Raw genomic sequence first — 51,489 nt, forward strand, 5'->3', positions numbered from 1 at the left:
AGGCGCAAACCGTTTTCACCGAGCATGAAGGCCCCCTGCTGAGCCCAGCCCTTGAGGAAGGAGATCGGCGGATTGCCGAGGAAGCTGGCGACGAAGGACGTGCGCGGATCGTTATACATCTGCGACGGCGTAGCGATCTGGACGATCTCGCCCGATTTCATGATGGCGATGCGGTCGCACATCGACATCGCCTCGACCTGGTCATGGGTGACAAGGATGGCGGTGATGCCGGTTTCCTTCTGCAGCCTTCGGATTTCCGAGCGCATTTCGAGTCGGAGTTTGGCGTCGAGATTGGCGAGCGGCTCGTCGAGAAGCAGCACGTCCGGCCGGCGGATCAGGGCGCGGGCGAGCGCGACGCGCTGCTGCTGACCGCCCGAAAGCTGCGCCGGGCGCCGCCCGAGGAGATCTTCGATATGGACAAGGGCTGCGATGCCAGCGACCTGCTTCTTGATGTCGGCGGAGGCAACCCGCTTCACCATCAGCGGGAAGCCGATATTCTCCTCCACCGTCATATGCGGATAAAGCGCATAGGATTGGAAGACGACGCCGACATTGCGCTCCTGGCTCGGCAGATGGGTGACGTCCCGGTCGCCGAACAGGATGCGGCCCGATGTCGGACGATGAATGCCGCAGACGGCAAACAGTGTCGTCGACTTGCCGCAGCCTGAAGGTCCGAGCAGCGCCAGCATTTCGCCGGAGCCGACTTCGAGATCCATGTCTTCGGTGATCTTGGTGGAGCCGAAACTCTTGGAAAACTTGTCGAGCAGTATACGCATCAGCCCTTGGTGCCTCCGCCATAGATGTTCATGAGATGCTTCTGGAAGAAGACATAGAGGATCAGCACCGGCACGACGTAGAAGACGCCGACGGCCTTGAAGGTGCCGAAATCGAAATTGTTGTCGTCGATGATCAGGCCCGCCAGATAAACCGACAGGACCTGCACCTTGGCGCCCGGCGCCAGCACCTGCGGCAGGATGAATTCGCTCCAACCGGTGAGGAAGGAAAACAGCCCGAGCGCCATCACCGCCGGCTTGATCTGCGGCAGCACCAGCCGGCGCCAGACCGTGAAGCGCGAGGCGCCGTCGACGGTGCCGGCCATCTCGATCTCCCAGGGCACGGTATCGTAGAAACCCTTCATCAGCCAGATGCCGAGCGGCAGGTCGATCGCCGCCTTCACCAGGATCACCCCGATCAGCGAATTGTAGAGGCCGATCCACTGCAGCACGATGAAGATGGCGATGATCAGTGTCACCGACGGGAAAGCGTGCAGCACCATGACGCCGGCGAGGAAAAAGCCGCGTGCCGGTACGTTGAGACGCGACAGAACGTAACCCGCCATCGACGAGACCGTGAGGATGACGCCGGTGATGCAGCTTGCGAAGATGAAGGTGTTGAGCGTGACGAGCCAGATATTCGGCTTGCCGGTCTTGGTCTCCCAGAGGAAGCTCCAGTGGCGCAGCGTGAACTCGTTCGGGATCAGCGAGCCGACTTCCGTGTCGCTGATCGTGTCGATGAAGAGATAGGCATACATCACCAGCAGCGGCAGGCTGAAAAGGCCGAGCAGCAGGATCACGGGGAGGCTCGAGAAATTCGCCGAGGTCGTGTTTGACGAAATTTGCGGTTTTTCGGCCATGCTCAATCCTCGATCAGCGGCTTGGAGATCAGCGTGTCGTAGCGGAAGATACGCAGGTAGATGAGCGACAGCACGATCCCGACCACCACCAGCACCAGCGCCATGGCGGCGCCCAGCCCGTATTCCAGGTTGCCGGTATAGTTGTTGAGCGCGGTGTGGTAGGCGGCGAGCGACCAGACTTCGGTCGCCCGCCCCGGCCCGCCGCGGGTCGAGAGGAGGATTTCGTTGAAGGAGGCGAGTAGCGACAGCGTCTGATAGCAGGTGACGAACAGGATCGGCCAGCGAAGCTGCGGCAGGATGATGTGGCGAACCTGCTGCCAACGGCTGGCGCCATCGACCTCGCTTGCATGGAACTGCGTCTGTGGGATCGCCTTGATCGCGGAAGAGAAGACCAGCATGCCCATCGAGGCCCCGATGAAGCCGTTGATCAGGATCACGAAGAACCAGGCATTATAGGCGCTGTCGAGCAGGTAGTTCTTCGGCGGATAACCGAACTGGCCCATGAACATCGAGATGAAGCCGCTGTCCCAGGTCAGCCATTTCCACATCAACACGTAGATGACCACCGGCGTGATGCGCGGCAGCAGCCAGATGGCGCGGAAGACGGATGCGGTCGAAGCCGGCATGTAGTGGGTGGTGATGGCGAGGAAGAGTGCATAGCTGACGTTGAAGACGAGCAGCGTGGTGGCGACGTAGAAGGCGGTGTTGAGGAAGATCGACGCCATGTCCGGCGAATTGGCGATGATCCGGAAGTTTTCCGTCGTCCACACCCAGCCGGTATAGGTGGCCTTGGCGACCGTCTGCTGTTCGGCTGGCGTCAGCGCGAAGCCGAGCTTCTTGAGGTTCGCCATCAGCTCGTCGCGGGTCTCGAAACGGGTATTCAGAACCGAGCGGTTGAAGAGGTCGGAAATCTGCTTGACCTCGCGGGTCGAAGGCCTGTCCTTCAGCGCCTTGATCACCCGCTCCGCCTCGCGCCGCGAGGGAAAGACCTCGCCCATGTGGCTGGATCGCAGCTCGGCGGTGAATCCGGTCTTGAGCTTCAGGGCCTCAAGGGCGACAAGGCCCTCCTCGTCAATGACGAAGCGCGGCTCGGCAATGCCGCCCGCAAGGTCCGGCATGTCGGTCTTCAGGCGGTTGACGGCACCTTGCGTGACCTGCCAGGCCCCGCCGGAAATGCCGGTCGCGGTGGTCATGTTGGTCATGGCGAAGATGGCGGTCAGCACGACCGGCACCAGGAAAAACAGGAGGATCATGACCGCAGCGGGCGCGATCATCACCAGTCCGAGCGTTCGTGACGTTCGCATGGGTGAAGCCTTGGGAAACGAATGGGGTGCGGGCGGCGGAGCGAGCGCCGCCCGCAGTTCGGGGCAAGGAGTTTCGCCCGGATAGGTCGACGCCCTGTGTCAACCGGTGGAGACACAGGGCGCTTGCTTCAGCGGATGATGATCGCTGCGCCGAGCGTCGACTTCAGCTCGGTTTCGGCATCGTTGACCGCGGCATCGGCGGTCTTGGCGCCGGTCCAGGATGCTTCGAGGTTCTTCCACATGATCGTCCAGTATTTGCCGAAATCGGCATTGTTCGGCATGGCGTTGGCGTGCGGCAGCAGACGCTCGGTGGCTTCCGAAGCCCAACGGTTGGCGGTGTAGAGGTCGACCTTGGTTTCGGAAGGAGAGATGCCGAGATGGGCGGACTTGATCGCATGCAGCGCGTTGATGCGCGGCTCGGAGGCGATCTTGATCAGGTCGGCGGCAATCTGGGTCTCTTCTTCGGTATGGCCGGCCATCAGCAGGTAGGCGAGCGGGTGGGTCAGCGTGTTGGGTTTGCCGCCTTCGCCGGCCGGCGTCAGGGTGAACTGAACGTTGCCGAAAAAGTCCTTCAGGCCTTCCTGGTTGACGAGGCGGGCATAATGCCAGGTGCCGCCGTGCCAGATGCCGGCCTTGCCCGTGGCGACTTCCTTCCACCACTGGTCGCCCGGCATGCCGATATGGTTCTTCTTGGTGACGCCGGCCTTCACGAGATCGGCGAAATACTGGTAGGTACGCTTCATCGCGGCCTTGTCGAAGACGAGCTTGCCTTGCTCTTCCATCACGCCGCCGAAGGACGTGTAGAACTGCCAGTAGTCCGGGCCGTTATTGGTGCGCGGATAAAAGCCGTAGCCCGCCTGGACGAGGCCCTTGTCCTGCATCTTCTTGGCGTCTTCGAGGACGTTCTTCAGGGTATATTCGCCCTTTTCGACCTTGGCCGGCAGAGCCTCGATATCGGCGTCCGAATAACCGATCGCCTTCATGTAAGGCTTCCAGAAGAAGAACGGGCGGGATTCTGCGTCCTGCGGAATGCCGTAGACGGTGCCGTTGAAGGAGGTGATCTCCATCAGGTTCGGATAGATGTCGCTGATCGGCCAGCTATCGAGGTCGATGAACTTCTCGACCGGAACGATGAGGCCGGCCTGGGCCCAGGGGCCGATGTCTTCGTGGCCGGTGGCGACGATATTCGGAGCTTTTTTGGCTTCCGCGGCCAGCGTCAGGGCCTGCTTGAAGTCTTCCCAGCCGGAATAGGGCGTCTTCTGGACGATGATGTTGAGCTGTTCGCCGCGGATGGCCGCTTCGCGCTCGAGAATATCGGCAGCGATGTCGAACGCATCGGTGCGGTAATTGTCGTTCGGCCCGGAACCGCCGGACCAGACGGAGATGGTGACATCCTTGGCGGATGCGAAGACCGCGGTCGAGGCGAAGAGCACGGCCGCGAGCGTGGCGGATTTGAGTATCGGAAGAACAGTCATGGTTTACTCCCCGAAGAGCGAAATGGCTTCTTCCGAACCCTGAAAGACCTGTCGGCCGGGGCTTGCGGAAGCGCTGAAGATCATCAACAGGAAGTGGTCTAGCGGCGCTCCTTAACACCGGGATGACAAAATGTACGCGTGTGCAAAATTTCTTCGAAGGACAGTTCTGCCGCCTGCTGGACCGAACCCTATGCCGCTTCGTTCGCGGAAGTGACAGTCACCCGGAGCCCGAGGGCCTTCAGAACACCGAGAAGTGTGGAGAGCTTCGGATCTCCCTTATCGCTCAGCGCCTTGTAGAGCGCCTCGCGTGTAATGCCCGCTTCCTTGGCGACATTGGTCATGCCCATGGAACGGGCAACATCTCCAAGGGCGATCGAGATAAGCTTTGGATCGCCATCTTCGAAAGCCGCTTCGAGATAGGCAACGCGCTCTTCAGGCGTCTTCAGGTAGTCCTGAACATCCCATTTCGTCGTTTCTATAGGCACTGTCATATCTCCTTCGCCATCTGTTTTGCCGAAGCGATGTCCTTGCCCTGGGTGCTCTTATCGCCGCCGCAAAGCAGGATGATGATCTCCTGGCCCTGCTGTATGAAATAGAGCCGGTAGCCGGGGCCGTAGGCGATGCGGGCTTCGCTGATGCCTTCGCCGACAGGTTTTACATCCCCCAGATTGCCAATCTCCATACGGCGAATCCGCGTAACTATCCGCATTCGGGCGTTATGGTCGCGAAGTTCGCCGAACCACTTTGAGAAAGCTGCCGTTTTGCGGACTTCGATCAGTGTAATCTATAGTTCACAGTTGTCTGAAGATCAACCCACGCTACCGTTCCAGCGCCACCGTCTTGATCACCGCATAAACCGGCTTTTCCAGCTTCAGCTCGAGCCGTTCGACGGAAAGCGCGGTGATGCGGGCGAGCACGATATCTCCGCCGCAGCGGATGCGGATGCGGGCCATGCCGTCGCCGTCCGGCTCGATCGCGGCGATTATGCCGTCAAGAATATTAAGCGCGCTCAAGCCCTCCGGCCGCTGGGTCGCGACCATCACGTCCCGTTCGGGGATGTGCACGCGGACGCTCCGGCCTTCTTCGGCATGCGCGTTCGGCACGACGATCTGCGCTTGCGCCAGCCGGATCGTCGCCAGCCGGTGCGGGATGTCGATTGCCTCGACGACGCCGGTCAGCACCGCGCCGGCATCGCGGCGGTCGGCCGACGGCAGCGACAGGACTTCGGACGGCGTACCGACCGCCTCGACCTGGCCGTCCTTCATTATCACCACCTTGTCGGCGAGCCGCGCCACTTCCGAGACCGAATGGCTGACATAAACGATCGGCGTCGAGGTTTCGTCGCGCAGACGTTCGAGATAGGGCAGAATTTCGGCCTTGCGCTGGTCGTCGAGCGCGGCGAGCGGCTCGTCCATCAACAGCAGGCGCGGCGCAGACAGCAGCGCCCGGCCGATCGCGACGCGCTGTTTTTCTCCGCCCGATAGCTTTCCCGGCCGCCGGTCGAGCAGCGCGCCGATCCCAAGCAGTTCGACGATGTGGTCGAAATTCTCGGGCGGCGTTGTCTTCGGCGCGAACCAGCGGCCGTAGCCAAGGTTCTGGCGCACCGAGAGGTGCGGAAAAAGCCGGCCCTCCTGAAAGACGTAACCGAAGCGGCGTCTGTGCTTTGGCACGAAGACGCGGTTCTCGGTGTCGAGCAGCACTTCGCCATCGACCATCAGCCGACCACGGTCAGGCTTCGAGAGCCCGGCGATCACCCGCACCAGCGAGGTCTTGCCCGAGCCCGAACGCCCGAACAGAGCGGTGACGCCGCCTTCCGACGTAAAGCTCGCATCGAGCACGAATTCTCCCAGCGTCTGCTGTGCCTCGACGATAAGGGTCATTCGATGTCGACCCTCCTGCCGACCAGATAGGCCATGAATTCGGAGGCAAGCAGCGCGGCGAAGGAAATGACGATCGCGACCAGCGTCAGCCGCATCGCGCCGGCATCGCCGCCTGGCACCTGCGTGAACGTGTAGATCGCCGACGAAAGGGTCTGGGTTTCACCGGGAATATTGGAGACGAAGGTGATCGTCGCGCCGAATTCGCCCATTGCCTTGGCGAAGGCGAGGATCATGCCGGCGATCACGCCCGGCAGGATGAGCGGCAGGGTCACGGTCATGAACACCCAGGCGGGACCGGCGCCGAGCGTACCCGCCGCCTCTTCGAGCTTGCGGTCGACGGCTTCGATCGAGAGCCGGATGGAGCGCACCATCAGCGGGAAGCCCATGACGCCGCAAGCGAGTGCCGCGCCGGTCCAGCGGAAGGAGAGGACGATACCGAGATATTCGTTGAGAAAGGCGCCGATGACGCCGCGTCGCCCGAACAGGACGAGCAGCAGGAAACCGGTGACGACCGGTGGCAGGATGAGCGGCAGGTGGACGACGCCGTTCAGGATCGACTTGCCCCAGAATTTTCCGCGGGCGAGCAGATAGGCGACAAGAAGGCCGAACGGCAGGCTGACGATCATCGCGACGGAGGAAACCTTCAGGCTGAGCCTGATTGCGGTCCATTCCTCGTCACTCAGCACCAGCAAGTCCAAACGCCTGTCCCACCCGCAGCCGCAATGCAATATATCACCTTGGATATATCGAGACGGATCGGATGGCTAGGTCTTCGCGGGAAAGTTATCGGAAGCATACTGAAAAGGCGGTGGGAGAGCGCCGGATTGACCGCTGCTCTCCCTGCACCATCGCATTCACAAGATGGATTGCCTCGGACGAAGGCCGTTAAGCCTTTGTCTCTTTGCGCGATTGGTTAGCGGTTGTCGCGGCTCGTGTCGCCGAAGATAGACGAGTTTTCCTGGCGATCGTTGTCGCGGATCTGAATGCTGCCGGTGCGGACGCCGTCTACATTGCCGCCGTTGATCCGGGCGGAAGCATGCGTCTTCGAGGTGCCTTCATAATAGTCGCCTTCGGCGAGAGCCGAGCCTGCGAAGGAAGCGGCGGCGATCATGGCGGCGATAGCGGAGATGGAAGTCTTCATTGTCCTAGTCCTTTCAGAGTTCGTCCGGGGCTAAAGTTTGCGACCTGCCTGGCGGACGACATTCGGTATCTTGGATGAGCTGCGGTTAGCGATTGTCGCGGCTTTCATGCTTGAAGATCGGCTGGTCGCCGCGATTGTCGTAGGTGCGGACCCGATCGATGCTGCCGGTCCTGACATTGTCGACCTTGTCGTTGGTCTGGGCGGCTGCCTGTCCCTTGGAGGCACCCTGATAATAGTCGCCTTCTGCAAGAGCGACGCCGGCGAAAGAAGCCGAAGCGATCATGGCTGCGGCAAGCGTGGAAAGTACTGTCTTCATTATCGTATTCCTTGACTGAAACGGAGCCGCTTGGGATTCGGGTTCCGTCGAACGGTACACGGAAGCACGTTGTTTGCTTCCGAGCCTTGAAATGGGAGAGCGGGTCCAAGGTCGCTAGGGCATGATTTCCAAACGGAATGTTCGGGATTCGAGAACAAACAACTGCGTGAAGTCTGTTGAAATCGGAATCCGGCCGGGCTGAGCCGCACCAGCTCGCTCTCCAGAATGGCTTCGTCGGAAACGAAAAACGGCCCTGAAATGGGCCGTTTCGATGAGTTCGCTGGAGCTCTTACGGATTACTTCAGAACGATGAAACCTTCCTTTTCGAAAAACGGCGCGGCCCTGGCCGACTTCAGGTAGTCGAGATAGGCAGGCGCATCCCTGGACTTCGATTCCGACAGAATGGCGATTGGATAGACGATCGGCGGATGGGTGTCGGCCGGGAAGACGCCGACGATGGTAACGCCCGGATCGGCCGCTGCGTCCGTCTGATAGACGATGCCGTAAGGCGCTTCGCCACGCGAGACGAGCGCGAGTGCTGCGCGTACGCTTTCGGCACTTGCGACGCTCTTTTCGACCGACGACCAGACGCCCAACTTTTCGAGTGCTGCCTTGCCGTATTTGCCGGCCGGAACCGCATTCGGCTCACCCATCGCCAGCCGTCCGCCTTTAAGCAGTCCCGCGAGATCGAATCCCGGCCTGATGTCCACCGGATTGGCGGTATCATTGGCGGCGACCAGCACGATGCGGTTGCCCAGCCAGTTGAACCGGGTGTCGTCCTTGACGAGTTTCTTGTCGGAGACGTACTTCATCCAGTCGAGATCGGCTGAAATGAAGATATCGGCCGGCGCGCCGTTTTCGATCTGCTTGGCGAGCGTCGAGCTTGCCGCGTAGGAAACCGTGACTTGCCTGCCTCCCTGGGCGCTCCACGCCTTGTTGGCGTTGTCGAGCGCGTTCTTCATGCTGGCTGCCGCAAAAACGGTGACTTTTTCCTGCGCGGCGGCGGGAGCGGCGAAGGAGGCAAGCATTACGAAGGCGGCTGCCGCCGATGTCACCGCGAGCCTGATCCAGGAATGACGATCAATGTTCATGATTTCCTCTCTAATCCCTAAGCGAGATATTCCCTTGGATATCTCGGAGAGGAGGTTTTGGCCAGCGTTATATTCGGCCAAATATCTTGATGCGGTTGGCAGGCAGGCTCAGATGCCGAGAGCCATGCCGTCCTTGCGCGGATCGGAGCCGCCCCACAACACCCCGGTTTCCCAGTCGATCCAGATCGCCTGGGCGCCGCCCATCGCCGATTCCGGCGCCTTCACCTCGAAACCGCGCTTGATGAATTCCGGGCCAACCGTGTTGCGCAGCCGGGCTTCCATCTCGACCTGATTGGTGCCGGGCAGCGGGAAGAGGCGCGGCAGGTCGATGGCGCTCTGCAGGTCCATGCCGTAGTCGAAGACTTTTGAGAGGAAATGGGCGTGGCCCATGGCCTGGTACTGGCCGCCCATGACGCCGAAGGGCATGACGGCACGGCCGTCCTTCGTCACCATGCCGGGAATGATCGTGTGCATCGGCCGCTTGCCCGGCGCAATTGCGTTCGGATGGTCCGGATCGAGCGAGAAGCTGAAGCCGCGGTTGTGGAACATCACCCCGCTCTTGGGATCCATGTGGCCGCTACCGTAAACGAAGAAGATCGAGTTGATGAAGCTGATGGCATTGCGATCGCTGTCGACGACGGAGAGATAGATGGTGTCCTTGTGCGGCACCTCGTCGAACGGCGGCAGGTCCGTGATCGCCTTGTCGGGATCGATCATGCCGGCCAACTGCCTGGCGAGTTCGTCCGAAAGCAGGTAGTCGACCGGCACCTCGACCTTGGCCGGATCGGCGAGGAAACGGTTTCGCGCCGCGTAAGCCAATCGCGTCGCCTCGACCTCGATATGCAGCCGCTCGGGCGCCAGCGGATCGCCCTCGCCCGGAAAATGCGACAGGATGTTGAGGATCATCAGCGCGATGATGCCCTGGCCGTTGGGCGGGCATTCGTGGATTTCGTGGCCACGGAATGTCGTCTTGATCGGCGTCACATATTCGCCCTTGGCATTGGCGAAATCCTCCAGCGTATGCAGCGCGCCGATGCCGTTCAGGTAGCTCACCATGCCTTCCGCGATCGGGCCCCGATAAAAAGCGTCCCTGCCTTCCCGGCCGATAGCTTCCAGCGTATCGGCAAGTTGCTTCTGATACTGGATCGAACCTGCCGGCGGCGCCTTGCCGTCGACGAGGAAGACGCGGCTTGCAGCCGGGTCGTCCTTCAGGATCTCTGCCTGTGCGGCAAGATCGTGCGCGGTGCGCGGCGGTAGGACATAGCCGTCGCGCGCCAGCTTGACGGCCGGGGCGAGAATATCGGCCATTTTCATGCGGCCGTGATCGGCAACGAGGCGCGTCCAGGCATCCACCGCACCCGGCACGGTGATCGTGTGGGGCGAGGTGCGGGTGAGGCTGGTGACGCCGAGCGAACGGAGATGTTCGACGGTTGCGGCAGCCGGGGCCCGGCCTGACCCGTTATAGGCCAGAACTTCGTCCGTGCCGCTGAGCGAGAGGAGAGCGAAACAATCGCCGCCGATGCCGGTCGAGCCGGCTTCGACGACGCACTGCACGGCGCAGGCGGCAACCGCCGCATCCACGGCATTGCCGCCATTGCGCAGGATGTCGATGGCGGTGAGCGTCGCCAGCGGCTGTGAGGTGGCGGCCATCGCAGTGCGGCCGACTGCGAGCGAACGGCCGGGTAGTTCGAAGTCTCTCATGTCACTCTCATCACTGGAAAATGGGCTCAAGACCCTGTGGCGGCTCAATATTCATCCTCAACAGACCATGCCGGGCAAGCGGCATCAAGCCGTCATGTGTTGATTTCCGAAAACCGGCCGCTTGCCGGACTCAAGCTGCGATCTGCGAAATTCCCATCTTGCAGCCGGAGGCTTCAAGCGCCGCGCCGGCGACCTCCACGAAGAGGGTGCGAAACCATGAGGCACGGCTGTCCGCATGGTCGACGCGTCGGTAGAGCATGCTCACCGGCTCGGCCGGCAGGTCGATCGGCGGCAGGTCGATCGCCAGATTGTGAAGCTGGGCCATGCAGCGAGCGATCGATTCCGGAATGGTGGCGATGGCCGGCATGGCCCGTAGCGCCGTCGGCAGTGCCGAGAAGCGCGGCACCGTCGCCACGACATTGCGGGTTTTACCGTGACCGGCGAGTGCTACGTCGATGCTGGTCGAGGAATTGCCCTCGAAGGAGACGGCGACATGCGGCGCATCGGCATAGGCGTCAAGGCCAAGCGGCGCCTTGAGCTTGATCTGCGCGGGGTCGTAGATGCAGACGGACGACTGGGTGAAGAGCGGCGCGCGGACGTGCCAGGAGGGCGGCTCGCCATGCACCGCGACGCTGAAATCGAAGGCGCCGTCATCCAGCATGCGCGAAACGTCGCGTCGTTCCGAGGCGACGCCGATCAGCCGCGATCCGGGCGAGAGCTGCCGCAGACGGGCGGCGAGCGGGCCGAAGAAAGCCGATTCGAGATTGTCGCACATGCCGACGCGGAACTCGCCTTCCCAGCTTTTGGGATCGAACGCGGCAGGCGGCCGGATCGCCCGTTCGATGTTCGAAAGCGCGTCCTCGATCACAGGTGCGATCGCCAACGCCCGGGGCGTCGGCTGCAAGCCACGTCCGACACGCACGAAGAGGTCGTCATCCAGCGCCTCGCGCAACCGCTTCAAGGCCGCCGACAGACCCGGTTGTCCGAGTAGCAGCCGCTCGGCGGCGCGACTGACGTTGCGTTCCTGCATTAGCACCGCAAAGGCCAGAAGCAGGTTGAGGTCGAACTTTCGAAGGGTCGCATCATTCATCATCACCAGTAATACCTGACATGACAATTATCAATTTGCAATAGGTCACGAAGATGGACAATTTCTCGTTCCTCTGCCGGCCCGGTTCGACCTCCCCGCTCCGGGGGCAGCATGAACAAGGATTACAATCCCATGAGCAATCCTCAATTCCGAGGGGCTGCGGGGCTTGCATTGCTGCTGCTCTGCACCGCCAATTTTCTCGACGCGATGGATGTCTCCACAATCGGCGTCGCACTTCCCGCCATCCAGGCCGAGCTCGGCATGCAAGCCACCTCCCTGCAATGGGCGGTCAGCGCCTATGTGCTCGGTTACGGCGGCTTCCTGCTGCTCGGCGGCCGGGTGGCCGACATTTTCGGCCATCGCCGCGTCTTCCTCTGGTCGCTGGCGGTCTTTGCGGCGGCCAGCATTGGCGGTGGGTTCGTCGATAGCGGGCCGACGCTGATCGCGGCCCGGCTTGTCAAGGGCATTGCTGCAGCCTTCACGGCACCGGCCGCGCTGGCACTTCTGCTGGCAGTCTTCGGCGAAGGTCCGCAGCGCGCCAAGGCGCTTGGCCTCTTCGCCTCCACCGGGGCCGCCGGTTTCGTGCTCGGCATGGTGCTCGGCGGGGCCGCGACGCTGATCAGCTGGCGGGCAACGCTGGTGATGGGCGCGCCGGTCGCAATCCTGACCCTGCTTCTGGCACCGATAGCCTTGCCGCTCGATGCGCGGCGCACCGGGCCGCGTCCCGGCTTCGACTGGGCCGGCGCAATCACCATCACCCCCGGTCTGCTGCTTTTCGTGTTCGGCATCACCAATGCGGCCTCGGCCGGTTGGGCTGATATCTTCACCTGGGGCTCGCTCGTGGCCGCAATCGTGCTGATCCTCGGCTTCCTCGCCATCGAAGCCCGCCATAAAGACCCGATGGTGCCGCTGGCGATGTTCCGCCGCGCCAGGCTCACCCATGCCAATATCGTCGGCTTTCTCTATCAGGGCGCCTATATCGGCTTCCAGTTCACCGCGACACTCTATTACCAGGATGTCTATGGCTGGTCGGCCTTTGCGACCGGCTTCTGCTTTGCCGGCGCCGGTGCCTTCGTGATGTTCCTGGCACCTCGCTTCGCGACGCTTGCCCAGAACCGCGGCACAACCGGTTTCATGACGGCGGGCGTCGGACTGCAGGCGATCAGCTACATCTTCTGGGTCCTGTCGCTCGGCCATATCGACCCGATCCTGCTCGTCATACTGTCGCAGATCCCGCTCGGCCTCGGTTATGCCATGACCTTCCCGTCCATCCAGGTCGCGGCGCTGGCCGATATCGAGGAGGACAAGTCGGGGCTTGCCTCCGGCATGTTCTTCGCCGCTTTCCAGATCGGTGGTGGGGTGGTGCTGGCGGCAACGTCTGCCGTGTTCAGCGGCGCTCCGGCCTTCGGCTGGGAGCCCTATTCCGCCGCTGTCGCCTTCGTCGCGACGCTTGCCGCGCTGATCACCCTGATCGCGGCGCTCGGCCCGAAACCTTCTCCCGCTGCCGATCGATACCAGGCAGCTGAGTAGGTCTGCTCCCCGCCCGCGCCGTTATCCGGCGCGGGTTCTGCTTAGCCTCGACGCGGCCGCAGATCGCTCCCGCGACAGCCGTATGTCCATTGCTTGCTTGCAGTCCGCCCGGCTTTGTCGGACAATCGGTCAAGGCAAGGTAATTTGATGTCAAACTATCTTGCTGCACTCCCCTATTCCTACTAGGGTCCATATTGGGAGGAGTGCGAAAATGGCGGTGGAAGCATCGACGCGGCAGGACACGCATACGGAATCCGCGGACGGCGAGATGCCTGTCCCGGCCATGTTCCGGAACCTGATCGGCTATCATCTGAGGGTGGCGCAGGAGACGTCCTTCCAGGCCTTTGCCAGGGCGGCCGGCAAGGCGGATCTGAAGCCCGGGTGGTATGCGCTTCTGACAGTGCTTGCCGAACGGGAAAGCATGACCCCGTCGGAGCTCAGCCGCATCTGCGGCCGCGACCGCTCGACGCTCACCTCCAGCCTCAAGGCATTGTCCCATCGCGGACTGATCGAACGGCAGTCGAACCCCGACGACCAACGCAGCTATAGCGTCAGGCTCACCGAAAATGGCCGCCGCATGCAGGAGCAGCTGCACGCGATCGCAGTCGTCTACAATCGGCGTCTTGACGAGATCGCTGGCAAGGACAAGGCGGTTCTGATCGACGTACTCGGCCGGATCGCCGCGACATTCGGCATGCCCCAGGATTGTTGAAGATAGCATATTTCAGTTGCGCGGCCTGCCGCGATGGTTCTGGCCGGCGGGTCGCTCCGCCGGCCTTTCTCTATCAGGGCATCTGTCCTCAGAGGATATGCGTGCCGCCGAGGTTCTGCACCGCGCGGCGGGTCATGACGGCGACGAGATGGGCGCGGTAGTCGGCCGGCGCGTGCATGTCGCCCATCATCCGCGACGGGTCCATCGTCAGCCCATCCAGCGCTTCGGCCGAAAAGTTCCCGGTCAGCAACGCCTCGGCCTCGGTCCAGCGGAACACCCCCTCGTTGCCGGCGCCGGTGATCGCCACGCGGATATGGCCGTCGCGATGTTTGGCCACGAAGGAAGCAGCCATCGCATAGCGAGAGGCCGGGTTGCGGAATTTTGCGTAGCCGGCGATTTCCGGGGTCTTGAACTCGACGCGGACGAGAATTTCACCGGGTTCCAATGCGGTCGTGTAGAGGCCCTGGAAATAGTCCTCGGCAGGGATTTCGCGGCGGTCCGTATGGACGATCGCATCAAGCGACAGCACGGCGGCCGGATAGTCGGCTGCCGGGTCGTTATTGGCGGTCGAGCCACCGATCGTGCCCATGTGGCGCACCTGAACGTCGCCGATCGAACCCGCAAGGCCTGCAAGCGCCGGGATGGCGGCCTTGATTTCCTTGGAAGCGGCGACGACGGCATGTTTGGTCGCCGAGCCGATGATCACCTTGTCAGCGGTGACTTCAATCCCCGACAGCTCCGGAATGTTGCGCACGTCGATCAGGTGCGCGGGCGCGGCAAGCCGGCTCTTCAGCGTCGGGATCAGCGTGTGCCCGCCGGAGAGATAGGAGGGCTCGTCGGAATTCGTGTAGAGATCGACGGCCTCGGCCAGCGTCTTCGGCTTGTGGTAGGTCGTTGCGTACATGGCGTGATCCTCCCCGCTTATTCGGCCGCGACGGCATGCGCCGCGCGGTGCTTCTCGGCGGCATCCAGCACTGCCTTGACGATGTTGTGGTAGCCGGTGCAGCGGCAGATATTGCCTTCGAGCTCGTGGCGCACGGTATATTCGTCGAGCATGCCGTCATGGCGGCGGATCATGTCCACCGAGGCCATGATCATGCCCGGCGTGCAATAACCGCATTGCAAGCCGTGATGTTCGCGGAAAGCCTGCTGCACGTCATGCAGCTTGCCGCCTTCGGCCAGCCCCTCGATCGTCGTCACCTTCGAACCGTCGGCGGCGACGGCAAGCACCGTACAGCTCTTCACGGCCACGCCATCGAGATGGATGGTACAGGCGCCGCACTGGGTGGTGTCGCAGCCGACATGGGTGCCGGTGAGGCCAAGATGCTCGCGGATGAACTGCACGAGCAGCGTCCGGTCTTCGACGTCGCGCGTCTGCGGCGTGCCGTTGACGGTGATAGTGATGCGGGACATGAGCCCCTCCTGTTAAAAATCGGGCGGCGAGAGCCGCGATGGCAATGACAGCGACGGCGGTGCCGGCGGCGATATAGGACATACGGCTGAGAGGCCGCACGGCCGTTGCCGCAGGCGCGACAGACGGTCCGGCAGCTTCGGGAGCCGCAGGGGAAATAGGTGCCGATGGTGCAGCTGACATGACTGGCGCGGCAACAGCCGCCGTCGCAATAGCCTCCGCTAATCCGGCATCGGCCACATGATCAACCATCACGGCACGCATCGCAAGCTTTTCGAAGAACGCGTCGGCGAGTTTTTTGCGTGGAATCAATCAGCAGCGAGGCCGCGGCCGAACACATGCGAGCAATCGACGATCGCCGCATTGCGCCCATCGGAAAGTGGCGCTAAGGCGTCGCGATAGATTGTTCAGGGAAAAGTCCCATGCGCCGCATCATCATCGCCATCACCGGAGCTTCCGGTGTCGTTTATGGCGTTCGCGCCCTGCAGCTTTTGAGGCAAGTCGAGGATATCGAGACCCATGCGGTGATCTCGCCCTCTGCTTTTCGCACCGCGATCGACGAAATCGACATGAGTGCCGACGAGATCAAGAGCCTGGCCGACGTGCTCTACAATCACAAGGATATCGGCGCTGCGCTCTCCTCCGGCTCGTTCCGCACTGCCGGCATGCTTGTCGCACCCTGTTCGGTGAAGACGCTGAGTGGCATCGCCAACTGCTACAATGACGAGCTGATCGTGCGCGCGGCCGACGTCTGTCTGAAGGAACGCCGGCGCGTCGTGCTGTTGTTTCGCGAAACGCCGCTGCATGCCGGCCATATCGCGTTGATGGACCAGGCGACCCGCAACGGCGCAATCGTGATGCCGCCGGTGCCGGCCTTCTATTCGAAGCCCCAGTCCTTGGATGAAATGGTGACCCAGACCGTCGGCCGGGCGCTCGATCTCCTCGATATCCACCTGCCGATGGTCAAGCGCTGGAAGGACGGCCCGGGTTCACCCGGCCAGCACTGATCTTGTGCTCCGGATGTCGGCTCTAAAGAGCAGCGAGCGCATTTTCGATGACCGCAAGCGCCGTGGCGGTCGTCTCATCCGGCTCCGTTCCCCGGAAAAACCTCACGACGTTTCTGAGATTGCCAGCTGCATCGCCCGTTGAACCATCGGCCGCCATCAGCGCCTGTCCTTCGGCCTCCAGCACCGCCAATTCGATCTTTTCCGAGCTGAGTTCGACACCCTTCACGCCGTTGCGCAGGGTTTCCGTTTCTTTGGTGGGTGCCGGATGCGGCCCGCTCTTCAACCGCCGGCGCACAGCGCGGAGCGGCTTCACCACCTCATTGCGCCAGTCGGCGACGAGGCCGTCGATACGGACAATCTCTGTGGCCGAAAGCGCCGCGGAATTCATCGTGAGCCAGGCGGAGAACAACAGCACCGGCACGTCGACGCCGCTTTCGTCCTGAAGCAGCAGGCAGGCTTCGCCGACACCGGGCGTACCATAAAGCCGCAATGCGAAATCCCAAAGTCCCTGCCCGATATCCGTAGTCATGCAGCCTCTCGATCGCCTTGGCACGGCTTATCAGTTTGGCTGCGAGCCAGGCAAGCTTCGCCTCAGGCGGCGCGGCGACGCCGCCCGGCCTGGGGCGAGCCGACGCCGAGCTGGAACTGGCCGACCATCTGGCGCAGCTTCGAAGCCTCGTCGGCGAGACCGGAACTCGCTGCCGTCGTCTCCTCGACCATGGCAGCATTCTGCTGGGTCATCTGGTCCATCTGGTTGACGGCCGAATTGATCTCCGAAAGCCCGGTCGACTGCTCACGGGCCGAGCGGGCGATATCGTCCACATGGCCGTTGATGGTGACGATATAGCCCTCGATCGACTTCAGCGATTCACCCGCATCGCGGACATATTTCACGCCATGGCCGACTTCGACTGTCGAGTTCTGGATCAGCGCCTTGATCTCCTTGGCAGCGTTCGCCGACCTCTGCGCGAGTTCTCGGACTTCCTGTGCGACGACCGCAAAGCCCTTGCCAGCCTCACCCGCGCGCGCTGCCTCGACGCCGGCATTCAGCGCCAAAAGGTTGGTCTGGAAGGCGATCTCGTCGATGACGCCGATAATGTTGGAGATCTGGCTGGAACTTTCCTCGATGCGGCGCATCGCCTCGACGGCATTGGCCACAACTTCGCCGGAACGGGCGGCGGACGAATTGGCTTCCGCAGCGATCTGGCGCGTCTCGTCGACTTTCTTGGACGCGGAACTGACATTCGCGGTAATCTGATCAAGTGCGGCGGCCGTCTCTTCGAGTGAAGCGGCCTGCTGCTCCGAGCGGCGCGACAGGTCGGATGCGGACTGGCTGATTTCCTGGGTTCCCCCGTCGATTGCCTCGGCGCTGCCGGCAATCTGCGCCAGCGTGCTGGCGAGCTGGGCGATCGAGGTATTGAAATCGTGGCGCAGAGCCTCGAAATCCGCCGAGAAAGCTTCGTCGAGCTGGAAGGAAAGATCGCCTGCGGCGAGCCGGCGCAGGCCGCCGCCAAGGCCTGATGTCGCGACGCGGAGCCTCTGGGATGCGTCAGTTTCGGCTTGTTCCTGCGCGGCGATGCGCTCGGCTTCCGACCGGTTGCGGGCTTCGATGGCCTCGTCTTCCAGCCGTTTGTTGTCGAGCGCCGCCTGACGGAAGATCTCGACTGCCGCCGCCATCCCGCCGATCTCGTCCCTGCGGTCCATGCCGAAAATGGTCAGCGTCAGTTCGCCGCCGGCGAGGCGCCGCATGCAATCCTGCAGGCGCTGCAGCGGCCCGACGACGCCCGACAGCACGACCCGGATCGAGAAGCCGACCACGATCAGCGAGATGACGCCGATCACGGTCATCCAGACGAAGAGGCTGACCTTGTCCTTCAGCGCGTCCTCGAAACTCTTATGCGCGACGTCGAGCTGCAGCTTGGTCAAGGCGTTCAGCGGTTCGGCAAGCGGCTCGATCGCCGGGTAGAGTCGCTTCGTCACATAGATATCCAGGGCCGTCTGATCACGCTTGCCCATGATCGTCAGAAGCTCGCCGACCGCCTTGGTGGTTTCGGTATGAGCGCCGAGGTAACGCTGAACAAGACTTTTTTCCTGATCGGTCAGGTAGGTTGCCTGGTAGGCCGCCCATTCGCGGTCGGCGGTGACAAGCGCTGCCCGGACGGTCTGTTCGCCCAGTTCCCAGCTGAATGCGCCGCTGCGCGTCTTGTGGGCGGTGTCCACGATGGTGACCGCATAGGCGTCGGAGACCATCTTGATCTGCGCCATGGGCTCGATTCGATCTTCTACGATCACGCGGGTGCGGGCCGAAAGCGTGTCCATTCCGATGAATGCGGCAGTCGTCGTCGCAGCCAGTGCAAGCGCAAGGCCGACGACGCTGGCGACAAGCTTGAATTTAATGGTCATTGGAAAGATCCATTGCTGCATTTGAGGTCATGGCCAAATCCTGTTGGCCCGCTATGGTTAAGGATTGCGGAAAATGCTGAGGATATGTTTAACAGCACTACCAGAGATGGCATCGTTGCGTCTTTTCGCTCGGGACCGAGGCCGCGTTTGACGAGAGACAGGCGGCGACGGTTCGGGAGCCGGCATGAGGGAGATGAGTTATGAAACTTGCGCATGTCGCGCTTTGGACACCGGAACTCGACAGGCTCGTCGCGTTCTTCGAAGACATGTTCGGCGCCACCGCCAGCCCGCTCTATGAGAGCCGTCGGCGCGCCGGCTTCTCCTCGAAATTCCTCACTCTTTCCGAAGGTGCGACGATCGAGATCATGACCGGTCCGTGGATTGCGCCGGAAGCGCCGCGGGAGCGCGCCGGTTACGCACATATGGCAATTTCGCTCGGCAGCCGAAAGGCGGTCGACGAGATGGCCGCCAGGGCGGCAGTGATGGGCATCCTCGTCTCCCCGGCCCGCATGACCGGAGACGGGTTCTACGAGGCGGTGATCTCGGATCCCGACGGCAATCCGGTCGAGATCACGGAGTAGGGCGCGCAAGCCTGGCCGGTTCAGCCTTGAAAAGTCCAGGGATTGAGGCAGGGCACGCCAAGCGGCTCGAAATCCGAGATGTTACGGGTGACGACGGTCAGCCCGTGATGCAACGCTGTCGCGGCGATCATTGCATCCGGTGACGGCCGCTTGTTCGGGGTGGGGAGGGTGCCGGTGCGAAGAGCAATCGCCGTGTCGAAGGGAAGAATGCGGTCGCTGAAATCGACAAGCAGATGGGATCGGAGCCATCGCGCCAGGTTGGCCGCGAATTCAGGATCCTTTTTGCTTTCCTGCTGGATCCCGAATTGCACCTCCATGACGGTGACAGCCGAGATAAAGGCGTCGTTCATGGGAAATGTTTCCATGAAGTTCTGAAACTCGGCCGCCTGCTTCTTCAAACGTCGTGCTGCCGAGACGACATTGGTATCCAGCAGGAATGGCATCAGAATTCGATCTCGCGATTCTCGAAACTGAGCCGCGGAGGGTCAAAATCCTGGTCCGAGCCGTTAGGATCATACAGTGCCTCGGCAAGACTCTTCGGCTTCTTCCAGTTGGCCTCGAATTCCTCGTAGCTGACAAGCACATGCGTCGGCTTGCCGTGATCGGTGATGACCAACGGATTTTCGTTTGCCGCCTGGCGGGCCTTGCTCGGGTTCTGGTTGAAGGAGGCGCTGGTCATGTAGGAAAGGGTCATTACGACCTCCGGAGCATCTCTAGTATCTTTCTTCGAAAATATACTAGAATTGCCCGTCCTTCAATGCAGATGCCGTCAGCCCTTGCCCAGCGACCTGACATTGCCGGCAAGTTCCGTTGCTAGCCTTAGAGCCGCGCCGGTCGCGATCACCATGGACGGCAGGATCAGCCATTCGAGCGTCCAGGCCGCACCTGAGCGTTCCTGCTCATGCACCATCGATTGCTGTATGCCGGAAAGCTGTACCGCGTTGAAACGTGCGAGCGATACCAGCACCTCGGCAGCAACCGGGTTCTGCTTGTGGGCCATGGCGGAGGAGCCGCCGCCGCCAGCGAGCTCCATTTCGCCGCCCATCAGCGCGAGCAGCGCCACGTCTTGGCCGAGCTTGCCGAGCGAGCCGGAAATCATCGTGAGGATGTTTGCGAATTCCGCCAGCCGGTCGCGTTGGCTCTGCCATTGCGGCACGTCGGTCAGAAACAGTTCCCAGGCCAGCGCCTTGCGCACCTCGGCGGCCTTGTCCCCGAGCTTTTCGAGGCTGCCCGCAGCGCCGCCGAACTGCACGGCAAAACCGGTCTCGGAAAACCTGTCGAGCCGCTGGTGATGCCGGGTCAACGGTTCTTTCCAGGCGCGGATACGGTCCGAAACGGTGATCGGGATTGCCGCCTGCATGCGGGTATGGCCCATCAGCCTCCGGCTGCCGAATGTCTGGTCGATGTCATTGAAAACCTTCTCGAGGGCGGCGAGCCGCTCGATGAACAGAGAGCAGGCCTGCTTCAGGCGGATCATGAGCGCCGTGTCGATGACGTCCTGGCTGGTCGCGCCGAAATGCACGTGCTTGGCGGCCTCGCCGCCACCCGCCTGCTGATTGACGGCATCGCGAAGCTGCTTGACGAGTTCGGCGACAACGACGCCGTCGCGCGCGGTGCCGTTTCGCAGCCCGGCCATGTCCGGCTCAAATGTCTGCAAGGCTGCGGCAATGCGCTCCGCAGCCTCGGCGGGGATGACGCCGCAGGACGCCTCAGCCTTGGCAAGGCCCGTTTCGAAGGCCAGCATGGCGTCGATCTCGGCTTTCACCGAAAACAGCTGTCCGGTCTCGTCGTCACCGACGAGACCGGACAGGAATGGATGCTCGAAAGCCGAGACGCTCATATCTACTCCCGGGGCGAACCCTGATTCTTCGATCTCAGATATCGAAGAATATGGTTTCGTTTTCGCCCTGAAGATAGATGTTGAAGGTGACGGTATTACCGTCACGCTTGCCGATCAAGGTGGGAACCCGAACGCGGTGCTCGATGCGCGACAGGATAGGATCCGCCGCATTGGCCTCTTCCTCGTCGGAGAAGTACATGCGGGTGTTGAGGCCGAGATTGATGCCGCGGGCGACGACCCAGAAGGTGACGTGCGGTGCCATCGGGCGGCCGTCGCGGAACGGTACCTTGCCAGGCTTGATCGTTTCGAAGGCGAATTCGCCGGTCGCCATGTCGCCCGGCTGACGGGCCCAGCCGAAGAAGTTCGGATCGGCCTTGCCGCGGGTTTCCGACGGGCTGTTGTAATAGCCGTCGGCGTCCGCCTGCCAGATCTCGATCATCGCATCCTTGAGCGGGGTCATCGTGCCGTCATAGATGAAACCGCGGATGGTGATGCGTTCGCCGCGCGTCTGGTCGTTGACCATCGGGCCGGAGCCGAGATCGGTGTCGTAGACTCCGGTAATACCGGAAAAGTTCGGCGTGCAGCCGATATGGACATACGGACCCGCGGTCTGCGAAGCGGATTCCTTGAAATAGGTGAGCGGCTGGACCATCTCAGTTGCCCTCTTTACGGTTCTCGAAGAATGTCGAGCGACGGCCGCGCAGGACGATATCGAATTTGTAGGCCCGCATGTCGTGCGGGATGGTGTTCTGCATGTCGAGCGCGGCAATCAGCCCCTTGATCGCGTTCTCGTCCGGTATGGTCTTCACGATCGGACAAATCCAGATCATCGGGTCGCCCTCGAAATACATCTGGGTGATCAGGCGCTGGGCAAAACCATGGCCGAAAACCGAGAAGTGGATATGCGCCGGGCGCCAGTCGTTGACGCCGTTCGGCCACGGATAGGGGCCGGGCTTGATGGTCTTGAACGCATAGCCACCGTCCTCGTCGGTGATCGTGCGGCCGAAGCCGCCGAAATTCGGGTCGAGCGGAGCGAGATAGGTTTCCTTCTTGTGGCGGTATCGGCCGCCGGCATTGGCCTGCCAGAATTCCACCAGCGCGCCCGGAACGCCGCGGCCACGCTCGTCGATGACGCGGCCGTAGACCAGGATGCGTTCGCCAAGCGCCATCTCGCCGGGCTTCGCATAGTTGACGATCAGGTCGTTATCGAACTCGCCGAGGATGTTGTGGCCGAAGACCGGGCCGGTGATCTCGCTCTTGGTGCCTTCGAGCGAAATCAGCGCGCGCTGCGGCGAGCGCAGCACCGAAGTCTTGTAGCCCGGCGTGAAGGCCGGCGGATGCCATTCCCTGTCACGGGCGAAAAAGGGTGTGGTTTCTGGGGGTGTGTTCTTCATTTTTGCTCTCCCGCGGCCTTGTCCGCGTCCATTTCGGCATAAGTGGCTTTGGCGATCTTGAAGGCATGATTGGCGGCCGGTACGCCGGCATAGATTGCCACATGCATCAGGGCTTCGCAGATATCGTCCTTTGTCGCACCCGTATTGGCGGTTGCGCGGATATGCATGGCGACTTCGTCGTGATGGCCGAGTGCGGCGAGAAGCGCGATCGTCACCATCGAGCGCTCGCGCTTCGTCCAGTTCGGGCGCGACCAGACCGTGCCCCAGGCGCCTTCGGTGATCATTTCCTGGAACGGTCCGTCGAACGGTGTCTGGTTTGCCAGGGCGCGGTCCACATGGGCGTCGCCCAGCACCGCGCGGCGGGTCTTCATGCCCTGAGCGTAACGTTCCGATGGCGCGGCAGGATCGGCCATGTCTAGTCCTCGAGTTGTTCGATGAAGCCGCGGATCAGCGCGGCATGGGCGGCGGGTGCCTCAACGCAGGGAATATGCGCCGCACCCTCGATGATTTCGTAACGCGCGCCGGGGATCAGGTCTGCAAACGACCTGACGAGTTCGGGCGGTGTCGAGCCGTCTTCGCGGCCGACGATGCAGAGCACGGGCACCGCGATTCTTTTGGCGGCCTCGGTGAAATCCGCATCGCGGATCGCGGCGCAGGTGCCGCTGTAACCGGAGGTCGGCTGGCGCACCAGCATGTTGCAATAGGCCTGGTAGGCGGCATTGTCCGGCTTGCGGAACGGTGCGGTGAACCAGCGCTCCATGATCGCGTCGAGGATGCTGCCGATGCCGTTCTGCTCGACGGCGGCAATGCGCGCCGCCCAGCTTTCGGCCGTACCGATCTTGTGCGCGGTGTCGGAGAAGATCAGCGCTTTCACGAGGTCCGGCCGGGTGGCATACAGACTTTGCGCAATCAGCCCGCCGACCGAAAGGCCGCAGACGATGACCTGGCTGAGCTGCAGGTGGTCGAGCAGGCCGGAGAGATCGGCCGCGTGGTCGGCGATCGAATAGGGCGGATTGCCAAGGCCGGACAGCCCGTGGCCGCGCTTGTCATAGGTGAGGATCGTATAATCTTCGGCAAGCTTCGGCAGTTCGTGATGCCAGATGCGACTGTCGGTTCCGAGCGAATTGATGAACACGATGACGGGCTTTCCGTCACCTGCGCGCTGGATGTCGTAATGGATCACAATGTCGTTGATGTGTACAAACTGCATCAGCGCCTCCTCTCGCTTTGATAGATTGCACTAGTTTCTGGTTAGGTAAAATGATATTTCAGCATGATCCCCTAACCGCAGGGTTATTTGATCTTGATCAACTCCCGAGTCAAGTTTCGGCACTTGCATACATTTGTCGAGGTCGCGCGCCAAAAAAGCGTGGTCAAGGCAGCCGAAATTCTGCATGTCAGCCAGCCGGCCGTCACCAAGACCATCCGCGAGCTCGAGGAGGCGCTGGGCGTCGCCGTGTTCGAGCGCGAAGGCCGCGGCATCCGCATCACCCGCTACGGCGAGGTTTTTCTGCGCCATGCGGGCGCGGCGCTGACGGCCCTCCGCCAAGGCATCGATTCCGTCTCGCAGGAACTGTTCGATTCCGCACCCCCGGTCCGCATCGGTGCGCTCCCAACCGTCTCCACACGGGTGATGCCGCTCGCCATGACACTCTTCCTCGCCGAGAAGACCGGCAGCCGAGTTAAGATCGTGACGGGAGATAATGCCGTTTTGATGGAACAGCTTCGGGTCGGCGATCTCGATCTGGTGGTCGGCCGGCTCGCCTTGCCGGAAAAAATGACCGGCCTCTCCTTCGAACATCTTTACTCGGAACAGGTGGTGTTCGCCGTCCGCACCGGACACCACCTGCTCGACGGCAAGCGATCGATCTTCGAAGGGTTTGCCGACTATCCGGTGCTGATGCCGACGCGCGGCTCGATCATCCGGCCGTCGGTCGAACAGTTCCTGATCGCCAATGGCGTGGCCAGCCTGCCGACCCAGGTGGAGACCGTCTCCGACGCTTTCGGCCGTGCCTTCGTACGGTCGAGCGATGCGATCTGGATCATCTCCGCCGGAGTGGTCACAGCCGACATCGAGGACGGGGTTCTGGCGACGCTGCCGATCGATACGAGCGAGACCCGCGGCCCGGTCGGCCTCACCATTCGTGCCGATGCAAATCCCTCCACGCCGCTCTCGATCCTGATGCAGACCATCCGGCAGGCCGCCGCAGAGATCATGCCGGCGCGGTAATGCCCGGCTCTATCTTCATCACGTCGTCGCCGCAAAACAGGATGATGTAATGGCCGCGCGCCTGCGCAGCCTCGGCCCAATCGTTGAGATCGGAACGATACGGCGCCTGTTTCCAGACATCCGGATGGTCCGGATCGACCAGTACCGTCAGTTGCGCGCCCTGCTCATAGACGAGCATCTTCGATGTCAGCGGCTGCCAAACCTCTGGAACACCCGGGTCCGTCATCCACAGACAGAGGAAATCGCGGCAAAGCTGAGGCCGGTCGGTATAGATTGCGCAGCCCTGCCCCTCCGTACAGTGCCGGCACCAGGCGTCCGGCGGCTTGTCCAGCGCCGAGATTTCGGGAAGCCGGCAGCAGAGCGTGCAGGTGCCGCAGGATCGCGCCGCTGTCTTCTGTTCAAGCCTTTCCAAGATCTCGCCGCCTTAACCGTCAAAAGAATGCCCGGCCGAACGACCGGTCGGACCAGCGATTATACGTTGCGGTTCCTGCGCGCAAACAGTTGCCGAGGATTCAGGTCGGTCGCAGCTCGGGAAACGTGCGGCGCAATTCGTCCATCGAGGCTAGCACCGCGTCATCGGCGCGCAGCGTCACCGAGATATTGTCGGCGACGTTGAGCGTCTCCTCGAAATGCACCGGCATTTCGGCGCCGCCTTGGCGCACCAGCGTGGCCTCCGTGCGAAAGCCGTGCTTCAGCAGCCAGTCGCGCGGGGCGCTGAGGCTCACCGCCACATGGAACGCGCCGTCATCCTCTTTTCTGGCCTTCAATTTGTAAGTCACGGGTGACCTGTCGCCGCCGATGTCGATCTGGCCTGGGTAACCGGCTTCTTTCAGATGTTCAGGCATGCTTTTCGCTCCTTCGTTTTGGTGAGCCCATGGGACAACCGACACTCGCTCGCTTTGTTCCGCGCCAAAGGGGCGGCGCGATCAAGCCCGGTTGACGGTTGTTGACGAGCGTGATCGAAAGAGCGCGAGTGACGGAGAAGTGGAGGAAAAGCGATGAGGGACCGGGAACTGCTGGAGGCGCTGTTCAAGGCTGCCGTGAAGGCCGCCGATCCGCTGACCGGCATCATAAAACACCTGCCCGCCCCGCCTCCGAACGGCCGCACCGTTGTCGTTGGCGCCGGCAAGGGTGCGGCCCAGATGGCGGCGGCACTCGAAAGCGTGTGGACCGGGCCGCTGACCGGCGTGGTCGTGACCCGATACGGTTATGGCTGTGAAACGAAGTCGATCGAGATACTCGAGGCCTCGCATCCGGTGCCGGATGCGGCGGGCCTCGCCGGCGCAAAACGGCTGGTCGAGACAATTTCCGGCCTCTCCGAAAACGACCTCGTCATCGCGCTCGTCTGCGGCGGCGGTTCCGCCCTGCTGCCTGCCCCACCCGAAGGGCTGACGCTGGAAGACGAGATCGCCCTGAACGAGACGCTGCTTGCCTCGGGAGCGCCGATCTCGGCCATGAATGTCGTTCGCAAACATCTCTCCACCATCAAGGGCGGCCGGCTTGCGGCGGCGACCAGAGCCCGTGTCGTCAGCCTGATCGTCTCGGATATTCCCGGCGACAATCCGGCCTTCGTCGCCTCCGGTCCGACCATTCCGGATACCACGACGCGTCACGATGCACTGGCGATCGTCGAGCAGTACAAGCTGGAACTGCCGGCTGCGATGATCGTTCATCTGAATTCGCCGGCTGCCGACGCGCCGGAACCGGACGATCCCATCTTTGCTCGCCATGATCATTTCGTCATTGCCTCGGCCGGTGTCTCGCTGGAGGCGGCCGCCGAAGTCGCCCGCGCCCATGGGGTGACGCCTTATATCCTCTCCGATTCCGTCGAAGGCGAAGCGCGTGATGTGGCGCTGGTGCATGCGGCGCTTGCCCGCGAGGTGTCGCTCCGCGACCGGCCGTTCGCAAAACCGGCGGTCCTGCTGTCCGGTGGGGAGACGACGGTGACGATGCGCGCGAAGGGCGGTCGGGGCGGCCGCAACGGCGAATTCGCGCTGGCCTTGGCGCTGGCGATCGACGGGCATGAGATCACCGCACTGGCCGCCGACACGGACGGTATCGACGGATCGGAAACCAATGCCGGCGCTTTTGTCGACGGCACGACGGCGAGGCGATTGCGGGCTGGCGGCCTGGATGGCCGCAAATTGCTCGACCGGAACGACAGTTTTTCAGGGTTTTCGGCGATTGGCGACGTGTTCGATACCGGGCCGACCGGGACCAATGTCAACGATTTCCGGGCGATCGTGGTACGGTAGCGGCATCAATCTCTTCTCTCTCAAGCTGGGGAGAAGAGGTCACTGCAGCTGCGGCTTCCGCAAGAAATCGTTCCGGTCCGCCGACTTCACCCTGAGCCAGGCCTCCCGTCCATCGCGCAGGATGCGCATCGGGATTTCGGCACCCGGAGGCCCGCTGTCCCAGATCTTGCGGTAGAAATCCGCAAGCCCGTCGACCTCACCGTCGCGAATCTCCGAAATCACGTCGCCCCGCTTCAGGCCCGCCTGGGCCGCCGGTCCGTTTTCGGTGACGCTCATGACCACCACTTCGCCGTTGCTTTCCGCCGACATGGCGCCGAGCCAGGGGCGTGGCGGGCGGTTGAACTCGCCGCGATTGAGGAGATCGTCGAGGATCGGCTTCAGGAGGTTGATCGGGACCACCATGTTGATGTCGGCGATCTCTCCGCCCTTGCTCATCTGTAGGCGCAGCGATCCGACGCCGAGCAGCTTGCCTTCCGTATCGATCAGCGCCGCGCCGCCCCAGGACGGATGGGCGGGCGCGATGAAGATCGCCTCGTCCAGAAGATATTCCCAATATCCAGCGAATTCCTGCTTGGCGACGATATTGCCGCGCACATATTCTCCCTCCCCATCGGCGAAGACAACGGGATCGCCGAGCGTTGCTGTGGCGGAATCGCCGATCTGGAGCGCCGGCAGATCGAGCGGGGCCATGGCCTGCACCAGGCCGAAGCCGCTTTCCTGATCGTAGGCGAGCGCATGGGCCGGCACGACGCGGCCGTCCTGGCGCGTCAGCCAGACGTCTTCGGCTTCGGTGATCAGGTAACCGATCGTCAGGACCAACCCGTTTTCGCGGATCACCACGCCGCTACCTTCCCGGCGGGTGCCGAGAGTATTGGCCGTAAAGGCGTTGTCCGGGATTGAAGCACGCACGGCCACGACCGACCGTAAACTTTTCTCGAGATCCATGATGCAAATCCTGATGAGGCAATACGCGGTCCGGAACCCCGCAAGGGTCTGCAAAGGCTAACCATACCGTTTCTTTAAGGTATGAATGTGAACGGCGTGGAGCAAGAGGCCGGAGAGAACTCATGCTCGCGAAATGCTCTACCTCATTTTAGCCCCTCCCCCGTTTCCGGGGAAGGGAATGCGCTTTTAAAACCTCAGCCCGCCGGCGTCAGCGTCACCGAGGTGCCGGTGGCGGCGACGTTGAGGCCGAGCTGGCCCGTGACGCTCACCGTCTGCAGATGGATGGAGCCGGCGGTGCCGCCAACGAGGAGGTTGGCGCCGATGCCGGCACCGACGGTGGCCTCGGCGGTGGCGCCCTGGTAGAGGCCACCGAGCGAACCGTGGTGATAACCGGCGGTCGGGGCAAAGACCGCCCAGATCAGCCGCGAGCGTGTGGTGAAGCCGAGATCGACTCCCATCTTGCGCACTGTGCCGGTATAGCGGTCGAGGGGTTCGCTGCCGATTGCCGTTGTAAAGACGCAGTCGGCTTCCTTGGCGGAGCCGAGCACGTAACCGACGCCGCCGCCGATCGAGCAATCGAGATAGCCGATGCGTACCCCGCCGCGCTGATCCGGCTCTTCATAAACCGGAACGCGGTCCCGGCGGGTGATCAAATCGGCGGAAAAGGCGGCTCCGGCGCTGGTTACGACCGGCAGAGCGGCGAGCGCCACGGCAACAATCTTCTTCATCCCTGTACTCCTTGTAATTCTTCAGCCGCCCTTGCTGAGACTCATGCAAGCGGGTCAGGCAGCGTTGGAGAACGCATGTGGCGGAAGAATGATCCAACGCGGCCGCACACGATTTGTCACCGAATTGTTCCAAGCGTGAGATGACGCGTGAGATGACCTTGCGCACCGGCATTTCCGGAACCGCGACTTGCGCCGGTTGCGCCCAGGCGGTGAAGGGCATCAACGGCTGATAACTTCGCTATCTCGAAGGCGGATTCCTGCGCCGGACGTCCTCAATGGCATCTGCACTCTGGACTGCTGGCACGGGGCGCTATTTTCCTCATTGTCGGCGGGTTCTTCATCTATGCCCGCCTTCGCTGTCGATCCGAACCAGGCTGGCGGCAATCGGACTTTTCGCCTTCCGACTCTGCGGATCGATCGAGGCCCGGTATCGGATCGTATAGTCGGTCATGAACGGAAATTGAACAGGGAGCTTGGATGGCATTCCATCAGCGCGTGACACGAAAAGTGGTCGAAAGAGTCATGACTTTCGAGCCGATCGGCCTGATGATGGTCGCCTTTCTGGCAGGCGGGCTTTTCGTCTTCTTCAGGCTGACCGACGAGGTGCTGGAGGGCGAAACGCATGCCTTCGACGAAAAGATCCTGCTCGCCTTGCGCGACGCCACGGATCTTGCGACGCCACTCGGCCCCTACTGGCTCAATCACGCGATGGGGGATATCACGGCGCTCGGCGGCGTCACCGTGCTGACCCTGATGACGGTGATGGGAACCGTCTTCCTCATCCTGTTGCGGCAAAGGGCGATCGCTCTCTTCATGTTCCTGTCGATCGCCGGCGGCTGGCTTTTGAGTTCCTTGCTGAAGCTCGGCGTGGCGCGTCCGCGGCCGGATATCGTGCCGCATCTGGTCGAAGTCAGCGACCTCAGTTTTCCGAGCGGCCATGCAATGCTGTCTGCCGTCACCTACCTGACGCTCGGAGCGCTGCTGTCGCGCGCCCAGTCTTACCGCTCGACGCGCATCTTCCTGATCAGTGCGGCGATCTTCCTGACGTTCATCATCGGTTTCAGCCGGGTCTATCTCGGCGTCCATTACCCGACCGACGTCCTCGGCGGCTGGTGCGCCGGCGCGACCTGGGCGCTGGCGTGCTGGATGATCGCGCGACGCTACATTTCGGCGGTACCGGAGTAGTCCGGCGAATTGGACACCTTTGGCTGTCTATGCGCCCCCGCGACACGGGATGGTATCGAGGCGCAATAAATGCGCTCAGCGGTCGAACAGGTCCTGCCACTGTTTTTCGCCGACCAGACAGTCGCTGGAAGGTTGGCTACTGGCGGCCTTCTGCACGATTGCGGGCGGCATGAGCCCGCTGATTTCCAGGACCAGCTTGCGGCGCACCGCGACGGCAAAATCCTCGATCTTGTGAACCGGCAGCACGAAGGAGCCGGGTCCGCCGATGACGCAGTCGCCGTAATATTTGTCGAGCCCGCCGGGTGCGCCCGAGGGCCGCAGCATGATCGCCAGTCCGTTGATGATGATGCCGGCTTCCATGGCCTTGTTGCGGGCCGGGACGACGGGATTGCCGGAATTGTTCGGCCCGTCGCCGGAAATGTCGATCACTTGTCGAGCACCGCGATAGGAATTGGCGACGATCATCGTTGCCCCTTGGGCGATCGCAGCAGAGATCGAGGTGCGGCGCTGGGTAACGATCGGCCGGGCCTCGAGCTTGGCGGCGAAATTGATCGCGTCCTGCTCGTTTTCGATGATCGTCCAGTCGATGACCGATTCCGGTACGACGTCGCCGGCCCATTCGAAATAGCTCACGGCGATGCGGCCGTTCAGTCCGGTCTTTACCGCCTCGATGAATTCCTTGTGCTTGAGCGCCTCGACATAACCCTCGCGCTGGACGCTGACTTCCTCGTAATCCATGGAGCGGGACGTATCGACCGCGAGAACCAGCTCCACATCGACTTCGCCTCCCTTTTGCTGCGCGATCATCGGAGCGGTTGCAGCGGCGGAAAGGCTGATGAGCATCGCGAGTGTTGTAAGCATTGGCAATCCAATCACTGCGTTATCGATTGGTTAAAACTGTAACACAGCGCCGATGCAGGGCGACTCCGCTCCGCGTGCCTCCCTTCAACTTTCGGTGATAAGCCTTTATTCCGCAGCCACTCCACGTAATCTGCCATGGCGGCCGCGGCTGCATCGACGGCGCCGGGAGTGCGCTTATCAACGGGTATCTGGGCGGGATCATGCGATGACGAGGTTAAACGGCAAATGTTTTTGCGGCGCAGTCGCCTACGAGGTGGAGGACGCCTTCGTTTATGCGGCCAATTGCCATTGTTCGGATTGCCGCCGCACCACCGGCTCTGCCTTCAAGCCCTTCGCCGGCATCGAACGGCAGAAGTTTGCGGTGGTAAAGGGCGAAGATGGTTTGCTGATCTTCGGAGATGCCGACACTCATGACGCCCATTGCAAGACCTGCGGTTCGCTTCTCTATTCGCGGGTGCGGGAGGCGGCCTGGGTGCATGTGGCGATGGGCACGCTGGTCGATGCCCCGACAATCCGGCCGTCGCACCATATCTTCGTCGGCTCGAAAGCGCCCTGGTACGAGATCACCGACGACCTGCCGCAATATCAGGGCCATAAGGGATAGTTATTCCAGGCCGGCCAGCGCCTTCAGCTTCTCGCCTTCGAGCCGGTAGAAGATCCGGTCTTCCTTCCGGTCGCCGCCAAGTTCGTCATAGAATTTCAAAAGCCGCTCATTGGCCCGAGCCGCCGTCCAGTCGATGCGGCCGAAACCGCGCTCGACTGCCAGCCCTGCCAGCCGCTTCATCAGCGCGGTACCGATATCGCGGCCGCGCTCGGACCCGGCGACATAAAGCTCCTTGAGGAAAAACCCGGGCTGCAGGCCGGGTCCGGGATAGATGGCGGCGAAGGCCGCAGCGGCGATGATGCGGTCAGTCCCGGCAACCAGGAATTCGGTCTGCGGAGGACGGTTGAGAATCCCCGTCAGGATGGCCTGGCGCGGCGGGCAGAAGACACCGTAATAGGCCTGCATCTCCTCAAAGAGGCAGGCCAGCTCGTCCGCGTCGGCGGGTTGGAAAAGCGAATATTCATAAACTGGACCCGTTGAAACCGAGCCACTATTCCGGTGGCGCGGACCCGTGTCAACTTGAGGCGCGGCCTATTTCCGGCAGGCGCTGTTGACTTCGCGACGGGCATATCGACAGAGTGGCACTGAAGAAGGAACCGCCATGTCCAGGTCAGAAAAATTCATCGTGCTGCCGTTCAAGAAAGTGCGGGGCAACGTGACGCCTGGCGAGATGCGCGTGGCCTCGAATGCCGCTTCGGCCGAGAAGATTGCCCGCGCCATGGCCGACCGTTTTGTCGGCGTCGCGGCCTATTCGGTTCAGGTCGATATGGAAAGCGGCGACATGTCCGATCCGCGCATCCTCTGGCAGACAGGCGAAATCGCCGATATCGCCGCTTAGAGGCTTTAGCCCTCATCCTCGTCGATACACGCTCGATCCCGCTATTTGCGGAGGATCACCCACAACGCATGCACGATGCCGGGCAGCCAGCCGCAGAGGGTGAGCAGGATGTTCAGCCAGAAATGCAGGCCGAGGCCCACCTGGAGGAACACGCCGAGCGGCGGCAGGATGAAGGCGAGCAGAATGCGAATGATATCCAACGGGCGTTCTCCGGGTTGATGGGTTCGGCCGGTAACGCGCCGGATGGGATATGGTTTCAGGAGACGCTCATCTCAGCAGCGTCTTTGCGATGATCTCCAGCTGAATCTCGTTGCTGCCGCCGAAAATGCTCTGGGAGCGGGAATTGAAATAGACGGCGGAGGCGACCTTGCGCTCTTCGTCGATCTCGCTTTCCTCCGGCAACTCATGCAGCGGCCGGTGTTCTTCAAAGCGCAGCGCATCGGGGCCGAGGATCGAGGCAGCCAGTTCGGCGATCGACTGGCGGATGCGGCTGCGCTCGATCTTCATCGTCGAAGACGGCACCGACCCCGGATTGCCGCCTGCCTGGACCTTGGACATGGCCGAAAGCTCCAGCATGTCGTTGGCATCGACATCCGTGGCAATCTCGGCGAAGCGCGCCATGAACAGCGGATCGTCGATCATCGTTCGCCCGTCCGGCAGTGGCTCGGAAGCGAGCCGGTGCAGGCGCGTCAGCATGGCCCGCAAGACTCCGCCGGCAAAGGCGCCGCCCCGCTCGAATTCGAGCAGGTATTTTGCGATGTCCCAGCCCTCGCCTTCCTCGCCGATGCGGTCGGAGACCGGCACTTTCACGTCGTCGAAGAAGACCTGGTTGAATTCATGCGTGCCGCAGATCGAGCGGATCGGCCGGATGGTGACGCCCGGCGATTTCAGGTCGATCAGGATGAAGGTGATGCCTTCCTGTTTCTTGCCCGTGTCGGCGGTGCGTACCAGCGCGAACATCCGCGTGGCGTGATGCGCCAGCGTCGACCAGATCTTCGAACCGTTCACGACATAGTGGTCGCCGTCGAGCACCGCCCTGGTCTTCAGCGATGCGAGGTCGGAGCCGGAGTCCGGCTCGGAATAACCCTGCGCCCAGACATCCTCGCCGTTCAGGATGCGCGGCAGGTAGAAGCTTTTCTGCGCCTCGTTGCCGTAGCGCATGATCACCGGGGCGATCATCTTGATCGAGGCGCCGCGGAAATGCGGCTCGCCGGCGCGTTCACATTCCTGATCGAAGATGTAACGCTCGGCGAGCGTCCAGCCGGTGCCGCCATATTGTTTCGGCCAGGACGGGGCGACCCAGCCCCTGTCGTTGAGCTTCGCCTGCCATTTGAGACCGATGGCGGGGTCGGCGAGGAAGCTGGGATTCAGCCGCTCGGCGCGCTTGAGTTCCTCGTCCAGATGGGCGTCGAGGAATGTCCGAACCTCGTTGCGGAATCGAACCTCTTCTTCCGTCATCAACAGATCCATGGACATCTCCTCAGACGGGTTCGCGCAGCAGGCTGCCGGAGAGCATGGAGGGATCGCGGATGATCTCGCCATAGCGATTCAGGTGGTCCGCAGTGGTGCCGAACGTGTTTTCGATCGCGTAGAGCCGGCGGAACCAGGCGCCGATCGGCATCTCTTCCGAAAAGCCCATGGCGCCATGCAGCTGGATCGCCTCCTGCGCAACGGAGCGGGAGACCTTGCCGATCTTCGCACGGGCGCCGGAAACGCCGCGGATGCGCATCGGGCGCGGCGCGTCGACGGAAAGCGTGGCGAGCAATGCCGAACCGCGGGCCTCCTGGCATTTCACCGCCATCTCGGCCATCCGGTGCTGCAGGGCCTGGAAGGCGGCGAGCGGCTTGCCGAACTGCACGCGTTCCCTGGTATAGGCAACGGTCGCGTCCAGCAGCGCATCCATGATGCCGACCGCTTCCGAGGCAAGCGCCGCATTGACGCGGTCATGGGCCGCTTCGATTTCGCAGAGCGTATCTGCCGCGGCATCGAGCAGCGCCGAAGCGGGCACGGAGACGTTGTCGAGGACAAGATCGCTGGCGCGGCTGCCATCGACGAGTTTCACTAGGGTCGAGGTCAGGCCGACAGCATCCGCAGGCACGACGAACAATTTTACTGTTCCATCGAGCTTGGCCGAGACCAGAAAGATACCTGCGAAGGAGCCGCCGGGAACCAGCGGCTTTTCGCCGGAGATGAGATAGTTCTCGCCCCTGCGGGTTGCGGTGGCGGCGATATTGCCGAGGTCAAAACCGCTTTGCCGCTCGGCATGGGCGAGCGCCGGACGCGACGTACCAGCGATCAGGCCGCCGAGAATCTCGGCTTTTTGCTCTTCGGAGCCAAGTTTTTCGACCAGCCCGCCGGCGAGAATGATGGATGTAAGATAGGGCTCCACCACCAGCGCGCGGCCAATCGCTTCCATGATCAGCGAGATTTCCACCGCGCCGCCGCCAAGCCCGCCGTTCTCTTCGGCAAACGGCAGCGCCAGCCAGCCGAGATCGGCCATCTCGGACCAGAAGCCGGCATCGAAGCCGGTCCCCGACGCGATGATCTTGTTGCGCTTCTCGAAGTCGTAGCGATCCTTCAGGAACCGCTCGGCGCTTTCCTTCAACAGAAGCTGCTCGTCCGAATAGTTCAGGTCCATGACTGGGTCTCGCGATTAGATGAAGTGACGCGGCGCGGCAAACTCCCGAATCTCCCCCCTTGAGGGGGAGATGTCACCGGAGGTGACAGAGGGGGGTGGCGCCGTGAACTCAACTGCAGAAGAGCGTGCCGCGGCACCCCCCTCTGCCCTGCCGGGCATCTCCCCCTCAAGGGGGGAGATCGCCTTGCCGCATCGCCCCATGCCTCTATCAGCTTCATGCGCTCTGAAGCACAGACTCCCTCACTCCTCGCGCGTATACGCCCCATGCCCCGGGCGATAGGTCTTCGTATCGAGAAACTGCGAAAGCCCCTTTTCGCGGCCCTTTTCAGGATCGACGAACGTCGTCTGGTCGGCCTTGGCGGTCAGGTATTCGGCCGACTCCTCCCAAGTCATCTCGCGCACATACTTGTAGGCCATGCGGGCCTGGCGGAGCACGGTCGGGTTCTTTTCCAGGAGCACGCGGGCGATCTCGACGGTGCGTTCGCGAAGCTTGTCGGCCGGCACCGCCTCGTTCACCAGGCCGAGCTGTTCGGCCATCTTACCGCCGAATTTTTCGCCGGTCATGACGTAATACATCGCCTTGCGGTCGTTCATCAGGGTCGAGATCGCCTTGGAGACAACGCCGCCGGGGATGACGCCCCAGTTGATTTCCGAAAGGCCGAACACCGCATCTTCGGAGGCGATCGCCAGGTCGCAGCAGATCAGCGGCGTAAATGCGCCGCCAAAACACCAGCCGTTGACCATGGCGATGGTCGGCTTGGCGTAGTGCATCAGCAGGCGCCATTGCCATGCGCGGGTGGAGCGGTAGGCGCGCATGCGCTTGACGTCCGAGACACCGTCGGTGGCGCGGAAGAAGTCCTTGAGGTCCATGCCGGCTGAGAAGGCGTCGCCCTCGCCGGTGAGGATGATCACGCCGGCGCGGTCGTCGATTTCAAGCGCGTCGAGTACCCGGATCATGTCTTCGGCAAGGCCGACGCTCATGGCGTTGCGTTTGTCCGGGCGGTTCAGTTTCACCCAGGCAATGCCGTCCTCGAATTCAACCTTGACGTTCTCTCCGCCCAGATCGCTTGCTTCAATGGTCATCATGTTCTCCTAAAAGGTCCGGGACCTTATGACAGGCTGGTCATTTTGGTGACGAGATAGGCGTCCATGCCCTCGGTGCCGCCTTCGGAGCCGTAACCGCTCTGCTTGACGCCGCCGAACGGCGTTTCGGCCATCGAGATGAAGTTGTTGTTGATGCCGACCATGCCGGCCTCAAGCGCGTCGCTGACCATCGCCGCGGTCTGGCTGGACCGGGTGAAGGCATAGGAGGCAAGGCCGTAGGGCAGCCGGTTGGCCTGTTCGATCACCTCGTCGAAGGAGGTGAAGCGAGCAGTGACGGCGACCGGACCGAAGGGCTCGTCATTCATGATGATCGCGTCCTGCGGCACGTCGGAAAGAACCGTCGGCTGGAAGAAATAGCCGCGATTGCTGCCGCGCTCGCCGCCGGCCTTCACCGTGGCGCCACGCTGCACGGCATCGGCGACCATGCGCTCCATCGCCGGCACACGGCGGCTGTTGGCGAGCGGTCCCATCTGGCTCGACGGGTCGAGACCGTCGCCGACTTTCAAGGCCGAAGCCGCCTTGGCAAAGCCGTCGACGAACTTGTCGTGGACGCTGTCATGCACATAGAACCGGGTCGGCGAAATGCAGACCTGGCCCGCATTGCGGTATTTCGCGTGCACCATGACGCGGATCGCGTGGTCGATATCGGCATCCTCGAAGATCAGCACGGGGGCGTGGCCGCCGAGCTCCATCGTGGCGCGCTTGACGCCGGCTTTCGCGGCGAGGACCGCAAGATGCTGGCCGACGGCAGTCGAGCCGGTGAAGGTGATCTTGCGGATGCCGTCTGCGGCGATCAGGTGTTCGGAAACGTCCGCCGGCTTGCCGTGCACGACGTTCAGCACGCCGTTCGGCAGGCCCGCATCCTGCAGCGCACGGGCGATCTCGAGCACGGTCGCCGGCGTCTCTTCTGAGGGTTTGATGACCATGGTGCAGCCGGTCGCAAGCGCGGCCGAGATCTTGCGGGCCGGGATGACACCGGGGAAATTCCAGGGCGTGAAGCCGGCGACAGGGCCGACGGGTTCCCTGGTGACCATCCACTTAACGCCGGGCACGCGGGCCGGCACGATGCGGCCATAGGAACGGCGGCCCTCGTCGGCGGTCCAGTCGAGAATGTCGGCCGAGATATGGACTTCCGGGATCGCTTCGGCGAGCGGCTTGCCCTGGTCGAGAACCATGCGCCGGCCGATTTCGTTCGCCCGTTCGCGCAGGATATCGGCTGCCTTGCGGATGATCTTGGCGCGGTCGAAGGCAGTCGTTGCCTTCCATGCCTTGAATTCACGGGTGGCCGCTGCCACGGCTCGCTCAAGATCCGCCGCGGTTGCATGCGGCAGGGCGCCGATCGGCTCGCCAGTTGCCGGATTGATGACGTCTTCCGTCACCCGGCCTTCCGCGCCGAGCCACTCGCCATCCACAAACAGCTTCAACTCACCATAGGATTGGGTCTGCATCACGGTTTCCTCCCTCGTGACTGCCAAAATAAAATAGCGGCGTCGCACCCCCTCACCCGGCCTCCGCTCCGCTCGGCCACCCTCTCCCCGTGGGGAGAGGAGGATCTGAGACATTGCGGCAATTCACCTTCTCCCGAAGGGGAGAAGGTGCCGGCAGGCGGATGAGGGGCTACACCCCAAAATCTCAGCGAGGGCTTACGCCCTCACTGCACCACGAATAGCGCGTCGAGAGCCAAAGCCCCGTCCCCCTCGGCATAGACAACGAGCGGGTTGATATCGACTTCGACGATCTGAGGCTCCGCGCGCATCAGCGCGCCGAGCTTGACGACCACGTCGGCAATCGCCTCGACGTCGCGCGCCGGCTGGCCGCGGAAGGCTCCGAGCAGCTTCGATGCCTTCAGCTTGCGGATTTCGGCGATCGCCCGCTCGCGGCTGATATCGGCCGGCAGCAGGCGGGCATCGGCGAGAGCCTCGATCCAGACGCCGCCGAGGCCGACGAGCACGACCGGACCCCATTGCGGATCGCGCTTGGCGCCGACCACCATTTCGAGGCCTTGGCGCGCCATGCCCTCGATCAGCACGCCGTCGAGCTTGAGGCCCGGCTTGTGCCTGGCAATGCTGGCATACATCTTTTCATGCGCCGCCCGCAGCGCCGGCTCGTCGGCGATATTGACGATGACGCCGCCGACATCGCTCTTGTGGGCGAGTTCGGCCGCCTGCGCCTTCATGACGACCGGGTAACCGACATCGGCTGCGATCGTCGCGGCTTCGTCGGCGGATTTCGCCAAAGCGCCCTTCGGGATGTGGATGCCGAGATCGGTAAGTATACGCTTACCTTCATACTCGACCACGAGGCCGGACGGCGGCAGTTTGGCGATCCGTTCGCCTTCCGGGGCGCGGTCCTGGGTGGCGGCGAGCGCAGCCGCATAATTCATCACCACTGCCATGGCGCGCATGGCGCGTTCCGGCGAGCGGAAGAACGGGATACCGCTGTTGCGCACCGCCTTCATGAAGGTCGGATCGAGCGGATAGTCGTCGCCGACGATGTTGAGGATGACCGGCTTTGTCGCGGTTGCGGCGACCGGGATGATGGCGTCCGACTTCTTGATCTGCATCGGCGGCGAGCCGCCCGCATGCGACAGGAAGACGATGCCCACATTCGGATCCTTCAGCATGGATGCCGTGGACGTTCCGAAAATGCCGGGATTGGAGAAGCCCGTCGTGCCGATGTCGAACGGGTTGTCGACATGGACGTAAGGTGGCACTTGCGTTGCAAGCTCGGCGTGCACCTCGTCCGACAGCGTCGCGATCGGCAGGCCGACGCGTTCGCAAAAGTCGAAGCAGAGGCCGCGGATGGCGCCGGAATTGGTGACGATGCCCGCCTCGCCCGGCGGCGGTGACGGATAACGCGCCAGGATGGCGGTGACGTCGAACAGCTCGTCGGTGGTCTCGACTAGCGCAACGGCCTCGTTGCGCACGGCCGTCTGCATCAGCGCATGGTCGCCGGCAAGCGCACCGGTATGCGATTGCGCCGCCTGTTTGCCGCGCTCGCTGGAGCCCGGATGCAGCATGACGATCGGCTTGCCGAGTTCGCGGGCGCGCCGCGCCACAGTGAGGAACTTTTGCGGGTTCTTGACCTGTTCGACATAGACCGCGACGGCGGCGTTGTCCTTGTCCTCGATCAGCCAGCCGACCAGGTCCTCGGCGGCGATCACCGCCTCGTTGCCGGTGGCGATGACGTAGGAGACCGCGATTTCGCGCGAATGCATGGCGAAGCGGATATTGGCCGCCGTCGCACCGCTCTGGGCGACGATGGCGACGCGCGAGCGCTCGCCGACGCCGCGCAGGTCGACCGGCTCGAAAGTCAGCGGAATGCCGTCGACATAGTTGGTATAGCCCATGCAGTTGGGTCCGAGCATCGCGATGCCCGCCTTGCGGCAGATCTCGGCAAGCTCGTCCTGCTGTCGGCGGCCTTCCTCGCCGGCTTCGGCGAAACCGGAAGAGTAGACGATGACGCCTGCCACATCCCGCTCGACGCAGGCAAGAACCGAGTCCTTGATCGCCACCTGGGGCACGATGAGGATTACCACGTCGACGCCCTTTGGCAGGTCGCCGATGGTCTTCACGCAGGGGCGGCCGTTGATCTCGTCGCGCGAACGGCTGACGAGATGCAGGTCGCCGGCATATTTGAAGAGTTCGAGATTGGCGAGCACGCCGCCGCCGATCGAGGCGGGATCCGGCGACGCGCCCACGATCGCGATCGATCGTGGGCGCAGCAGACGGTCAAGATCGAACGGCTTGGCCGGATCGAGCGTCTTGGGAGCTGTGGTCATCGTATCAGCCATGGGAACCACTTCTTAGTCGCGACGGTAGGCACCGAGGCCCGGGCGGAAGGATTTCTCGTCCAGGAACTGACTCATGCCGGTATTGCGGCCGTTTTCCGGGTCGCGGAGTTCCGTCTGGTCGGACTTCGCCATCAGGTATTCGCCGGCCTGTTCCCAGGTGAGGTCGCGGGTGAAACGGCAAGCGGTCTTGGCCTGGCGCAGCACGAAGGGGTTCTTGCCGATCAGCGTCATGGCGAGCTTGCGGGTCTCGGCCTTCAGCTCGTCCGGCGAAACGGCCTTGTTGACCAGCTTCATGTCGGCAGCCTGCTGGCCGGTGAAGGTTTCCCCGGTCATGATGTAATACATCGCGTCGCGGAAGCTCATCGTCTCCAGCACCGACTTGGTGACGATGCCGGCCGGGATGATGCCCCAGTTGATTTCAGAAAGGCCGAAGATGGCGTCTTCCGAGGCGATGGCCAGGTCGCAGCCGACCAGGAACTGGAAGGCGCCGCCGAAACACCAGCCGTTGACCATCGAGATGGTCGGCTTCGGGAAATACATCATCCGGCGCCACTGCCATGCGGCGTTTGCCCGGAACAGGCGTTCGCGCTGGATCGGCGGCACCTTGTCGGTGGCGCGGAAATATTCTTTCAGGTCCATGCCGGCCGAGAAGGATTCGCCGGCGCCGGTGACGACCATCACCTTGCAGCGGTCGTCTTCTTCCAGCGCATCCATGATCGCGTTCATTTCCCAGACGATGCCCGGGTTGATGGCGTTGCGCTGCTTCGGACGGTTGAGCGTCACCCAGGCGATGCCCTCGTCGAAATCCACGGTAACATATTCGCCCCACTTGCCATTGTTCTGGCCGGCGGCGGCAGATTCGGTCTGGTTTTCCATAGCAAATTCTCCCTACTGGGGAAATGGATATCAGGGACCCGAATATGCGTCAAGCGGCTTTCAATCTCGGGACTGGCGAAAAGAAAGCCGTTTGACGTCGTGCTGAACCGATGCTTAACCGCGGCCGAGAAATGGCATTTCGACCGGCAGGATGATGCTTTCGTAAAGGTTTACGTCATCCGGCAGCGTCGCCATCAGCACGACGATCCGTGCCACATCCAGAGGCATCATCGTTGCGGGGCGGACCTTGTCGGTGATGCCGGGAACCAGCGAGCTGACCGTCGAGCCCGGATGCACCATCGAGACCGCAATGCCGTGCTCGCGGCCGTCGACGGCAAGCGAACGGGTGAGGCCTTCAAGCGCGAACTTGCTCGCCGTATAGGCGGCGGTATGGCCGCGCGGAACCTTGGAGGACAGGCTGCCCATGTTGATGATCCGGCCGCGCTTCTGTTCCTGCATGATGACGAAGGCGGCGCGGCTGCAATAGAAGACAGAGTGCAGATTTGCCCCGATCACCTCGTGCCAGCGCTCGTTGGTGAGCTTTTCGACCGGCGTATGGTCGGCGATGCCGGCATTGTTGATCAGGATGTCGAGCCGGCCGTATTTTTCCTTCACCGTGACGAACAGCTTTTCGACCTGCGCGTCATCGGTGACGTCGGTCGGCACGACGAACGCGCGGCCGCCTTCGGCCTCGATCTCGGCCGCCAGTTTTTCAAGCTTGTCGGCGCTGCGGGCGGCAAGCACGGTGACGGCGCCCTCAGCGGCAATCGCCTTGGCGATGCCCCAGCCGATGCCCGAGCTGGCGCCGGTGACGATGGCAATACGGTCCTTGATCGAAATCATCTGAAACTTCTCCCCTGATCAATACGCTTAAGCGCGCGAAATACCTTCATAAAGCGCTTCGAGCCCGCGCCGGTCGCTGACCCCGAGCTTGCGGTAGGCACGCTGACGGTAGGTGACGATACTCGAAAGCGCGAGCCCGACCTTTTCGGAAATTTCCCGATGTGTGCGGCCGAGCAGCAGGCCGGCGGAAACCTCCGCTTCACGGCCCGAAAGTGCAAACCCCGCCTGCAGCAGCCGCCCGGCGATCTCCTGCTGTGGCGGATGCAGCGGCGCCGTCGGCGGCCTGCCCTGGAGCCGCACATGCTTGACGACCATGGCCATCAGCAGCGGCGCGGAGGCTTCCAGCCGTTCGACCGCGGCGAGCGGGAACGGGCCGCTTTCGCGGGTGCGATAGAGGCTGGCGAAGATCCGCGGTTCCTCCGAGTGATAGATGGTCAGCCGTTCCAGCACATGGGCGCGTTCGTAACAGTCGCGGCGGTATTCGGGGTCGCGGATGCCGTTCCAGGCTTGGCGCACCACCTGCACCTTGGCAAGTCCGGGACCTCCGTTCAGCATCTGGCGGGTCACCCGGTCGCGCTGCCAGTAGCGGCGGGCATAGTCGAGCGAGGCGCGCTCGGCAAAACCCGGGATGGTCGAGTGATAACCGCAGGCAAAGAGATAGGTGAGCGATCCGTCTTCCTCGGCCTGGAAGGCGGAACAGAAATCGGTGCCGGCGATGCCGCGCAGGGTTTCCAGCAATTTTTCGGGGAAGCCGGGCTCGCCGACCTCATCCATGAGGGCAGCCATGCCGGTCACGTTGTCTCCATCAAGCGCAGGCATTGACGCCTCCAGGGTTGAGAATAAATCCGTCGTGGGCATGTCCACCTGCAAGGTGGACATGGGAGGGTCGGCAAAGGCCTACCATCACGGCCAATGCAACAAGCCTGGATATGGAGGAACCACCATGGTTGACGCACCAAAGCTTCGCAAACTCTATCACTTTTCCTACCCCTGCCGCGATGGCGAGGAGACCCGCAAGTTCTACGAGGACCTGCTTGGCCTGCCGCTGGTCAACTGCATGACCGCCGACAAGGTGCCGTCGACGGGCGAAGAAAAGCCCTACGCGCATTTCTTCTTCGAAATGGGCGACGGCTCCTACATGGCCTTCTTCGACCTCGGCGAAAACGTCATGCCGCTTCCCTCGCCGAACACGCCGGACTGGGTCCAGCACTTCGCGATGGAAGTCGATTCCGTCGAGGAGGTCCTGAAATTCAAGAAGCGGTTGCAGGATGCCGGCGTGAAGACGACCGACGTCATCGACCATGAGTTCATCAACTCGATCTACTTCTTCGACCCGAACGGCCTGCGCCTGGAAATCACCGCCCGCACGGAAGAGCCCGGCTATCTGGAACAGGCCGCTTCCGAAGCCCATGACGCGATGAAGGCATGGGTGAAGAAGAAGGCCGGGATGATCGCGGCGAAGTCGGCTGCGGCTTGAGGCCTTCACCCGTTTGATGACGGGACCGCTGATGGGACGCGAAGTCGCGCGGCTGGCCGATCTCCCCCCTTGAGGGGGAGATGCCCGGCAGGGCAGAGGGGGGTGTCGCCCAGGCACTTCAGCAACGTTTTCGCCTGCGGCACTGTCGCTACCCCCCTCTGTCACCTTCGGTGACATCTCCCCCTCAAGGGGGGAGATCAGAGGGAGCATGCGGTACCGCTCGTCATCCTTATCGGCGATTGCCTCGTTCCTCGAAGCGGACGAAACACGCACACCACCGTTCCAGCCTGGGCGGTGGTGCTTCTCATTAAAGCGCACGGTCAAACCTCCCGATGATGATCCGGAGCCCGCTCCCGACAAGCTCCGGCTTGTCTTTCAAGACAACAACCCCTGCCGCCTGCTCCAGTCGATCACCCGGTCGATACAGGCTTTGAGAAGCTCCGGCTGGCCGAGGTAATAGTGGGTCGCATGGGGGATCGTCATGTATTCCTTGTTTTCGGTCGCGAGCGCCGCCCGGATCGTCGGATTGTGCGTCGCCGGAACCGCCTCGTCGGCATTGTTCTCGATCTGCAGCACCGGCGAGCGCTTGATCAGCGCCGCGTTCATCGGCCCCTTGGCATTCGACAGATCGTAGCTCCACTGGGAAAGCCAGGAGCGCAGCGTCGTGAAGCGGGCAAGCCCGACGGGGCCGACATTGACCGTGCGCGGATCGCCCATATAGCTCCTGCCGATCGGCCGGTCGTTCGGATCGATCGTTCCGTCGAACCAGCGCACGTCGCACATGGTGCGGTGAACGACGAAGGCACGTTCCTGTTCGAACGAACCGCGGCGCTTCAGTTCCGCCAGCATGTCGAGCGCCCAATGGGTGATCTTGCGGTTGCGGGCGACCTGGGCGGCCCGGAACCGCTGGATGAATTCCGCTGAATAGGGCGTCTGGTGCGGGCAGTCCGGCGAATAGATGTCGAATTCCGGGTCGCGCAGATCCGGGTCGAGTTCGTCGAGAACCGACGGGTCGAGCCATTCGGTCAACGTTTCGGCACGCGACAGGTGGGCGGCGATGAAGATCACGCCGTCGGCTGGCTTCAGGCCCGCTTCGACGAGGTTCACCTCGTCGCCGGCCGGCGTGTGGGTGATCGTCGGGTTCTCGGCCTGTGCCTGGTAGAATAGCGATAGCGAACCGCCGCCCGACCAGCCGACCAGCACCACCTTCTCGTAGCCAAGCTCACCGCGGGCATAATCGAGCCACTTGCCGAGGTCGATCGCCACCTTTTCCATGATCAGAGCGGTATCGTTCTTCGGATAACGGCTTGCGGCGCAGAGCACGTGCAGGCCGGCGTCCGCCAGCGCCGTCGGCATCGGCAGGAGCTGCAGCGTCGAGGTGGGATGCATGAAGACATAGACGGTGTTCGACGGCGCACCGGCGCCGCGCAGAAGCTGGCCTTCGAGGTTGACCCTGCCGGAATTGCCGGCAAAGCCGTAGGTCTCGGTATATTTTGCGGTCTCCGGAAAGGAGACGATCAGCGGGATCCGCTGCCATTCCGCCTTGGTGGTCATGGTGTCCTACCCATTATGCTTCGCCCGGTCGGCCGGCAGGACCGGCGAACGGGTTTTCGAGATTGAGCTGCGAATGTGCCCCTAGGCAACCGCCTCCGGCGACCTGGTTCCCGCCACGACCGGCACCGAGGTGGCGTCGTAGGTGAACAGCCATTCGTAGCGCTGCTTGACCTTGTCCTCCTGCCATTCGGCGTTGACGTAGTCTTCGGCGAGTTTCGGATCCTTCAGCGCGGCATTGTGGAAACGGCTGAGATTACCTTCGGCGCCGCGGACGATCTTGCCGGTGCGCTCGACGCGGGCCGCCTCGTACCCGGCGAAGGCCGCTTCGTAATTGCCATTGTTCTCGGCAAGCGCGCGGGCCAGCACGAAACCGTCCTCGATCGCCATCACCGCGCCTTGCGCGAGGAAGGGCAATGTTGGATGGCACGCGTCTCCGAGCAGCGTCACGCGGCCGCGGGTCCAGTCGTCCATCGGCGGCCGCAGCATCAGGGCCCATTTATAGGGCACGTCGATTGCCTTGATCATCGTGTGGATGTCTTCGTGCCAGCCTTCATAGTCGGCAAGGCACTCTTCCACGGTGCCCGCGACCGACCAGGATTCAACCTGCCAGTCGGCGCGCTCGACGACCGAGACGTAATTCATCAGCTTGCCGCCGCGCAGCAGGTACTGGATGACGTGGCCGCCGGGGCCGATCCAGTTGATGCCGACCGGGCGCAGCATGCGTTCCGGCAGGCGCTCGACCGGAATGACGCCGCGCCAGGCGACGATGCCGGTGAATTTCGGGTCGTCGCGGCCAAACAGCGTCTCGCGGATCTTCGAATGCACGCCATCGGCGCCGACCACGATGTCGGAGGTGGCGGTGGTGCCGTCGGCGAAGGTGATCGTCGCGCCCTTGTCGTCCTGGGTGATCCCGACGCATTTCTTGGAGAGCTTGATCGCATCCGGCTTGATGCGGCGCACGCCCGCGGCCAGCGTCTGGTGCAGGTCGTTGCGATGGATGGTGATGTAAGGGAAGCCGTAACGCTCGATCGACAGCGGGCCGAGGTCGAACAGTTTCCAGGTCTGCCCGGTGTTCCAGAGTCGAATCTCCTTGCCCTCCGCCTGAGCGGCGATCGACATGATGTCGTCCTCGAGCCCGAGCGAAAACAGAACCCGCGTGCCATTGGCGCTGATCTGAACGCCGGCGCCGACTTCTTTCAGCTCGACCGCCTGTTCGTACACATCCACGTCAAATCCTTGGCGGAGCAGCGACAATGCCGCTGTCAGACCACCAATTCCGCCTCCCACAACAGAAATCTTCATTTTGTATCCTTTGAAATGCTGGCGACCAATCTCTCCGGTGCGCCCGCGCCTGTCAACTATTTTTGATAAAGTATAATTGACTTTGTTAAAAACCAATTTCATATCTGCGACGCTGAAGCATGCGGGCAGGTCCTTGGAGGAAGATGCTCACATCTCAGAGTTTCAATACCCGGTTCAAAAACAGGAAAGAATGTCACCAATTACACCTGCGATATCTGGTTTCCTGATATTATTGCGATAAGATCGAAAACGCCGGATAGCTGTGGTATCTGGTGGACAGAGGACAGCGGAATTCGATTGACTGACAAGAGGATTACTCTTGTATATAGTCAAATCTAGTTGCCTATAGACGAATTCAAGGTGGCGAGGTCGAGGCGCGGTCCGAGGAGCATGCATAATGACGGTTTGGCTGACGCCCAAGGGTGGCCAGATCGCTTCAACAGTCAGGTTTTCAGGGAGGAAACCATGGTAATCAAAAGTCCGCAGGATTTCGGCGCGGGCATCTTGTTCATCCTTTTCGGCGCGATCGGCCTCTTTGTCGGCTCGGACCTCACCTTCGGTTCCGCCCGCAACATGGGTCCTGGTTATTTCCCGATGATCATCTGCGGCCTGATCGCCCTGATCGGCGTGATCGTCACGGTAAAGTCGCTGGCGATCGAAGGCCCGGCCATCGAACGCATCCAGTTCCGTCCGATCATCTTCATCCTGCTGGCGATTGCCGCCTTCGGCCTGCTGATCGCCCAGATCGGCGCGGTAATTTCCTCGATCCTGCTGATCATGTTCGCTGCCTATGCGCGGCGCGGCGTCAATCTCGTCGAGACCGTGATCTTCGCGGTCACGACCGCGGCATTGGTCGTCATCATCTTCGTCTATGGCCTTGGGCAGCCGATGCCCGTCTGGTGGGGCAGGTAAGCAATGGAAATTTTTGAACACCTCGCAACCGGCTTCATGGCGGCGGGTTCGCTGGAAAATCTGATGTTCTGTCTGATCGGCACCGTTCTCGGCACGCTGATCGGCGTTCTCCCTGGCATCGGACCCATCCCCGCGCTCGCCATCCTCCTGCCGATCACCTTCGGCCTCGATCCGCTGTCGTCGCTGATCATGCTCGCCGGCATCTACTATGGTGCGCAGTACGGCGGCTCGACCACCTCGATCCTGGTCAACATGCCCGGCGAGGCGTCTTCCGTGGTGACCTGTATCGAAGGCCACCAGATGGCCCGCAAGGGCCGCGCCGGCGCAGCACTGGCGATTGCCGCTCTTGGCTCGTTCTTCGCCGGTACCATCGGTACGGTCTTCATCGCCGCCTTCGGTCCGCCGCTCGCTTCGATCGCCCAGCAGTTCAACTCGCCGGACTATTTCGCGCTGATGCTGCTCGGCCTCGTCATGGCGATCGTGCTCGCCCACGGCTCCGTCCTCAAGGCGGTCGCCATGGTCCTGATGGGGCTGCTGCTCGGCCTCGTCGGCACCGATATCAACACGGGTCTCACCCGCTACACGTTCAGCCTGTCGGGTCTCTGGGAGGGTATCGACTTCCTGCCGCTGGTTCTCGGTCTCTTCGGTATCGTGGAAATCATCCGCAACCTTGAAAACCCGCCGCCGCCGCGCGAGACGATCAGCACCCGCATGCGCGATCTGTGGCCCAACAAGCAGGAATTCCGGGACTCCATTCCGGCGGCCCTGCGCGGCACGGGCCTCGGCTCGATCCTCGGCATCCTGCCGGGCGGTGGCGCGGTTCTCGCCTCCTTTGCCAGCTACACGCTGGAAAAGAAGATCTCCAAGAACCCCCGCAAGTTCGGTCACGGCGCCGTGGAAGGCGTCGCAGGTCCGGAATCGGCCAACAATGCCGCCGCCCAGACATCGTTCATCCCGCTCCTGACGCTCGGCATTCCGTCGAACCCGATCATGGCGATCATGATGGGAGCGATGATCATCCAGGGCATTCAGCCGGGCGCTGCCGTCATGACCACCCGTCCCGACCTCTTCTGGGGCATGGTCGCCTCGATGTGGATCGGCAACCTGATGCTCGTGGTCATCAACCTGCCGATGATCGGCATCTGGGTGAAGCTGCTGTCGGTTCCCTACCGGCTGCTCTACCCGGCGATCCTGCTGTTTTGCGCCATCGGCGTGTACTCGACCAGCACCGAGCCGTTCATGATGGTTCTGATGATCGTCTTCACGGTGTTTGGTTACGTCCTTCACAAGCTCGGCTGCGAGCCGGCACCGATGGTGCTCGGTTTCATTCTCGGTCCGCTGATGGAGGAGAACCTCAGGCGTTCTCTGGTCATTTCGCGCGGCAACCCGTCGATCTTCATCGATCGACCGATTTCCGCGACGCTTCTGGTCGCGACGGTTCTGATGATCGGCCTGATCGTCTTGCCGCAGTTCCGAAAGACACGCGAGGAGGCGTTTCAGGAGGAATAACACACATTCCGCAGCAGTTTTGGAGGAGGAGCCAATGACTGAACGACATCTGAAACTGACAAGACGCACACTGCTTGCGGCGGCCACGATGGCCGCCGTTCTGCCGGGTGTCTCGTTTGCACAATCCACCTATCCCAGCGCCACGATCACCTTCGTATGCGCCTTTCCGGCCGGCAGCGGCGCCGACGTTCTGGTCCGCTTCTTTTCCGAGAAGGTGGCGGCGGTCTCCAAGCAAACGGTGATCGTCGAGAACAAGCCCGGCGCCAACGGCAATATCGCCGCCGAATATGTCAGCCGCGCCAAACCCGACGGCTACACGGTCTACGTCCATTCCGGCACGTCGACGGCGGCCAACATGTCGCTGTTCAAGAAACCGTCGATCGACGTCACCCAGGCGTTGCGCGGCGTCCAGTTCATCAACAAGCAACCCTTCATGATCGCCGTCGCGGCCGACAGCCCGATCAAGGATATGAAGCAGCTTACCGAGCATCTGAAGGCCAAGGGCGGCGATGCCACCTACGGCTCGACGGCAACCTCGGGCAAGGTCCTCGCCGAAGTCTACCTGCAGCTCGCAGGGGTCTCGGCAACCGAAGTCGCCTACAAGACCGGCCCGGATTCCCTGAACGACATCACCAGCGGTCAGCTCGATTTCGCAGCGCTCGACCCGGTCTTCGCGCTCAGCCAGCAGCGCGAGGGGCGCTTGAGGCTGCTTGCGGTCGGTTCGCCGCAGCGCATGAAGTCGACGCCCGAGATTCCAGCCATCAAGGAATACGGCCTCAATGTCGACCAGCTTGGATGGTGGGGTGTATTCGTGCCGGCCAAGACCCCGGACGATATCGTCATGAAGCTGAATTCGCTGTTCCAGGAAGTGCTCGACAAGCCGGAAACGGAAGCCTTCCTGAACAAGTTCGGCGGAGACGTCTACAAAGGTACGCCGAAGGAGGTCGACGAGCTTCTTGTGAAGACCGTCGAGGAGTGGCGTGGCTATGTGGCGCTCGCGAAGATTCCGCAAAACTGAGGCTTGTACAACAGGCTTCACGGGAACCTTTTATGGGAATGACTGGGGCGTTCAAGGGAGGAACTTGTGCCGATGACCACTGAAATCTCACGCAGAAACCTGATGATGGCGACCACCGCCGTCGCGGCGCTTGCACCCTTTGGCGCATTCGCCCAGGGCGCTTATCCGAGCGGCCAGATCACATTCGTCTGCGCCTTCCCGGCCGGCTCCGGCGCGGACGTTCTGGTCCGTTTCTTTGCCGAAAAGTTCGCCAAGGTCTCCAGTCAGATGGTGATCGTGGAAAACAAGCCGGGAGCCGCCGGCAACATCGCCGCCATGTACACCGCCCGCGCCAAACCGGACGGATATACGATCTACGTCCATTCCGGCACCTCGACGGCGGCCAACATGTCGCTGTTCAAGGCGCCGCCGGTCGATGTCGTCAAGGAACTGCAGACGACGTCCTTCATCAACAAGCAGGCCTTCATGTTCGTCGTGGCTTACGACAGCCCGATCAAGGACATGAAGGCGCTGACGGAATCCCTGAAAAAGAAGGGCAACAACGCCAGCTACGCGACGGCTGCGACCTCCGGCAAGGTGCTTGGCGAAATCTACAAACAGAAAGCCGGCGTCGACCCGGTCGAGATCAGTTTCAAGGACGCCAAGGACTCACTCAACGACATGCTGAGCGGCTCCATCGACTACGGCGTCCACGATCCCGTCTTCGCCCTGTCGCAGGCCAACGAAAAGCGTATCCGGATACTTGCGACCGGTTCGCCGATCCGGCTGAAGTCGCTGCCCGACATCCCGACCGCCAAGGAACAAGGCTACGATATCGACCAGCTCGGCTGGTGGGGTTCGTTTGTTCCGAAAGCCACGCCGAAGCCGGTGGTCGACAAGATCAACGCGCTGTTCAACGAAATCCTGGCCCAGCCCGATACCGTTGCGTTCCTCGCGAAATTCGGCGGGGATGTCTATGTCGGCACCCCGGAAGAGGGCCAGGCACTGCTCGCCAAGACGGTCGAGGAGTGGAAGGCTTATGTCGCCCTTGCCAAGATTCCGCAGAATTAATCAACCGATTTGAAAGACCCTGTCGCCATAGTGCGGCAGGCCCTTTCGCAGGGACCCTTACGAACCGCCATAGGAGATGAAAAGTGACAAAATGGCTTAAGAAGATCGCGCAAGCCACCGCCGCCATGGCGATGCTGGCGGTCGCACAGATTGCAAACGTTACGCCCGCTCAGGCCGCTTACCCGGACCAGACGGTCACCTTCGTCTGCGCCTTCCCGGCAGGTTCCGGCGCCGACGTTCTCGTCCGCTATTTTGCGGACAAGGTGTCCAAGATCGCGGGCGCCACGATCATCGTCGAAAACAAGCCGGGCGCACTCAGCAACATCGCTGCTGAATACACCTCGCGTTCCAAGCCGGATGGCTACACGATCTTCGTTCACTCCGGCAACTCGATTGCCGGCAACATGTGGATCATGAAGAAGCCGCCGATCGACGTCGGCAAGGACCTGATGACGATCGCCACGATCAACAAGCAGGCCTTCATGATCGCCGTCGCCAAGGACGCGCCCTACAAGGACATGAAGGAACTGACCGCCGCCATGAAGGCAAAGGGCGACGGCGGCTCCTATGCCGTCAACGCCACGTCCGGCAAGGTCATGGCCGAAGTCTACAAGCAGAAGGCCGGACTCGAGACCGTTTCGGTCCAGTACAAGACCGCTGCCGACTCGCTTAACGACATCACCAGCGGCGCAATGGACTTCGGTTCCTACGACCCGGTCTTCGCCCTCTCCCAGCAGCGCGAAGGCCGTTTTCGTCTTCTCGGCGTCGCCTCGCCGGAACGCATGAAAGGCGCTCCCAGCATCCCGACCCTGAAGGAACAGGGCTTTGACGTCGACCAGCTCGGCTGGTGGGGTGCCATGGTTGCCAAGGGCACGCCGGAAGACATCGTCACCAAGATCAATGGCTGGTTCAACACCGTTCTGCAGCAGCCGGAAACCCAGAAGTTCCTGGCCGACCAGGGCGGCGATCCCTACATCTCCACCCCCGCCGAAGCCCAGGCTCTGATGATCAAGACGATCGCGGAGTGGAAGGACTACGTGGCGATCGCCCAGATCCCACAGCAGTAAGCCTTGCTGAAACAGATAAAAAAGCCGGCGGAAACGCCGGCTTCAGACTGCTGACAAACCCCTGGCGTGGTCCGGGGGTTTGTGATTCATTGGGACATGTTGAAGAAACCTGCCCCTTGCCAGACGGCTCTTGAGATGGTGACGCTCGAGGGTCTGGTGCCGAAGGATCACCTGCTTCGCAAGATTGATGC

At 62.2% G+C, this 51,489-nt stretch carries 56 protein-coding genes (1 of these 56 cut by a window edge); 15 read left to right on the forward strand and 41 right to left on the reverse strand.

The window, feature by feature from the left end; all coding sequences use genetic code 11:
* The 13 genes from AC1DLT_RS03965 to AC1DLT_RS04025 all read right to left on the reverse strand — a co-directional run.
* Positions 1-776 carry the 5' portion of an ABC transporter ATP-binding protein gene (locus AC1DLT_RS03965; protein ID WP_477485942.1) on the reverse strand. Its footprint begins 280 nt before the window's first position, so 776 of the gene's 1,056 nt are visible here — the first part of the coding sequence; it begins with the start codon at positions 774-776; its stop codon lies beyond the left edge, outside the window.
* Positions 776-1,633, reverse strand: a complete 858-nt coding sequence (locus AC1DLT_RS03970; protein WP_247034664.1) for a carbohydrate ABC transporter permease — start codon at positions 1,631-1,633, stop codon at positions 776-778. Before AC1DLT_RS03970 ends, AC1DLT_RS03965 begins: the two co-directional genes overlap by 1 nt.
* A gap of 2 nt (positions 1,634-1,635) precedes the next feature.
* Entirely contained in the window at positions 1,636-2,937 is a 1,302-nt protein-coding gene (locus AC1DLT_RS03975) for a carbohydrate ABC transporter permease (RefSeq protein WP_477485943.1), read from the reverse strand.
* Positions 2,938-3,065: 128 nt separating this feature from the next.
* Positions 3,066-4,412: an extracellular solute-binding protein gene (locus tag AC1DLT_RS03980; RefSeq protein WP_477485944.1), complete on the reverse strand. Its 1,347-nt coding sequence runs from the start codon at positions 4,410-4,412 to the stop codon at positions 3,066-3,068.
* 188 nt (positions 4,413-4,600) lie between these two features.
* The gene (locus AC1DLT_RS03985) at positions 4,601-4,897 is read right to left on the reverse strand and encodes an addiction module antidote protein (RefSeq protein ID WP_477481639.1); all 297 of its coding nucleotides are present in this window, start codon (positions 4,895-4,897) and stop codon (positions 4,601-4,603) included.
* A gap of 2 nt (positions 4,898-4,899) precedes the next feature.
* On the reverse strand, positions 4,900-5,196 hold the full coding sequence (locus AC1DLT_RS03990; RefSeq protein ID WP_477485998.1) for a type II toxin-antitoxin system RelE/ParE family toxin: 297 nt from the start codon (positions 5,194-5,196) through the stop codon (positions 4,900-4,902).
* 34 nt (positions 5,197-5,230) lie between these two features.
* Positions 5,231-6,292, reverse strand: coding sequence for a molybdenum ABC transporter ATP-binding protein (gene modC / locus AC1DLT_RS03995; protein WP_477485945.1), 1,062 nt, complete (start codon positions 6,290-6,292; stop codon positions 5,231-5,233).
* Positions 6,289-6,990, reverse strand: coding sequence for a molybdate ABC transporter permease subunit (modB, locus tag AC1DLT_RS04000; RefSeq protein WP_477485946.1), 702 nt, complete (start codon positions 6,988-6,990; stop codon positions 6,289-6,291). Before modB ends, modC begins: the two co-directional genes overlap by 4 nt.
* 215 nt (positions 6,991-7,205) lie before the next feature.
* A complete protein-coding gene (locus tag AC1DLT_RS04005; RefSeq protein WP_477485947.1) occupies positions 7,206-7,433 on the reverse strand; it encodes a hypothetical protein in 228 nt (75 codons plus the stop codon).
* 85 nt (positions 7,434-7,518) lie between these two features.
* Positions 7,519-7,749: a hypothetical protein gene (locus tag AC1DLT_RS04010; protein WP_040123908.1), complete on the reverse strand. Its 231-nt coding sequence runs from the start codon at positions 7,747-7,749 to the stop codon at positions 7,519-7,521.
* A gap of 296 nt (positions 7,750-8,045) precedes the next feature.
* Positions 8,046-8,840 carry a molybdate ABC transporter substrate-binding protein gene (gene modA / locus AC1DLT_RS04015; protein ID WP_477485948.1) on the reverse strand — a complete coding sequence of 265 codons (795 nt, stop codon included), beginning with the start codon at positions 8,838-8,840 and terminating at the stop codon, positions 8,046-8,048.
* 108 nt (positions 8,841-8,948) lie between these two features.
* On the reverse strand, positions 8,949-10,541 hold the full coding sequence (gene ggt / locus AC1DLT_RS04020) for a gamma-glutamyltransferase (RefSeq protein WP_477485949.1): 1,593 nt from the start codon (positions 10,539-10,541) through the stop codon (positions 8,949-8,951).
* Between the two features lie 130 nt (positions 10,542-10,671).
* Positions 10,672-11,634 carry a LysR family transcriptional regulator gene (locus AC1DLT_RS04025; protein ID WP_477485999.1) on the reverse strand — a complete coding sequence of 321 codons (963 nt, stop codon included), beginning with the start codon at positions 11,632-11,634 and terminating at the stop codon, positions 10,672-10,674.
* 129 nt (positions 11,635-11,763) lie between these two features.
* On the opposite strand from AC1DLT_RS04025, the gene AC1DLT_RS04030 reads away from it, so the two are divergent.
* Positions 11,764-13,161 carry an MFS transporter gene (locus tag AC1DLT_RS04030; protein WP_477485950.1) on the forward strand — a complete coding sequence of 466 codons (1,398 nt, stop codon included), beginning with the start codon at positions 11,764-11,766 and terminating at the stop codon, positions 13,159-13,161.
* Between the two features lie 211 nt (positions 13,162-13,372).
* Positions 13,373-13,873, forward strand: coding sequence for a MarR family winged helix-turn-helix transcriptional regulator (locus tag AC1DLT_RS04035; RefSeq protein WP_477485951.1), 501 nt, complete (start codon positions 13,373-13,375; stop codon positions 13,871-13,873).
* Positions 13,874-13,961: 88 nt separating this feature from the next.
* Here AC1DLT_RS04035 and AC1DLT_RS04040 read toward each other — a convergent pair whose 3' ends face one another.
* Together AC1DLT_RS04040 and AC1DLT_RS04045 are read right to left on the reverse strand one after the other, a co-directional pair.
* Positions 13,962-14,777 (reverse strand): FAD binding domain-containing protein, encoded by an 816-nt coding sequence (locus AC1DLT_RS04040; protein WP_477485952.1) that lies wholly within the window; start codon positions 14,775-14,777, stop codon positions 13,962-13,964.
* 17 nt (positions 14,778-14,794) lie between these two features.
* Positions 14,795-15,286 (reverse strand): (2Fe-2S)-binding protein, encoded by a 492-nt coding sequence (locus tag AC1DLT_RS04045; protein ID WP_477485953.1) that lies wholly within the window; start codon positions 15,284-15,286, stop codon positions 14,795-14,797.
* A 420-nt stretch (positions 15,287-15,706) separates the two neighbouring features.
* On the opposite strand from AC1DLT_RS04045, the gene AC1DLT_RS04050 reads away from it, so the two are divergent.
* Positions 15,707-16,291 (forward strand): UbiX family flavin prenyltransferase, encoded by a 585-nt coding sequence (locus tag AC1DLT_RS04050; RefSeq protein WP_477485954.1) that lies wholly within the window; start codon positions 15,707-15,709, stop codon positions 16,289-16,291.
* A 22-nt stretch (positions 16,292-16,313) separates the two neighbouring features.
* Here the strand turns inward: AC1DLT_RS04050 and AC1DLT_RS04055 are convergent, their stop codons facing one another.
* Positions 16,314-16,820, reverse strand: coding sequence for a TIGR02444 family protein (locus tag AC1DLT_RS04055; protein WP_477485955.1), 507 nt, complete (start codon positions 16,818-16,820; stop codon positions 16,314-16,316).
* A gap of 62 nt (positions 16,821-16,882) precedes the next feature.
* Positions 16,883-18,694, reverse strand: coding sequence for a methyl-accepting chemotaxis protein (locus AC1DLT_RS04060; protein WP_477485956.1), 1,812 nt, complete (start codon positions 18,692-18,694; stop codon positions 16,883-16,885).
* Positions 18,695-18,894: 200 nt separating this feature from the next.
* Between AC1DLT_RS04060 and AC1DLT_RS04065 the strand changes: the two genes are divergently transcribed.
* Entirely contained in the window at positions 18,895-19,275 is a 381-nt protein-coding gene (locus AC1DLT_RS04065; protein ID WP_477485957.1) for a VOC family protein, read from the forward strand.
* Between the two features lie 20 nt (positions 19,276-19,295).
* On the opposite strand, the gene AC1DLT_RS04070 is transcribed toward AC1DLT_RS04065, so the two are convergent.
* From AC1DLT_RS04070 to pcaD, 7 genes are all read right to left on the reverse strand, one after another.
* Positions 19,296-19,718, reverse strand: coding sequence for a PIN domain-containing protein (locus tag AC1DLT_RS04070; protein ID WP_477481652.1), 423 nt, complete (start codon positions 19,716-19,718; stop codon positions 19,296-19,298).
* Positions 19,718-19,969: a type II toxin-antitoxin system Phd/YefM family antitoxin gene (locus AC1DLT_RS04075; protein ID WP_040123919.1), complete on the reverse strand. Its 252-nt coding sequence runs from the start codon at positions 19,967-19,969 to the stop codon at positions 19,718-19,720. Before AC1DLT_RS04075 ends, AC1DLT_RS04070 begins: the two co-directional genes overlap by 1 nt.
* 75 nt (positions 19,970-20,044) lie before the next feature.
* Positions 20,045-21,115: a 3-carboxy-cis,cis-muconate cycloisomerase gene (locus AC1DLT_RS04080; protein ID WP_477485958.1), complete on the reverse strand. Its 1,071-nt coding sequence runs from the start codon at positions 21,113-21,115 to the stop codon at positions 20,045-20,047.
* Between the two features lie 34 nt (positions 21,116-21,149).
* The gene (pcaG, locus tag AC1DLT_RS04085; RefSeq protein WP_477485959.1) at positions 21,150-21,767 is read right to left on the reverse strand and encodes a protocatechuate 3,4-dioxygenase subunit alpha; all 618 of its coding nucleotides are present in this window, start codon (positions 21,765-21,767) and stop codon (positions 21,150-21,152) included.
* A gap of 1 nt (position 21,768) precedes the next feature.
* Complete coding sequence (gene pcaH, locus AC1DLT_RS04090) at positions 21,769-22,509, reverse strand: protocatechuate 3,4-dioxygenase subunit beta (RefSeq protein WP_024163715.1); 741 nt, start codon at positions 22,507-22,509, stop codon at positions 21,769-21,771.
* Positions 22,506-22,922, reverse strand: coding sequence for a 4-carboxymuconolactone decarboxylase (gene pcaC, locus AC1DLT_RS04095; RefSeq protein WP_040123922.1), 417 nt, complete (start codon positions 22,920-22,922; stop codon positions 22,506-22,508). Before pcaC ends, pcaH begins: the two co-directional genes overlap by 4 nt.
* A 2-nt stretch (positions 22,923-22,924) precedes the next feature.
* Complete coding sequence (gene pcaD, locus AC1DLT_RS04100; protein WP_477481656.1) at positions 22,925-23,719, reverse strand: 3-oxoadipate enol-lactonase; 795 nt, start codon at positions 23,717-23,719, stop codon at positions 22,925-22,927.
* Positions 23,720-23,812: 93 nt separating this feature from the next.
* On the opposite strand from pcaD, the gene pcaQ reads away from it, so the two are divergent.
* The gene (gene pcaQ, locus AC1DLT_RS04105; protein ID WP_477485960.1) at positions 23,813-24,739 is read left to right on the forward strand and encodes a pca operon transcription factor PcaQ; all 927 of its coding nucleotides are present in this window, start codon (positions 23,813-23,815) and stop codon (positions 24,737-24,739) included.
* Here the strand turns inward: pcaQ and AC1DLT_RS04110 are convergent.
* Positions 24,723-25,151, reverse strand: coding sequence for a hypothetical protein (locus AC1DLT_RS04110; RefSeq protein WP_477485961.1), 429 nt, complete (start codon positions 25,149-25,151; stop codon positions 24,723-24,725). The genes pcaQ and AC1DLT_RS04110 overlap by 17 nt on opposite strands.
* Positions 25,152-25,251: 100 nt before the next feature.
* Complete coding sequence (locus AC1DLT_RS04115; protein WP_040123925.1) at positions 25,252-25,584, reverse strand: hypothetical protein; 333 nt, start codon at positions 25,582-25,584, stop codon at positions 25,252-25,254.
* A 153-nt stretch (positions 25,585-25,737) separates the two neighbouring features.
* Between AC1DLT_RS04115 and AC1DLT_RS04120 the strand changes: the two genes are divergently transcribed.
* Positions 25,738-26,994, forward strand: coding sequence for a glycerate kinase type-2 family protein (locus AC1DLT_RS04120; protein WP_477485962.1), 1,257 nt, complete (start codon positions 25,738-25,740; stop codon positions 26,992-26,994).
* 39 nt (positions 26,995-27,033) lie between these two features.
* Here AC1DLT_RS04120 and AC1DLT_RS04125 read toward each other — a convergent pair whose 3' ends face one another.
* On the reverse strand, positions 27,034-27,939 hold the full coding sequence (locus tag AC1DLT_RS04125) for a S1C family serine protease (RefSeq protein ID WP_040123927.1): 906 nt from the start codon (positions 27,937-27,939) through the stop codon (positions 27,034-27,036).
* Positions 27,940-28,133: 194 nt separating this feature from the next.
* Positions 28,134-28,667: a DUF992 domain-containing protein gene (locus AC1DLT_RS04130; RefSeq protein WP_040123928.1), complete on the reverse strand. Its 534-nt coding sequence runs from the start codon at positions 28,665-28,667 to the stop codon at positions 28,134-28,136.
* Positions 28,668-29,144: 477 nt separating this feature from the next.
* Between AC1DLT_RS04130 and AC1DLT_RS04135 the strand changes: the two genes are divergently transcribed.
* Positions 29,145-29,852: a phosphatase PAP2 family protein gene (locus tag AC1DLT_RS04135; protein WP_477485963.1), complete on the forward strand. Its 708-nt coding sequence runs from the start codon at positions 29,145-29,147 to the stop codon at positions 29,850-29,852.
* A gap of 75 nt (positions 29,853-29,927) precedes the next feature.
* Here AC1DLT_RS04135 and AC1DLT_RS04140 read toward each other — a convergent pair whose 3' ends face one another.
* The gene (locus AC1DLT_RS04140; protein ID WP_477485964.1) at positions 29,928-30,713 is read right to left on the reverse strand and encodes a DUF1194 domain-containing protein; all 786 of its coding nucleotides are present in this window, start codon (positions 30,711-30,713) and stop codon (positions 29,928-29,930) included.
* 205 nt (positions 30,714-30,918) lie between these two features.
* Here AC1DLT_RS04140 and AC1DLT_RS04145 point away from each other — a divergent pair, with 205 nt between their 5' ends.
* Positions 30,919-31,317 (forward strand): GFA family protein, encoded by a 399-nt coding sequence (locus tag AC1DLT_RS04145; protein ID WP_477485965.1) that lies wholly within the window; start codon positions 30,919-30,921, stop codon positions 31,315-31,317.
* On the opposite strand, the gene AC1DLT_RS04150 is transcribed toward AC1DLT_RS04145, so the two are convergent.
* Positions 31,318-31,722, reverse strand: coding sequence for a GNAT family N-acetyltransferase (locus AC1DLT_RS04150; protein ID WP_477485966.1), 405 nt, complete (start codon positions 31,720-31,722; stop codon positions 31,318-31,320).
* A 196-nt stretch (positions 31,723-31,918) separates the two neighbouring features.
* Between AC1DLT_RS04150 and AC1DLT_RS04155 the strand changes: the two genes are divergently transcribed.
* On the forward strand, positions 31,919-32,155 hold the full coding sequence (locus tag AC1DLT_RS04155) for a hypothetical protein (protein WP_040123933.1): 237 nt from the start codon (positions 31,919-31,921) through the stop codon (positions 32,153-32,155).
* Between the two features lie 41 nt (positions 32,156-32,196).
* Here AC1DLT_RS04155 and AC1DLT_RS04160 read toward each other — a convergent pair whose 3' ends face one another.
* From AC1DLT_RS04160 to AC1DLT_RS04200, 9 genes are all read right to left on the reverse strand, one after another.
* On the reverse strand, positions 32,197-32,355 hold the full coding sequence (locus AC1DLT_RS04160) for a YqaE/Pmp3 family membrane protein (RefSeq protein ID WP_007771448.1): 159 nt from the start codon (positions 32,353-32,355) through the stop codon (positions 32,197-32,199).
* Positions 32,356-32,422: 67 nt separating this feature from the next.
* On the reverse strand, positions 32,423-33,625 hold the full coding sequence (locus AC1DLT_RS04165; RefSeq protein WP_477485967.1) for an acyl-CoA dehydrogenase family protein: 1,203 nt from the start codon (positions 33,623-33,625) through the stop codon (positions 32,423-32,425).
* Between the two features lie 10 nt (positions 33,626-33,635).
* On the reverse strand, positions 33,636-34,793 hold the full coding sequence (locus AC1DLT_RS04170; RefSeq protein WP_477485968.1) for an acyl-CoA dehydrogenase family protein: 1,158 nt from the start codon (positions 34,791-34,793) through the stop codon (positions 33,636-33,638).
* Between the two features lie 240 nt (positions 34,794-35,033).
* Positions 35,034-35,876 (reverse strand): p-hydroxycinnamoyl CoA hydratase/lyase, encoded by an 843-nt coding sequence (locus AC1DLT_RS04175; protein ID WP_247138470.1) that lies wholly within the window; start codon positions 35,874-35,876, stop codon positions 35,034-35,036.
* Between the two features lie 26 nt (positions 35,877-35,902).
* Entirely contained in the window at positions 35,903-37,345 is a 1,443-nt protein-coding gene (locus AC1DLT_RS04180) for an NAD-dependent succinate-semialdehyde dehydrogenase (RefSeq protein ID WP_477485969.1), read from the reverse strand.
* Between the two features lie 203 nt (positions 37,346-37,548).
* Positions 37,549-39,690, reverse strand: a complete 2,142-nt coding sequence (locus AC1DLT_RS04185) for an acetate--CoA ligase family protein (RefSeq protein WP_477485970.1) — start codon at positions 39,688-39,690, stop codon at positions 37,549-37,551.
* 12 nt (positions 39,691-39,702) lie between these two features.
* Positions 39,703-40,566, reverse strand: coding sequence for a p-hydroxycinnamoyl CoA hydratase/lyase (locus tag AC1DLT_RS04190; protein ID WP_046599283.1), 864 nt, complete (start codon positions 40,564-40,566; stop codon positions 39,703-39,705).
* 114 nt (positions 40,567-40,680) lie between these two features.
* A complete protein-coding gene (locus AC1DLT_RS04195; RefSeq protein WP_477485971.1) occupies positions 40,681-41,409 on the reverse strand; it encodes an SDR family oxidoreductase in 729 nt (242 codons plus the stop codon).
* 27 nt (positions 41,410-41,436) lie between these two features.
* Positions 41,437-42,228, reverse strand: coding sequence for a helix-turn-helix transcriptional regulator (locus AC1DLT_RS04200; RefSeq protein WP_477485972.1), 792 nt, complete (start codon positions 42,226-42,228; stop codon positions 41,437-41,439).
* Positions 42,229-42,352: 124 nt separating this feature from the next.
* Here AC1DLT_RS04200 and AC1DLT_RS04205 point away from each other — a divergent pair, with 124 nt between their 5' ends.
* Positions 42,353-42,886 (forward strand): VOC family protein, encoded by a 534-nt coding sequence (locus AC1DLT_RS04205; protein WP_040123941.1) that lies wholly within the window; start codon positions 42,353-42,355, stop codon positions 42,884-42,886.
* A 375-nt stretch (positions 42,887-43,261) separates the two neighbouring features.
* Here the strand turns inward: AC1DLT_RS04205 and AC1DLT_RS04210 are convergent, their stop codons facing one another.
* The gene (locus tag AC1DLT_RS04210) at positions 43,262-44,440 is read right to left on the reverse strand and encodes an alpha/beta hydrolase family protein (RefSeq protein WP_477485973.1); all 1,179 of its coding nucleotides are present in this window, start codon (positions 44,438-44,440) and stop codon (positions 43,262-43,264) included.
* Positions 44,441-44,521: 81 nt separating this feature from the next.
* The gene (locus tag AC1DLT_RS04215) at positions 44,522-45,742 is read right to left on the reverse strand and encodes an FAD-dependent monooxygenase (RefSeq protein WP_477485974.1); all 1,221 of its coding nucleotides are present in this window, start codon (positions 45,740-45,742) and stop codon (positions 44,522-44,524) included.
* A gap of 465 nt (positions 45,743-46,207) precedes the next feature.
* Here AC1DLT_RS04215 and AC1DLT_RS04220 point away from each other — a divergent pair, with 465 nt between their 5' ends.
* From AC1DLT_RS04220 to AC1DLT_RS04240, 5 genes are all read left to right on the forward strand, one after another.
* Positions 46,208-46,654: a tripartite tricarboxylate transporter TctB family protein gene (locus AC1DLT_RS04220; RefSeq protein WP_051900268.1), complete on the forward strand. Its 447-nt coding sequence runs from the start codon at positions 46,208-46,210 to the stop codon at positions 46,652-46,654.
* Between the two features lie 3 nt (positions 46,655-46,657).
* Positions 46,658-48,163: a tripartite tricarboxylate transporter permease gene (locus tag AC1DLT_RS04225; protein WP_477485975.1), complete on the forward strand. Its 1,506-nt coding sequence runs from the start codon at positions 46,658-46,660 to the stop codon at positions 48,161-48,163.
* Between the two features lie 34 nt (positions 48,164-48,197).
* The gene (locus AC1DLT_RS04230) at positions 48,198-49,181 is read left to right on the forward strand and encodes a Bug family tripartite tricarboxylate transporter substrate binding protein (protein ID WP_040123947.1); all 984 of its coding nucleotides are present in this window, start codon (positions 48,198-48,200) and stop codon (positions 49,179-49,181) included.
* Between the two features lie 72 nt (positions 49,182-49,253).
* Positions 49,254-50,231, forward strand: a complete 978-nt coding sequence (locus AC1DLT_RS04235) for a Bug family tripartite tricarboxylate transporter substrate binding protein (protein ID WP_477485976.1) — start codon at positions 49,254-49,256, stop codon at positions 50,229-50,231.
* An 83-nt stretch (positions 50,232-50,314) separates the two neighbouring features.
* Positions 50,315-51,298 (forward strand): Bug family tripartite tricarboxylate transporter substrate binding protein, encoded by a 984-nt coding sequence (locus AC1DLT_RS04240; protein WP_247038288.1) that lies wholly within the window; start codon positions 50,315-50,317, stop codon positions 51,296-51,298.
* Positions 51,299-51,489: the final 191 nt, after the last annotated feature.

It is taken from the genome of Neorhizobium sp. 05N33, from assembly GCF_056397445.1.

Bases quoted from the DNA above. Each gene is read 5' to 3' on its own strand.
- AC1DLT_RS03970 (WP_247034664.1), bottom strand. From the start codon at position 1,633: ATGGCCGAAAAACCGCAAATTTCGTCAAACACGACCTCGGCGAATTTC.
- AC1DLT_RS03975 (WP_477485943.1), bottom strand. From the start codon at position 2,937: ATGCGAACGTCACGAACGCTCGGACTGGTGATGATCGCGCCCGCTGCG.
- AC1DLT_RS03980 (WP_477485944.1), bottom strand. From the start codon at position 4,412: ATGACTGTTCTTCCGATACTCAAATCCGCCACGCTCGCGGCCGTGCTC.
- modC (WP_477485945.1), bottom strand. From the start codon at position 6,292: ATGACCCTTATCGTCGAGGCACAGCAGACGCTGGGAGAATTCGTGCTC.
- AC1DLT_RS04005 (WP_477485947.1), bottom strand. From the start codon at position 7,433: ATGAAGACTTCCATCTCCGCTATCGCCGCCATGATCGCCGCCGCTTCC.
- AC1DLT_RS04010 (WP_040123908.1), bottom strand. From the start codon at position 7,749: ATGAAGACAGTACTTTCCACGCTTGCCGCAGCCATGATCGCTTCGGCT.
- modA (WP_477485948.1), bottom strand. From the start codon at position 8,840: ATGAACATTGATCGTCATTCCTGGATCAGGCTCGCGGTGACATCGGCG.
- ggt (WP_477485949.1), bottom strand. From the start codon at position 10,541: ATGAGAGACTTCGAACTACCCGGCCGTTCGCTCGCAGTCGGCCGCACT.
- AC1DLT_RS04025 (WP_477485999.1), bottom strand. From the start codon at position 11,634: ATGATGAATGATGCGACCCTTCGAAAGTTCGACCTCAACCTGCTTCTG.
- AC1DLT_RS04030 (WP_477485950.1), top strand. From the start codon at position 11,764: ATGAGCAATCCTCAATTCCGAGGGGCTGCGGGGCTTGCATTGCTGCTG.
- AC1DLT_RS04035 (WP_477485951.1), top strand. From the start codon at position 13,373: ATGGCGGTGGAAGCATCGACGCGGCAGGACACGCATACGGAATCCGCG.
- AC1DLT_RS04040 (WP_477485952.1), bottom strand. From the start codon at position 14,777: ATGTACGCAACGACCTACCACAAGCCGAAGACGCTGGCCGAGGCCGTC.
- AC1DLT_RS04045 (WP_477485953.1), bottom strand. From the start codon at position 15,286: ATGTCCCGCATCACTATCACCGTCAACGGCACGCCGCAGACGCGCGAC.
- AC1DLT_RS04050 (WP_477485954.1), top strand. From the start codon at position 15,707: ATGCGCCGCATCATCATCGCCATCACCGGAGCTTCCGGTGTCGTTTAT.
- AC1DLT_RS04055 (WP_477485955.1), bottom strand. From the start codon at position 16,820: ATGACTACGGATATCGGGCAGGGACTTTGGGATTTCGCATTGCGGCTT.
- AC1DLT_RS04060 (WP_477485956.1), bottom strand. From the start codon at position 18,694: ATGACCATTAAATTCAAGCTTGTCGCCAGCGTCGTCGGCCTTGCGCTT.
- AC1DLT_RS04065 (WP_477485957.1), top strand. From the start codon at position 18,895: ATGAAACTTGCGCATGTCGCGCTTTGGACACCGGAACTCGACAGGCTC.
- AC1DLT_RS04070 (WP_477481652.1), bottom strand. From the start codon at position 19,718: ATGCCATTCCTGCTGGATACCAATGTCGTCTCGGCAGCACGACGTTTG.
- AC1DLT_RS04075 (WP_040123919.1), bottom strand. From the start codon at position 19,969: ATGACCCTTTCCTACATGACCAGCGCCTCCTTCAACCAGAACCCGAGC.
- AC1DLT_RS04080 (WP_477485958.1), bottom strand. From the start codon at position 21,115: ATGAGCGTCTCGGCTTTCGAGCATCCATTCCTGTCCGGTCTCGTCGGT.
- pcaG (WP_477485959.1), bottom strand. From the start codon at position 21,767: ATGGTCCAGCCGCTCACCTATTTCAAGGAATCCGCTTCGCAGACCGCG.
- pcaH (WP_024163715.1), bottom strand. From the start codon at position 22,509: ATGAAGAACACACCCCCAGAAACCACACCCTTTTTCGCCCGTGACAGG.
- pcaC (WP_040123922.1), bottom strand. From the start codon at position 22,922: ATGGCCGATCCTGCCGCGCCATCGGAACGTTACGCTCAGGGCATGAAG.
- pcaD (WP_477481656.1), bottom strand. From the start codon at position 23,719: ATGCAGTTTGTACACATCAACGACATTGTGATCCATTACGACATCCAG.
- AC1DLT_RS04115 (WP_040123925.1), bottom strand. From the start codon at position 25,584: ATGCCTGAACATCTGAAAGAAGCCGGTTACCCAGGCCAGATCGACATC.
- AC1DLT_RS04120 (WP_477485962.1), top strand. From the start codon at position 25,738: ATGAGGGACCGGGAACTGCTGGAGGCGCTGTTCAAGGCTGCCGTGAAG.
- AC1DLT_RS04125 (WP_040123927.1), bottom strand. From the start codon at position 27,939: ATGGATCTCGAGAAAAGTTTACGGTCGGTCGTGGCCGTGCGTGCTTCA.
- AC1DLT_RS04130 (WP_040123928.1), bottom strand. From the start codon at position 28,667: ATGAAGAAGATTGTTGCCGTGGCGCTCGCCGCTCTGCCGGTCGTAACC.
- AC1DLT_RS04135 (WP_477485963.1), top strand. From the start codon at position 29,145: ATGGCATTCCATCAGCGCGTGACACGAAAAGTGGTCGAAAGAGTCATG.
- AC1DLT_RS04140 (WP_477485964.1), bottom strand. From the start codon at position 30,713: ATGCTTACAACACTCGCGATGCTCATCAGCCTTTCCGCCGCTGCAACC.
- AC1DLT_RS04145 (WP_477485965.1), top strand. From the start codon at position 30,919: ATGACGAGGTTAAACGGCAAATGTTTTTGCGGCGCAGTCGCCTACGAG.
- AC1DLT_RS04150 (WP_477485966.1), bottom strand. From the start codon at position 31,722: ATGCAGGCCTATTACGGTGTCTTCTGCCCGCCGCGCCAGGCCATCCTG.
- AC1DLT_RS04155 (WP_040123933.1), top strand. From the start codon at position 31,919: ATGTCCAGGTCAGAAAAATTCATCGTGCTGCCGTTCAAGAAAGTGCGG.
- AC1DLT_RS04165 (WP_477485967.1), bottom strand. From the start codon at position 33,625: ATGGATCTGTTGATGACGGAAGAAGAGGTTCGATTCCGCAACGAGGTT.
- AC1DLT_RS04170 (WP_477485968.1), bottom strand. From the start codon at position 34,793: ATGGACCTGAACTATTCGGACGAGCAGCTTCTGTTGAAGGAAAGCGCC.
- AC1DLT_RS04175 (WP_247138470.1), bottom strand. From the start codon at position 35,876: ATGACCATTGAAGCAAGCGATCTGGGCGGAGAGAACGTCAAGGTTGAA.
- AC1DLT_RS04180 (WP_477485969.1), bottom strand. From the start codon at position 37,345: ATGCAGACCCAATCCTATGGTGAGTTGAAGCTGTTTGTGGATGGCGAG.
- AC1DLT_RS04185 (WP_477485970.1), bottom strand. From the start codon at position 39,690: ATGGCTGATACGATGACCACAGCTCCCAAGACGCTCGATCCGGCCAAG.
- AC1DLT_RS04190 (WP_046599283.1), bottom strand. From the start codon at position 40,566: ATGGAAAACCAGACCGAATCTGCCGCCGCCGGCCAGAACAATGGCAAG.
- AC1DLT_RS04195 (WP_477485971.1), bottom strand. From the start codon at position 41,409: ATGATTTCGATCAAGGACCGTATTGCCATCGTCACCGGCGCCAGCTCG.
- AC1DLT_RS04200 (WP_477485972.1), bottom strand. From the start codon at position 42,228: ATGCCTGCGCTTGATGGAGACAACGTGACCGGCATGGCTGCCCTCATG.
- AC1DLT_RS04205 (WP_040123941.1), top strand. From the start codon at position 42,353: ATGGTTGACGCACCAAAGCTTCGCAAACTCTATCACTTTTCCTACCCC.
- AC1DLT_RS04210 (WP_477485973.1), bottom strand. From the start codon at position 44,440: ATGACCACCAAGGCGGAATGGCAGCGGATCCCGCTGATCGTCTCCTTT.
- AC1DLT_RS04215 (WP_477485974.1), bottom strand. From the start codon at position 45,742: ATGAAGATTTCTGTTGTGGGAGGCGGAATTGGTGGTCTGACAGCGGCA.
- AC1DLT_RS04220 (WP_051900268.1), top strand. From the start codon at position 46,208: ATGGTAATCAAAAGTCCGCAGGATTTCGGCGCGGGCATCTTGTTCATC.
- AC1DLT_RS04225 (WP_477485975.1), top strand. From the start codon at position 46,658: ATGGAAATTTTTGAACACCTCGCAACCGGCTTCATGGCGGCGGGTTCG.
- AC1DLT_RS04230 (WP_040123947.1), top strand. From the start codon at position 48,198: ATGACTGAACGACATCTGAAACTGACAAGACGCACACTGCTTGCGGCG.
- AC1DLT_RS04235 (WP_477485976.1), top strand. From the start codon at position 49,254: ATGACCACTGAAATCTCACGCAGAAACCTGATGATGGCGACCACCGCC.